This window comes from Brucella sp. GW823-FHT04E01, from assembly GCF_058796175.1.
The window spans coordinates 112,358-170,028 of record NZ_JBXAIK010000003.1; the positions used below are offsets into that span (position 1 = coordinate 112,358).

The window sequence follows — 57,671 nt, forward strand, 5'->3', positions numbered from 1 at the left end:
CGAATGGTAAGGTACGCTTGAACGGGCGCGAAATCGCACCACAATCGACGGCACAGGCCATTGAATATGGCATCGGTTATGTGCCGGAAGATCGGCTGACGGAAGGCCTTTTCCTCGAAAAGCCCATACAGGATAATATCACCTTGCCGATCCTCGATCGGCTGCGCAATGCACTAGGCATCATCAGTGATCGTCGCGCACGCCGTGTTGCGGAGGAAAGTGTCGCGGATCTTCAGATTGTAGCGCCGGATGTCACCATACCGGTACAGTCTTTATCGGGGGGCAATCAACAGCGCGTTTTGATCGGTCGCTGGCTGACCATTAACCCGCAACTGTTAATTCTGCATGGGCCAACAGTCGGGGTTGATGTCGGTTCGAAAGATACGATCTTCCGCATCATCCAGCGCCTAGCCGATGATGGCATGGGCGTCATCATCATCAGCGACGACCTGCCGGAGCTTCTGCAGAACTGTGACCGCATTCTCATCATGCGTCAGGGCCGTATTGTTGCAGCACATGCTGCCGAAGACCTGACCGAAGATGCCATCTACCAATCCATGGCCAGCACGTCGAAGGAGGTGGCACAATGACCGAGATCGTATCAGCCAACGTTACGGACAAAGGTCAGCCCGGTATTGGTGCGCGGCTCTGGGATATGATGGGCCGCAGGCCTGAAATGTTCACGCTTCTTTTGATTATCGTGACCTGCGTCGTCGTGATCGCAGCCAATCCTGATTTCCTGCAAATGAGCAATATCGTGGATATTCTACGCGCTTCCGTCGTGCGCGGACTGTTTGCGATGGGCGTGCTGGTCGTGCTGGCTTCGGGCGGGATTGACGTCTCGTTCACCGCAATTGCAGCCTTTGTGATGTACGCTCTTACCATGCTGGTTACGAACTGGTTCCCCGAAATGCCGATGACGATCATTCTGATCCTTGCGGCAATTGGGGGGGCTGCTTTCGGTGCGTTGAACGGCTTGCTGGTCCAGAAGCTGCAGGCACCTTCGCTTATCGTCACCATCGGCACGCAATACGTGATCCGCAGCTTTCTGCTGACCTTTGTCGGGACCGCGCTGTTCATGAATATTCCGGTGGCGATGGATGCATTTGGCAAGGCATCACTCTTCACCCATCATGCATCGAATGGTGTAGTCTCCGTTCTACCGGCGACGGTTCTGGTTCTTGTGGCTGCTGCCCTCGTGACGTGGTTCATTCTTGAGCGGACACTGATGGGACGCGCGATTTTTGCGGTTGGCGGCAATCCGGGCATTGCCGAAAGACTGGGTGTCAACCTTTTCCGTGTGCGTATTTTCGTCTTTGCTTATGCGGGCCTTCTAGCCGGCATTGCGGGCGTCGTGCACGTTTCGAGTAATCGTCTTGCAAATCCTTTTGACCTTGCAGGTATGGAGCTTGAAATTATCGCCGCCGTTGTGCTGGGCGGAGCGCGTATCACAGGCGGTTCAGGCTCAGTGATGGGGACGTTACTCGGCGTGCTTCTCATCACGATTGTCAGTAATGTGCTGATTTTTGTTGGCATTCCAAGCACGCTGCAGCTCGCTATCGTAGGTATTTTCATTCTGCTTTCTGGCACAATCTTTGCTTTGCGTGATCGCGGCTGAAACCAAAATAATCGCGCTTTGGCTTAAGCGCTCTTGATGCGGTCTTGTGCATTTTCTGGGAGGTTTTTCATGTCACACGATGTGTCGGTCGTCGGGCTTTATATTCTTGATGTGCTCGGTCGGCCGGTCGATGCGATTCCGCCAGGCGGAAATGTTGAGTTTATAGATGAAATCCGGTTGACCGTTGCAGGCACCGCCGGCGGTACGGTGGTGGACCTAGCCAAACTCGGTCTCAACTGTCTGGCTGTGGGTGCAGTTGGCGACGATGAGAAGGCCGATTTTGTTATCGCGACGCTACAACGTTTTGGGGTCGATACGGCACAGATGCAGCGTCTTAGAGGCGTGCCAACATCATCGACGATTCTGAATATCCGCCGCAACGGCGAGCGCCCGGCTTTGCATGCACGTGGTGCATCCGATCATTTCGAGATCGCCGACGATGCGCTGGATGCAGTGCTGGAACCACCGATCATTCACCTGGGAGGTACCGGCCTGCTGGCAAGGCTCGACGGCGAACCGAGCCGTAAGTTGCTTGCTGAAGCAAAGGCGCGCGGAAGGACGACAACCTTCGATCTGCTTGGCGCGAATGATGGCACGCTTGACCTTATCGCTCCACTCTTCCCACATATCGATTACTTCATGCCGTCCATCGAGGAAGCGAAGCAGATTTCGGGGGCAGCGGATGCCGAAGGCGCGGGAGCATTCTTCCTCGAACGCGGTGTGAAGCATTGCGTGTTCACGCTGGGTGGCGACGGCGTCTGTTTCATGGACGCATCGGGAGAAATCGTGCGTCAACCTGCTTTCCGGATTGAGGTTGTTGACACGACCGGATGCGGTGATGCTTTTGACGCCGGATTCATTACAGCATTGCGTCGCAAGATGGACTTGAAAACTGCTTTGAATTTCGCTCAGGCGTCCGCAGCGCTGGTCGCGACGGGACTCGGTTCAGATGCGGGTATCCGTTCGTTCGATGATACGCTTGCGTTCATGAACACAGTGCCTGTTCATCAATAAACTGACGGATGGTGGGCCGGTCGAAAATCGGCTCGCCCTCTAATCGGCAAGAAGCTGTTCGGCGGCGTCCATATCAGTAACCAGATGCGTGGCGTAACCACCCTTTAGAACAGCGCGGATCGCTTCGACCTTCTGGACTCCACCCGCAACGCAGAGCCTCGTTGGCACACCACGCAGTTCATCCAGTTCGATGCCGATAACGCGCTGGTCGAATTCGCGGACGATTTGGTTACCGTCGCGATCAAGAAAGCGGCATATCAGAACCGCTGCGGCCCCCTCACGAGCATAAGCATCAATCTCTTCATTACTGGTCACATCGGCGATGCGCATCGTGCTGTCGGCGGCCAGGCCGCCGACACCGAACACAATTATATTGGCCTGGCCGATCAGTTCGAACTGTCGTTGGAGTACGGGTTCGCTCATAAGGGCATCCCGTAGCTTGGCCGTGCTCAGTACTGCCGGAGCCAGCATATTGACGCTGGTCGCTCCCATGTTTCGCGCCATGATCGATGTGCAAAGCTCTGCGGAAAACTCTCTTTTGCCGATGGAGGAACCAGTGACCTGCACTACGACCACCCCTTCCATGGCTTGCGGCAATGAAATAGCGTCGGCGACGGCGAGTACTGTGCGTCCCCATGAAACACAGATGGTTTGGCCTGGCTTGACTATGCGTTCCATCAAACGTGCACCACCTGCGCCCAGCGTTTTCAGACGCGTTTCTGTCGTGAATGATTTTTCCGATGGAATGACGAGCACTTCCGACAATCCAAACCGCGCAGCCAATTTACGTGCGATATGCGTGCGTGTCGCGATTTCAGGATTCATCAGAATGCGCACAACGCCTCTTTGTCGCGCTTCCTGCAGATAGTTAACTATGGTTGCGCGTGAAACGCCAATCATCTGTGCAATTTCGTTCTGGGTCAGCTGGTTCTCGTAATAGAGCCATGCCGCCCAGATGATGGCGTCATCGAACTCGGCCGGGATGGCATGCGCAGACGGTGTTTGAGCGCCCGATGTCATACTCGTTTCCTACTGTCTCTGTTGTGACTGAGTTGCACAGAAAAATCTTTCGATCAACACGACAAACATACGATCTGACTAATGTCAAATGATGATGCCAATTGTGTTTGAGAGTAAGAAGAATATCCATAAGACATTGTTATACAACATAAAAAGAAAATCTCTTATGAAGGAATCTATGTGTTCGCACTTCAATGTGTGGGTCAGTAGTTAAGGAAACTGTAGATGAAATCAAATTGGTGACAGGCAGACTTCGACAGGATTGTCAGCTCACGAAAAGGCGAGGGCGGCTTCTGGTATGACAAGCGGCGATGCGCCTCCCAGTGTTAGCTGGTCTACGAAGCTTATGGATGCTTTCAAATCGCCCAAACATGAAGCGATGGGCTTCATGTTTGTCGCGGGCTATCGGCTTCTGTGTCTGGATGCCCATTCGTCATGCACCAACCTTGTTGCAATTAGTCTGATCGTATTGACCCTATTTGTTTACAATGAACGCATATGGCGAAGGCTTTCGCTCATTATGTCCAGCTGTCGGATGTAGTAGCGCCCCGAACAGCACTCCGCCCATACCGGCGCTTCCGCTACGATGCGCTCATTTGATGCCATGTCGGGGCCGACGAATAGCTCTTACCTTTCCGCTGCTTCCACCTCCGCAGAAAAAGAGGTCGCCGCCATCGGATTCAAGTCCCGATACTCCGGTTCCGTCCGGCATGTCCAAACGTTCTAGCAGGGCACCCGTTTTCTGATCGATGCGGCGAATATCACTGCCGATGTCTTCCCACGTGCCGTGCCAAAGTTCGCCGTCGACCCAAGTGACGCCGGTGACGAACCGATCGGATTCGATCGTGCGCAGTACTTCTCCTGTCTCGGGGTTCACCTGATGTATCTTTCGAGCGCGATGCTGTCCGACCCAGAGCGAACCCTCTGCCCAGGCCAGGCCGGAGTTTCCGCCATTTCCGGGAGCCGGTATTGTGGCGACTATCTCTCCGGTCTTGGGGTCGATCTTTCGGATGATGGAATCACCGATCTGGAACAAGTGCTCGCCGTCGAACGCGGTTCCCGCATCGGCCGCGACGTCGAGCGAGCGCAGGATCTCTCCGCTTTCGGGGTCAAGAGCATTCAGTTTCTTGCCCGTTGCAAACCAAACTTTATTGCCGTCGAAGCTGACCCCGGCCACGTCATCTGCATCGGGGAAGGGGCCATATTCACGGATGATTTCAGCGGTTGAGTGTTTCATGTCTTCATCCTAACTGTAAATCTGCGTGGTGGGGAGCAACAAGCTTGTCGGGAATCCAGGCACACTCGCCGCGATCCAGCGGCATGCTCTTCCGCGTCCGAATGTCTCGACCTTGCTGTCGCGAGCAAGCTCTTCGAGTGCTCGCTGCACCGTACGTGGGCTCACGTTCAAGGCGAGCGCCAATGCCGAACTCGACCAGGCTTCCCCATCGCTGAGCAAAGCTAGGATTTGGGCATGGTCGCCTTCTACGTGCGGCACCAGCACGGCGACATTGCGCGTGGTGTGAGGTTGCAGAACAAACCCGTCCCTGGTTGCATTCAGTGTCGCCAGCGGTTTGACGGCCTCACGCAGCCGGGCAACTTCAACACGCAGGCGCGCGCGGTGTGACACATCAGCTTGCCGCGCGTTGAAAGCCCGTTTGAGAAGCGTCTCACGTGCTACATCCTTCGGCCAAGCTTCCGCCAGAGCGCGCATGAGTTTAAGCAGCACCGGACGAGTGATGAGTGGAACTATTGTTGTTCCTCCACGCACTACATTGCGGCAGGTATCCACTATGAGTGTATCGGAGGCCAAAAGCCTTTCGATGTCTTCGAGATGGAGCAAGCGCTCTTTGCCACAGGCTACCAAGCGAGCTGCTGGCGCGCCGAATGCTTGTTCTGCCCGGTCGACCTCGGTCGAGAGCGCCGGAATACGTGCGTCTGTCGCCGCCTGTCTTGCCCGTTCCAGAGCTGCTTTCGCCAGTTCGGTCCTGATGCGGCGGATGGCTATGCCAGCCGCCACCAGTTCCCGACCGGCCAGCGACGCGCGAGGCAGAGCGCTGTCATCCAACTGACTGAGCAATGCTTCGGCTTCATCAAGACGGCCGATCAGGAGAAGGTGCCGGGCTTCGAGATAGCCGGCGTGGGCCGCGTTGCTGCGGTCACCGAACGCTTGAAGTGCCGACCGGGCTGCATTGAGCCTTTGCAATGACCGGCCGAGATCACGCGAAACAAGTGCGATTTCGGCTTCGGCAACGACGCAACGCGCACGGGCTACAAGTTCTTTCGGACCGAAATTACGCGCAGCGCTTCGCAGAAGCCCCCTAGCGCGCACAAAGTCTCCGAGTTGCGCCATTGCGATGCCGCGCAACGCCAGCGCTGGCGGGTCATCACGTAATGCAACCCTTTTCAGCGCGGCGAGGGGATCGCCTGCCGAGAGAGCGTTTGCAGCGGCGGCGATCAGTGGGTCCATTGAAATCCCGTCACACTTGTAACTCTCACGCGCGCCTCCATCCGAGCTAGCTTCATTGTATCGCAACCGCTGGAAACGGCAATTCGATGGGAGAAGCGGAAATGCCAATGCGCACCGTAATAGGAAAGGTCGGTTCGCCGTCCAGACTGACGGGCAAAGCGTCCGGTTGGATTGGGCTCGCCGCAACTCCGACATTCGCGCTGATGGCGTGGATTTCTGCATCCGGCTCGCAGGACATAATGATGTGTTCTGACGCATCGACCTTCGCCGCCGTCAACAGTATGGCCGTGATGTACGTGTTGATGAGCCTCTTTCACCTATCGCCGTGGATGAAGCTTTTTGCCGCCCGTTTCCAACTCCCCAATACCAAACCATAGGAGACTCACAATGCAACACGCTGTTGTTTCACATGATGACTGGCTGACCGCTCGCCGGGATTTCCTGAAAGCGGAGAAGGAGCTGACACATCTTCGCGACAAGGTTGCCCAGCAGCGGCTCGCCTTGCCGTGGGTGCGCATCGACAAGGAATATGTCTTCGACACGCCGGAGGGCACACGCACGCTGTCCGATCTCTTCGACGGTAGGTCTCAACTCTTGGTGCAGCATTTCATGTTTGCGCCGGGATGGAAGGAAGGCTGTCCCAGCTGCTCCTTCATGGCTGACCACACCGACGGTATGAACAAGCACCTTGCGCATCACGACGTTACCATGATCGCCGTCTCCCGCGCGCCGCTTGCCGACATTGAACGTTACCGCAAACGTATGGGCTGGGAGTTCAAATGGGTGTCGTCGTTTGACACTGACTTCAACTACGATTTTCGGGTGAGCTTCTCAGCCGATGAAGTCGCCAGCGGAAAAATTGACTATAACTTCGGCGAATGGAAGGAAAACGGTGAAGAATGGCCGGGCGTCAGCGCCTTCTACAAGGACAATGCAGGCGAGGTCTTCCGCACCTACTCCACTTATGGACGCGGTGTCGAGGCAATGATGGGCACTTACAATATGCTCGATCTCGCTCCGAAGGGCCGCAACGAGGTCGGCGGAATGGACTGGGTACGCCGCCACGATCGCTACGAGCAATCGCCCCATAAGGCATGATAACCGGATGGCAATGAGAGAACGAAGCACTAGCCGGAATCCGTTGGAGTTCCGGCTAGTGCCTTTCGCCGTTATGGCGCCGCCTTCTCTTTTAAACTGTTCAACAACGGCCCCCTGTGAACATTTGAGTATTCAGGGCTCGGGGAGCAAACTGCTGAACGCAGATCAAGCCGACGCCGTATTCTTGGAATTGGCCGTTTAATGTGTTTTTGCTCGGATATTGTCTTCGTATGAATACATGAACCACCTTCTTGATAGTCCAAGTTTTCTTCCGCATTCCCGTATGTCAGGTTGCTTCGGCTTATTGTCATGGTTTCTGTTCTTGTGCCGATCCTGCAACATTTTTATCTCGACGCAATGCGAGTTTTCGCACCACGACGTAGAATATCGGTGTCAGGAGCAGCCCGAACAACGTGACGCCGAGCATGCCGGAAAACACGGCTATGCCCATGACATGCCGCATTTCGGCACCCGCTCCTGTTGCGATCACAAGTGGTACGACACCGGCAATGAAGGCGAGCGAAGTCATCAGTATGGGTCGAAGTCGAAGCCGTGCCGCCTCTAGCACGGCATTTAACGGATCGACGCCCTCATTTTCCTTTGCTCGCGCGAACTCGACGATCAGGATCGCATTCTTGGCAGCAAGGCCAACCAGAACGACGAAACCGATCTGAGTAAAAATGTTGTTGTCGCCACCGGTAAGCCAGACCCCGACAATTGCCGAAAGCAGAGCCATCGGCGCGATCAGCAATACAGCGAGCGGTAACGACCAGCTATTATACTGGGCAGCCAGAATGAGAAAAGCGAGTAGAACGGAAAGTGGGAAAATATACATTGCCGTGTTTCCGGCCTGCTTCTCCTGATAAGCGAGCTCGGTCCATTCGAAGGCCATGCCGGATGGCAGGGTTTCTGTCATTATGCGTTCTATTGCGGCTGTTGCCTGTCCGAACGAATAGCCGGGCGCCGGACCGCCGCTGATATCGGCCGATGGGAAGCTGTTGTAATGCATGACGCGATCCGGTCCCGAACTATGCTGGATCGTCAAAAGCGCCGACAACGGAATCATTTCACCAGCCATGTTGCGCACCTTCAGTCGGCCAATATCTTCCGGGTGCATCCGGAAAGGCGCATCTGCCTGGACAACCACCCGATAAGTCCTGCCAAAACGATTGAAATCATTCACATAGAGAGAACCAAGGTTCACCTGCAGCGTTTCAAAAATTGTGTTGAGGGGCACACCTTGCGATTTGGCTTTCACCCTGTCGATATCCACCTGAACCTGCGGCGCATTCATCTGGAAGCTTGCAAGCATGCCCGCGAGTTCAGGTGCCTGCATCGCCTTGGCCATGATTGCCCCTTGCGCCTCGGCAAGCGCTTCAAGCCCCAGGCTGGCCCTGTCTTCGATCTGGATTTTGAAACCTCCAGTCGTACCGAGGCCAGGAACCGGCGGTGGCGGAAATATACCGGCAAAACCATCAGGTATCTGGCTGAACTTGCCCATCAAGCGGCCTGCTATGGCAAAGGCGGACAAGGAGGGATCGTTACGTTCGTCAAAGGGCTTGAGCATCGTGAACATGACAGCAGCGTTCGGGATATTGACCATGCCATTGACCGAAAGCCCCGGGAAAGCGACCACACTTTCCACGCCGGGTTCGGCAAGTGCGATCTCCGACATTTTCTTAACCACCGCCTCGGTTCTGTCGAGCGACGCTCCCGTCGGCAGCTGCGCAATACCAACGAGATAATATTTGTCTTGAGCCGGAACAAATCCGCTGGGTACAGTCTGGAACCCCATCCATGTCATGCCAAGCAGGCCAGCATAGACGAACAGGACGAGCGTGCTCAACCTCAAGGCGCGTCGCACCGACCAGACATAGGCAGTCGATGCACTGTCGAAGAACCGGTTGAAGAGCCTGAAGAACCAGCCGAACAAACCGTCGATCACCCGTGTCAGGAGATCACGTTTCACGTCGCCGTGATGCGGCTTCAAGAGCACGCCTGCAAGTGCGGGAGAAAGTGTGAGGGAATTGATTGCCGACAGGATGGTCGAAATTGCGATTGTGAGGGCGAACTGGCGATAGAACTCACCTTGCAGGCCGGACAGAAATGCGGACGGGATGAAGACCGCCGAGAGCACAGACGTAATGGCAATGATTGGTCCCGTCACTTCGTCCATAGCCTTGCGAGCAGCTTGCTTGGGCGTTTCGCCGAGCGCGATGTGACGCTCGACATTTTCGACGACGACGATAGCGTCATCGACCACAATTCCGATGGACAGCACCAAGCCGAACAGAGATAGCGTGTTCAGCGAGAAACCGAACATATACATGAGGGCGAATGTGCCGACCAACGATATCGGCACGGCGACCAAAGGAATGATCGAAGCACGCCAAGTCTGAAGGAAGAGCACGACAACGATTACGACCAGGACGATGGCTTCAAGCAATGTCATCACGACAGCCTCAAGGGAGGCTTTCACGAAGACTGTGGGATCATAGGCAATGCGATATTCGATCCCTTCGGGAAACCCCTTCTGCAGTTCTTCCATGGTGCCGCGAATGGCGCTGGCTACATCGAGTGCGTTGGCGCCGGGGCTCTGGACGATCTGCATCGCCAGTGCCGGTTTTCCATCGAGAAGACTGCGCAGAGCATAGCCGTCAGCCCCTAGTTCGATTCGTGAAACGTCCCGCAACCGGGTAACCTGACCATCAGCGCCGGTCTTGACGACGATATCGCCGAACTGTTCCTCATTGGATAACCTGCCGAGTGTATTGACCGTAACCTGAAGTGCAGCCGAGGCATCTGGTTGTTGGCCTACCGAGCCTGCGGCTACCTGGGCATTCTGCTCCTGAATTGCTGCCACGACGTCCGAAGCGGTCAGACCGCGGGCGGCCACTTTCGCCGGATCAAGCCAGACCCGCATGGAGTATTCACCAGCCCCCCAGACAAGCACATCGCCTACACCCGAGATACGCGCAAGCTGGTCGCGTACCTGCAAGGTGGCGAAATTCGACAGATAGAGCGGATCATAGCGATCATCGGGTGATACGAGATGAACCACCATCAGAATATCGGGCGAAGTCTTTTGCGTCACCACGCCGATGCGCTGAACCTCCTGCGGCAGACGCGGAAGCGCGCGTGAGACACGATTCTGCACCTGAATTTGCGCCATGTCAGGATCCGTGCCCTGCTGGAACGTCACGGTCAACGTCATACGTCCATCGGTGGCAGCCTGCGAGCTCATATAGAGCATATTCTCCACGCCATTAATGACCTGCTCCAGCGGCGCGGCGACCGTTTCGGCGATCACTTCAGGGCTGGCACCCGGATAGTTCGCCGTAACCTGCACCGTTGGAGGAGTTACCTGCGGATACTCACTCAAGGGCAGCTTCAGGAGTGTGAGTCCTCCACCAATCAACATCAGGACAGAGAGGACAACCGCAAAGATCGGGCGATCTACGAAAAAGCGCGGGATGTTCATCGAAGCGCCTCCCGAACTTCTGCTGCAGTCTGGGCAGCTTCGCCCTGCTGGTTGGAGAGCATCGGCACTATCTGCGGATCGACTTCCATTCCGGGGCGAACGAGCCCCTTGATGATGATTTTTTCACCGGACTTGAGTCCCGCAGAAATAACGCGCATTCCGTCGATCATCGGTCCCAGTTCAATCGGGCGGTACTCTGCCTTATTCTCCGCTCCGAGTACCAGCACATAGCGTCGCCCTTGGTCGACGGCAATCGCCTGCTCATCAATGAGTACGGTTTGGGTCGGTTCGGCAGTCACGAGCTTCACTCGGACGAAAAGGCCAGGAGCCAGCCTGTCGTCGTAATTCTGAACGATTGCACGGGCTCTGATCGTGCCTGTGCCCCGGTCGATGCGGTTGCCGAGAAAATCGAGTTCGCCGACAAGCGGGTGGCCATTATCGGTCATCAAGCCGACCTTAACCGGAAGCCTGTCTGCTTCGCCCTCCGTCACGGATGCGCGTCCACGAGCTGCGAATTCCAGATAGGTTGCTTCATCGATATCGAAATAAACATAGAGTGGATCGGTCGAAACAATCGTGGTGAGAAGCGTGGCAGCCCCCGCATTGCCGCCGGTAACGAGATTGCCTTCTGTGACAAGAACGCGATCAACGCGACCGGCAATCGGTGCTGTGACACGCGTGAAAGACAGATCGAGTTCTGCAGCTGCAATGGCAGCCTTGACGATCTCCACCTGAGCCTTGCGCTGCCTAAGTGCAGCCCTCGCATCATCAAAGGTCTTACGCGATACAGTCCCATTCGGAGCCAGCGCTTCAGCGCGTTTGAAATCGATCTCAGCTTGATCAAGCAAAGCAATAGCCTGCTGCAATTGAGCTTTGGCTGCATCCAATGCGACCTGGAACGGCCTTGCATCGATCTGGAACAGAAGATCGCCGGGTCGAACAAGGCCGCCTTCAGGAACGCTGACGCTAACTATGGCCCCACCTACACGTGGACGCAGGTCAACTGTCCTTGTGGCCTCGGTATGACCGGTAAACTCTACGGATGGGGCAACATTGCGTGTGACGACCTCGGCAACCGGTACTTGGGGAGCAGGCATTTGAGCGGGCTGTGCGGCTGCGGATGAAACAAGCGAGAGGAATCTTTGGGTATATGGCTCGATATCGTCTCGATAGACCGCATAAAAGGTACCACCAACGATGACGGCGCCGGCCAGGAACAGGGCGGCGGCTCTATTACTCATTCTCGTTCTCCTTCATAGGGCCGCAGCGTCTGCCAGCGGGACATGACGACGGTCATTTGACGACCTTGCTGTTTCCAACGGTGGAAAGGTCAAGGCCCTGAGAGTTATTTTCCCAAGGAGAGTATTGGTGGCAGCTGCAACCTCGTTTGGCGGCCAATCTCGCGCGTTGTTTCGCCAATATTCCGGGAAAGAGAAGAAGCGATCGATCAAACGATGCTGCTCTTGCATGTGAGGGCCGGAGCCTTCGCACTGTTCGTGATCGGGTCACGTCCCTGCGCAAAAAAACGGTCTTGACCTTACAAGTGTTGGAAGCTGCAGGCTGACAAAAATTCCGCTCAGAACGCCAGTCGATTGTCGGCCGGACTGGGAACGCAAGCACGTCCACCGAGTGAAAGGCCCAGATATGACGCACACCAGTACGCCACACATTCTCATTTACACAACCCCGACTTGTCCGGACTGTCATGCCCTTAAGCGCTGGCTCTCCGAGCAGGGGCTTTCCTATGAGGAGCGCGACCTAAGTGAGCCGGAGATTGCCGAGGAAGCCAAAGCGCGCACAGGGGTTCGGGTGGCTCCGATCACGATTGTCGGTTCCGAAATTTTCTACGGAACATTCGTGCGGCAGAAGCCAGGTTTGCTCAAGGCCCTCGGATTGAATGATGGACTGTAAGGAAAGCCGGATGACCAGAAGAAACGTTGATATACGACAGACACGGACCCGACTGGAAGTCTCGAACGGACAAACAATCCTCGAAGCTGCACTCGCTGCCAGTATTTCCTATCCTCATGGCTGCCGATCCGGTCGCTGCGGTTCATGCAAATCGCGCCTGATCGAGGGTGAGGTTCAATTGCTTCAGCACTCGCGCTTTGCACTGACTGAGGAGGAGAAATCCGACGGCTTGATCCTCGCGTGCTGCGCATTGCCGCAAACGGATGTCGCTGTCGCGTGGCTTGTCAGCGACGAAAAGGCCGTGGAGGCTCCGCGGCGTCTTGATGCAGTCGTGATCGGACTATATGACCTCACGCACGACATCAAACTGATACGAATTGCGCCTGCAGATGGCTCGTCTTTGCCGTTTACCGCCGGACAATATGCCCAGATCAGATTTACCGGAACTCCGATGCGCAGCTATTCCATGGCCAACCGTGTAGGTGAGGGCAGTCTGGAATTTCACGTTCGCCGCGTCGCAGGAGGTATTACGTCCGAACACATACACGGCGCGCTGAAGTCCGGTGACAAAGTTGAACTCGAATTTCCCCTTGGTTCCTCCTATCTGCGCCAAAATCATTCCGGCCCGATGCTGTGCATCGCTGGCGGTTCCGGCCTTGCGCCGATCAAGTCGATCGTTGAGACCGCCCTTGCTCACGGCATGAAGCAGCCGATCCATGTTTATTTCGGAGCACGCAGCGAGTGTGATCTCTACCTCGTCGAGCATTTTCAGTCCTTGGCCGAACAGTATGCCAATCTTACCTTTGTGGTGGTGTTATCCGAGGCAGAAGCGACACAGTACCGCTGTGGTTTTGTGACAAAGGCGGTTGCCGACGACCTGATGGACCTTGATGGGTGGAAGGCCTATGTCGCCGGCTCACCGGGAATGGTTGACGCTGCCATTCAGCTCGCCTTGGCGCGCGGATTACGTGTTGAGGACATGCATGCCGATGTGTTTTTCACGCCCGATGACGGGCCTAACCAAACACCAGCCCAGTGAACTGGATCAAGGGTCAATCCTGAGAGAGTATGAAGGGAGAGAATTCATATGTGCAATAGATTCGACTGCTACCCGGAGCCAACCGCTCAGGAACTACTCTCGGATCCCATAATCCGCGCTGTCATGGCTGCAGATGCTGTGGATGAAAACCAGTTGCGAGCCTTGCTTGAACAGATGAGCCGGCAGCGGGCGGCGAAAACTCAGAGTATTGTTGCTCGCCACTAAAATCGCTGTGCAAATCGATGAAGTGGACAACGTGATGATAGAGCGCAGGTCTGGATCAGATTTGCGCCCTTTAATTTTGCTCCGAAAGCCGACTTGTTCGAAACCTTTTCACTTTTTCCGAGATGCGTTCCAGACAGGACTGCCCCATACCGATGATTTCCGGCGGAGAATAATACTGAGATAAAAAGCCGCCGCTGCGTATGGTCATGATACGCGGCGGCGGTTCCAGGCAGCTAGTCGCTGTGATCGGCGCTTCATTTCTTCATCATGGTATCCATGGAGACTGTATAGGCCTTTGTCGAAGGACTGCTCGACAAAGGCTTCTACATTGCAGACATATCGTGACAATGCATGGATTATCCGTTGTCATCTAGCCTTGTGCGATCGCCATGCCTGCGCTGATCGCAAGCACATCCGTGATGAATATCGGCGCGATCTTGTTCCTATTCAGTTAGCGGTTGCGGGATAACCTGCTTCCTCGAGAACCTTCAAGACAGATGCCAGTGTCGCAGTTGTTTCGACCTTGACCGCGCGCTCTGTCGGATTGGTGTCGACCTTGGCGCCGGAATCTACCGATTGGATCGCCATAGTTACAGATTTGGCGCACCCGCCGCAGGTCATGCCTTCGATTTTCAATTCCATGAGATTTCTCCTTGTTTGGGTCTCATGACATGCAAGGTGGTTCTTCCAACCGTGGAAAGGTCAAGTGGAAAAAACAAGAAAAATGTCATTGACCTTCCCACGGTTGGAAGAACCATACTTCGACTGAACCTGAATTTCGGAACGAAAAAGGAGTCAGCTATGAATGCTCTTGTTAGAACTCCAGAGACGAAGAACGCAGCAATTTGTCTACCCAATAAAGGCGATACTTGCACGTTCCAGATCGGCTCTCGCGAAAATGCTCTTAAGGCTTTGCCGGCCTGAAGATTGCGGGAGTGATTACATGAATATTGGACAAGCTTCTAAAGCATCCGGCGTATCAGCCAAGATGATCCGCTACTATGAGCAGACCGGCCTCATACCTGCTGCCGACCGAACAGCTTCCGGCTACCGCGACTATTCGGACACAGACGTGCATATGCTCCGTTTCATACGGCGAGCCAGAGATCTCGGCTTCTCCGTTGCGGAGATAGGTGATCTTCTCGGGTTATGGCGTGACGAGACGCGACAGAGCGCGGTAGTCAAACGTTTGGCACAAGTTCATATCGACGAACTCCAGAAGAAGATCGCCGATCTGCAAGACATGACCCAGACACTCACGACGTTGGTCAACGCCTGTCACGGCGACCATCGCCCCCATTGCCCGATTCTGCAGCGGCTCGAAACCGATCAGGATGATGAAGACCTTTCGGTTCAGCCGCGTAGTGGTGCTATTGCCCGCTTCATGCAGTGAGACTGACGCCACTGCGACAGAATCCATGAACGCCTTGCGTCTGGCGTCATTGAGAACCTCGACTGGAGCGCCTTCATCGACCGCTACGACCGACCGGAGACGCTGTTTTATCTCGATCCGCCGTATTGGGGCAGCGAGGACTGTTATGGGAAGGAGTTGTTCAGCCGAGGCCAATACCAGGTGATGGCCGAGCGCCTCGGTCGCATCATGGGTCGCTTCATCATGTCCATCAACGACGTGCCGGAGATCCGATCGATCTTTTCGGCCTTCGACATCGAAGATGTGGACCTGACCTACGCAGCGGCTGACGGTAAGGGGAAGGTGGTCAACGAACTGATAATTAGCGGGAGGGCTTAACGGCCCCTTCAGTGGGGCTTCAATGAACGTTCCGCTCAGTTCTTTGAAATCGTAAAACTGTTGTCATTCGATTTTGCGCGCTACACGACGATGATTGCTATTTGATTGCTAGCGTCAATGTGGTGAAAACGAAAACTGGCTAAATCATTGATTTTATGGTGCCGCTTAGGTGACTCGAACACCTGACCCCATCATTACGAATGATGTGCTCTACCAACTGAGCTAAAGCGGCCCGGAACATTACATTCCAATTTCCCGAAGGAAGCCAACCGTTTCCGACTGAACGGTGCGCTGATAACCAAAAGCACGGAGGAAAGCAAGGCCCAAATCAAACAATATCGTTGTTTGTTAGAAAGGTTTCACAACATGTACATCGGCAGTACCAGACGGGGCGGAAATCAACCGGGTTTTACAGCGGGCATGCGATAATGATCCGTAGAGTGTGAAACGTTGGAACCGCACCAGCCTTCAAGCTGGCGCGGTTCCGTGACCATCAAGGAATCAAACGCCTGCGCAAAGACGCTGGCGGGCGTCGTTATATTCACGCTCCAGCCGGTCGACCAGTTGCCCGGCAGGTGCCACTTCGTGGATGGCTCCGATACCCTGACCGCAGCCCCATATATCCTTCCAGGCCTTGGCGCCTTCCTGCTGAGCCTTGTCGAAATCCATCTTGGATGGATCGGCTTCCGGCAGGTTTTCCGGATCGAGACCTGAGTTGGCGATCGACGGCTTCAGATAATTGCCTCCGATGCCGGTGAAGTAGTTGGAATAGACGATGTCGGATGAATTCGAGTCGACGATCATCTGCTTGTAGGCATCTGTCGCGCGCGCTTCGGTCGTGGCGATGAAAGGCGAGCCGATATAGGCGAGGTCGGCGCCCATGGCCTGAGCGGCGAGGATCGATCCGCCATTGGCGATGGCGCCCGAAAGGAGCAAGGGGCCGTCGAACCAAGAACGAATTTCCTGCACGAGCGCGAAGGGCGACAGCGCACCGGCGTGGCCGCCAGCACCGGCAGCGACCGCGATAAGGCCGTCCGCGCCCTTACGGATTGCCGAATTGGCATGGCGGTTGTTGATGACGTCATGAAGGACGATGCCGCCATAGGAATGGATTGCCGCATTCACTTCCGGCACAGCGCCGAGCGAGGAAATGACGATCGGCACCTTGTATTTCACGCAAAGGCCGAGATCGTGCTCAAGGCGCTTGTTGGAACGGTGCACGATCTGGTTGACCGCGAAGGGCGCGGATGGCCGATCCGGATTGGCCTTGTCGTAAGCGGCAAGTCCTTCCGTGATCTCTGCCAGCCACTCATCGAGTTGTGCTTCAGGACGGGCATTGAGTGCGGGAAAGGAACCGACGACGCCTGCCTTGCACTGCGCCATGACCAGAGCCGGATGCGAAATGATGAATAGGGGAGCACCAACCACCGGGATGCGCAGTCTGCTTTTCAGAATATCCGGCAATGCCATCTTCAATCGTCCTCCGTGATTGACGTTTCCGTAAACGTAATAGTTTTAGCATCTCCTCGCTCAACGGCAATATCAAAAGCGCGCGAGCCGACCTATCAATACAGGTCGCCTGCGGTTTTCCGAGAATCTTGACAGGAAGCGACGGAAACCAGCTGATTGGGACATTCTTGATGCACGGACACTCTATGGTAAGCGGAAATGCCGGGAGGGGAGGGAATCGCCAACATACTTCGGGATGTCTCGTTCATTCGCATGGCGCAGTTTGGCGCTGTAAAACCATACGGATGGGGGAAAACCGCAGTCAGAGTTAATATTTGGTGTCTCCGACATGCTTATTGGCTAGTCAAAGCGGGTGATGAACAGCTAAATGCCTTGATTCAGACGTTAATTTCGCTGAGGCTTATGAAATCGTCTGCATCGGAGACCGCTTGCTCCTGTTGAGGGCGTGACGAAACGGCGGGAAGAACGAACAAGGGAAGAGCAACCTTTGGAAAGTATTGAGCGCGCGATCAGGAATGCATTTGCCAAGGCGGATGCGCATAATCCGGCGACCCGCCAGCGAATCTATGAGTCCGCTTGGGGTGCGCATGAGCGCGCTCTTGCGGCAAATACCGCGCTCAGCGATGTGCAGAAGGAACAGCGCCGCCAAAAGCTAAAGGACGCGATCTCGCACATTGAACAGGAATTCAAGACCGGTGGTGACAAGACTGAGCGTCACGACCCGTCACGTGATGCTCCGCACAGGGAAGATCCGATCCTTGGTGGCAGGACGGAAGAAGCATCGCCCGCACTCGATACTGGCGATATCCGTGCGACCTCGCGGCAGAAGAAGCGCAGCAATGCCGATCTCGGTTATGAGGGCGGCGTTTCGCGTAAGGACCGCAGGAAAAAGAAACGCCATTCGCCTTTCTATAGCTATGGTATTCCGGCGCTTGTGCTCGCTGTTGCCGCTTTCATCGGTTATTCGCTCTATAACAGCTTTATCGATTTGAGCCGTGGACCGGCGAACAATCCGCTGCATAGCGATGGCAGTATTGCGCCTTTGAAAGAAGGCGAAGAGCCCGGCGGATTGAAATGGATCACGATTTTCCAGCCGTCTGAGGCAACACGAATGTCCGTCAAGGGACGTGCGACGGCGGAAATCAGGCAGGAAGGCACACGCAGTTTCGCACGTGTACAATCTTCCGGTGCTGAAGATACGGTCACATTCGATGTGGGCGAAGGCATTTTGAACCAGCTGGAAGGCAAGAAGGCGACCTTCGACATTGTTGCGCGAGCGGATGATGGCAAGACGACCCAGATGTCAGTCAATTGTGATTTCGGCGGTCTTGGCGATTGTGGGCGAAGGCGCTACGACGTTCGCGATTCCGTGAGCGACTTCCTTTTCGATATGGATATTTCGTCCGGCCAGAAGGCAGGTCGCGCAGGCACGATCACGGTCAACTCGGATTTGAGCGGTTCCGGCAAGCCGGTGAATATCTATGAAATCCGCGTTTCGACGGCGGCTGAATAATCAACTTAGCAGCTTTTCCAGTGTTTCAAGCCGGTCCGCTTCGCGGGGCGGCTTGTCCCAGCGAAGCCGTGAGAAACGCGGAAAGCGCATGGCAACGCCGGATTTATGGCGCGTGGAGCGATTGAGACCCTCGAAAGCAACTTCCACCACCAGGCCATGATCGGGCTCGGCACGCACGGACCGAACCGGCCCGAAGCGCTCGGTGGTGTTCTCGCGCACAAACTTGTCCAGCAATTTCAATTCTTCGTCCGTAAAGCCGAAATAGGCTTTGCCAACCGGCACCAGCACTGGCTCGCCTTCCGGTCCCGTCCAGACGGCAAAGGTGAAATCTGAATAATAGCTGGAGCGCTTGCCATGTCCACGCTGGGCATAAACGATCACGGCATCGACGGTGAACGGATCACGCTTCCATTTGAACCAGGGCCCTTTCGGGCGTCCGGGCAGGTAGGTGCTGTCGTGGCGTTTCAACATGACGCCTTCGATGACGGGATGGGGTGGATTGGCGCGAAACTGCGCCAATTCCTCGAAGTCAGCGAAAGGCAGTATTGGCGAAAGATCGAAGCGGCGAGGGTCGAGCTTGCTGACGAAACCTTGCAGGCGGGCACGGCGCTCGGAGAAAGGCAAGGCACGCAGGTCTTCGCCAGTCTGCTGGTTCCCGTCCTGCAACAGATCATAGGCCCGCACAAAAGCGGGATAGTCGCGCAACTGTTTCGCGCTCACGGTCTTGCGGTTCAGTCTTTGCTGGAGATCTGAAAACGTGGCAGTTTCTATGCCAGTTTCGCCGTGATGCCCGACGAGCAATTCGCCATCGATTGTACCTTCGAAATCCATGGCCTCCAGAATGTCCGGAAATGCGCCGGAAATATCGTCACCGGTGCGTGAGTAGAGGCGGCGCACGCCGTTTTCCGCAACGGCCTGAACGCGAATGCCGTCCCACTTCCATTCGGCGCTGTAGGCGGATGCGTCAAGCGAGGGGATTTCAGCTTCATTAAGCGCTGTCGCCAGCATGACGGGGCGAAACGGTGCGGCCGCGGTGGCAGCAGGCTTTTCACCGCGACCTTCAAGCCAGGCGAAAAGCGTCTCATAGGGCGGTGACTGGCCGTGCCAGAGTTCCTCGATTTCGACAACGTTGACGCCGCCAAAGTCAGCGAGAGCCTGTTTGGCGAGGCGGGCGGAAACCCCGACGCGCAAACCACCGGTGACGAGCTTTAACAACGCATAACGTTCCGAAATGCCGAGCAGATCGAGCCATCCGGCCACGAGCATCGGGCCTTCGCGGCGCGACGCAAGCTGCAATTCATGCACCACAATCCCAAGTGGCAGATTTGCGCCGGGTGCGGTTTCACTGGGGCCGGGCCAGATGAGCGAAATCGTTTCGGCGAGGTCTCCCACATAATCATAGGAATAGGCAAAGAGCGTGGGATCGATGCGCTCGGCTATCAGTGCGCGCAGCATGGCGGGCTTCACGCTTTGCAGTTCGAGATCGCGCGTGATTGCCGCCAATGCCAGACCGCGATCCGGGTCGGGAGTAGCGCGGAAATAGTCAACAAGCAGACGAAGCTTGCCGTTGCGCTGCGGCGTCAGAACCAGCCGGTCAAGAAGTTCAGCGAAAGCACGCATCAATCGCCCTCATCTTCATAGCCGATGAGATGCAGCGGCTTGGCCGGTATGTTCTGCAACTCGCACCAGCGAACAAGCGCTTCCTCGCGTCCATGCGTGACCCACACTTCGGCAGGTGCGATTTCCGTTATGGTCGCCGTCAGTTCATCCCAGTCGCAATGGTCGGAAATGATGAGTGGCAGTTCAACGCCCTGTTGCTTGGCGCGCTGGCGGATGCGCATCCAGCCGGAGGCGAAGGCCGAAATGGGATCGGGAAAACGCCGCGCCCAACGGTCGGAAAAAGCCGATGGAGGACCGACGATGATCTTGCCTGCAAAATCCGGCTGCGCTTCGTCACGTTCCAGGGTTGCCGGTTCAAGCGGACCGAGATCGATACCTTGTGCCTGGTAATAATCGCACATCTTTTCCAGTGCACCGTGAATATAGATCGGTTCCGAGTAGCCTGCATTGCGTATGAGTTTGATAACCCGCTGCGCCTTGCCCAGCGAATAGGCACCGACAAGGTGCGCGCGTTCAGGAAATTGCCGGATTGATTTGAGAAGCGTTGCGATCTCGTGTGACGCATCAGGGTGACGAAACACTGGCAGCGCAAAGGTTGCTTCGGTGATGAAGACATCACAGGCGACCGGCTCAAAAGGTGCGCAGGTTGGATCGGCTGCGCGCTTGTAATCGCCCGAAGCGACAATGCGGGTTCCGTCCTTCTCCACTGCGATCTGGGCCGAACCGAGCACATGGCCCGCGCCATGAAAACTGACCCGGACACCATTGATCGTCAGGGTTTCACCGAGGCCTATCGGTTGCGTGGTTTCGGCGAAGTTCGCGCCGTAGCGTAGCGCCATGATGTCGAGCGTTTCGGGCGTTGCCAGTACATGGGTGTGGCCCGCGCGGGCATGATCGGAATGTCCGTGCGTGATGAGCGCGCGTTCCACCGGACGCACGGGGTCGATGTAGAAATCGCCGGGCGGGCAATAAAGACCTTTGGGAGAGGAGCAGAGAAGCTGGTTGAAACGCATGGTTTCAAGATAGGTCACGAAGTTCGCGCCGAAAAGAGAGGGAGCTTGCATCTGCTGACAAAATGAGAACAAAAGTGAACAAACACCTTGGCGGCTTGCCTCGCTGCGATTAGATTGACGGCGTGACACTGAACCTGAAACCCGCCGCAGCATCTGCCGCTTTTCCCTTGCCGGACCGTTTTCTTGAATGGTTTGCGGCCAAGGGCTGGTCGCCGCGCGCGCATCAGCTTGAGCTTCTGGCCCGTGCTGAACAGGGCCAGTCCACGCTTCTGATTGCGCCCACCGGGGCAGGTAAAACGCTGGCCGGGTTTCTGCCTGCATTGGTGGACCTGGAACGAAATGGCCGTAAAAAGCCGGGTATGGCGAAGCGCGGCGTGCATACGCTTTATATATCGCCGCTGAAGGCTCTGGCCGTCGATATTCATCGCAATCTGACGGTGCCGGTCGAGGGAATGGGTCTCGACATCACCATCGAGACCCGGACCGGCGATACGCCTGCGCACAAACGCCAGCGGCAGAAGCTGGCACCGCCGGATATTCTGCTGACCACGCCAGAGCAGCTTGCACTGTTGATCGCATCCAAAGGTTCGGAACAGTTCTTCAAGGGTCTGCGCTATGTGGTGCTGGACGAATTGCACTCGCTGGTGATTTCCAAGCGCGGGCATTTGTTGGCGCTGGGGCTGGCGCGGCTGCGCCGCCTGCAACCGCAATTGCGGACCATCGGCCTTTCCGCAACGGTGGCTGAGCCCGATGAACTGCGCCGCTGGCTGGTTGAGCAGGACGGCACCGGGCCGATGGCCGGACTTGTGACGGTCGATGGCGGCGCCAAGCCGGAAATCACCATTCTCGATTCCGACGAACGGGTGCCATGGTCAGGCCATTCATCACGTTATGCCATTCCTGACATTTACGAGGCGATCCGCCAGCACCGCACGACGCTTTTATTCGTCAATACGCGCAGTCAGGCGGAGATGCTGTTTCAGGAGCTGTGGCGGGTCAACGAGGACACGCTGCCCATTGCGCTGCATCACGGTTCGCTCGATGCCAGCCAGCGCCGCAAGGTCGAGCAGGCCATGGCCGCCAACACGTTGCGGGCAGTGGTCGCGACTTCGACGCTTGATCTGGGGATCGACTGGGGTGATGTCGACCTGGTCATTCATGTCGGCGCACCGAAAGGGGCCAGTCGCCTTGCGCAGCGCATTGGCCGTGCCAATCACCGCATGGACGAGCCAAGCCGTGCCATTCTGGTGCCTGCCAATCGCTTTGAGGTGATGGAGTGTCGCGCCGCACTTGATGCCAATTATCTGGGTGCGCAGGATACGCCACCCCTGATCGATGGGGCGCTGGATGTGCTGGCGCAACACGTGCTCGGCATGGCCTGTGCCGAGCCTTTCAACGCCGATCAGCTTTATCGTGAGGTGCAGAGTGCCGCACCCTATTCGAACCTTCCGCGAGACACGTTCGACCGCATTCTGGATTTTGTGGCGACCGGCGGCTACGCACTCAAGACCTATGAACGGTTCGCGAAAATCCGCAAGACCGTGGACGGCACTTGGCGGGTGTCTAATCCGCGCATTGCGCAGCAATATAGGCTCAACATCGGCACGATTGTCGAAGCGCCGGAGCTCAATGTCCGGCTTACTCGTGGCGGCAAGGGCGGAAATGCGCGCGGCGGACGTGTTCTTGGTCGCATCGAGGAATATTTCCTTGAGACGCTCACTGCTGGCGACACGTTCCTGTTTGCCGGAAAGGTTCTGCGGTTTGAAGGCATCCGTGAGAACGAATGCATCGCCTCCAATGCTGCCGGGCAGGATGCCAAGATTCCTGTCTATGCAGGCGGCAAGTTTCCGCTTTCCACCTATCTTGCCGCGCAGGTGCGCGCCATGCTTGCCGACCGCACGCGCTGGCAGTTTTTGCCGGAACAGGTGCGGGAATGGCTGGAAGTGCAGCAGTGGAAATCCGTACTGCCAGCAACGGACGAGCTGCTGATCGAAACTTTTCCGCGCGGCAATCGCTTCTACATGGTCGCCTATCCGTTCGAGGGCAGGCTGGCACACCAGACGCTCGGCATGTTGCTGACGCGTCGTCTGGAGCGCATGGGCGCACATCCGCTTGGCTTTGTCGCGACCGATTATTCGCTGGGACTCTGGGGCCTCAAGGATATGGGCGCGCTGATTGGCACGGGAAAGCTCAATCTCACCCGCCTGTTCGATGAGGATATGCTGGGGGACGATCTCGAAGCCTGGCTTGATGAAAGCTATCTTTTGAAACGCACTTTCCGCAATTGTGCCGTGATTTCAGGGCTTATCGAGCGCCGTCATCCGGGACAGGAAAAAACAGGCCGTCAGGTTACGGTTTCCACCGACCTGATCTATGACGTGCTGCGGACCCATGAGCCGGACCACATATTGCTGCAGGCGACGCGTGCGGATGCCGCGACCGGGCTTCTGGATATCAAGCGTCTTGGCGACATGCTGGCACGCGTGAAAGGTCATCTCCTGCACAAGCCGCTCGACAGGATTTCACCGCTGGCGCTGCCTGTGATGCTCGAAATCGGACGTGAGCGTGTGGCAGGTGAGGGCGATGAAATGCTGCTTGAAGAGGCCGCAGACGATCTAATCAGAGAGGCGATGCAATGAAGACTGCCGTGTGGGGCAACGGAGAGGCCTACAGTCTGGCCCATGCGGAAGTGCGTGGCGTTGCAGCTGTGTGCGATCCATCCGGTGCACTGTTCCTGCCTGATCTCCATATGCTCATCGTCTCAGACCTGCATCTGGAAAAAGGTTCATCCTTTGCCCGGCGCGGCCAGCTCATCCCGCCTTATGACACAGCGGCGACGCTCGACATGCTGGCGCTGGCCATTGCGCGCTATCAGCCGCGAACCGTCATCAGCCTTGGTGACAGTTTTCACGATGCGACGGCCAGCGAACGCCTGCCGTCGCTTTATGCCATCCGGCTGAAATCGCTTATGGAGCATCGGGACTGGTTCTGGATCACTGGCAATCATGATCCGGATCGCCCGGTCGACCTGCCGGGCGATTGTGTGGAGGAACTGGCAGTCGGGCCGCTTACCTTCCGGCATGAACCATCGCGCAAGGCCGGGCAGGGCGAGATTGCAGGGCACCTTCACCCCGCGGCCCGCATCGTGCGACGTGGACGATCAGTACGCCGCCCCTGTTTTGTTAGCGACGGGGAAAGGCTCATCATGCCTGCTTTCGGAGCCTATACGGGTGCGCTGAATATTCTGGATCGCGCTTTCCGAGGGCTGTTCGCTGACGAGACCCTGCGCGCCTATATGCTGGGACAGGGTAAGGTTTACCCGATTGCGCGCGGTGCGCTTTATGGGGGTTAATCCCTGCGGAACAGAATGCGTCCGAACCAGCCGGTGAAGACGGCAAGGAAAACGGCAAAAAGGCCGTAGAGAAAGCTGTTCTGGTGGGCGGCGTTGTAGATGCTCTGTTCAAAACCAGCCTTGACGATTTCCAGACTGGCATTGGCTTCACGCAAAAAAACACCGTTGCGGAACAGAAGCGCCCGAGCCTTGTGGCGTCCGACCGGCACATTGGCGGGCAGGTTCAATGTGGCACGAAACAAGGTGCGGGAAATGAACTCCACGCCCCCGATGCGCTGCGTATAGAGGCCCTGCCGGATTTTCATTTCGCGCAGTTCGTTGCCGAATGTCGGGATATTGCCCGACAGGCTGCCCGGATCTTCCGGGACGAGATAGAAGTTGCGCACGCCCACCGAAAGTTGTCGGTAGATTTTCTCTTCGGTAATGTCCTGCAGATTGCGGGTAGAGGCCAGCGAGTAGGAGAGCGGCACGCCCATGAAGGTTTCCGAATCCGAATTCACCCAGACACCGAGATAACGGTCCTTCTTGCGCACCACGAGATCGCGCGAGGGGCCTTGCAGCACGACGATGATATCGTAACGGCCTTGTCGCTGGATCATCGGGTCGGCATTGTCGAGCGCGCCGAATATGGTGAGGTCAGTGCCGCCGAAATTCGATGTGATGGCGATGGTTTCGGTTGAAAGTCCGATTTCGATGGTTTCATCCGCAGGGTTCTGCAATTGCGGAACCGTGTTGCCGTTGCCGCTGGAATCGACCTGCGCCAGTGCGCTTCCCGTCATTAGAAGGAACATCAATGCGGAGGAAAGCGTAAGGCTCCGCATGTCAGATATCCGCAATCGAAATGGAAAACAGATTGTCGGGCCGCACGAACAGGCCAAAGGCGAGGCGCAGGCCAACGGCAAGCACGAGAAGCGCCAGCAAAAGGCGCAACTGTTCGCCGCGCAATTTTTGGCCCGCGCGTGCGCCGTATTGCGCGCCGATAACGCCGCCAACCATCAGCAGGAAAGCAAGCACGATATCGATGGACTGGTTGGTCGTTGCCTGCAGGACGGTCGTGACTGCGGTCACAAAGGTGATCTGAAACAGCGAGGTTCCGACAACCACATTTGTCGGAACATGCAGAAGATAGATGAGCGCCGGAACCATAATGAAACCGCCGCCGACACCCATCACCGATGACAGAAGGCCGATGAAGAAGCCGATGCCGAGAACCGGAATGATGCTGACATAGATGGTAGAGGCGCGAAACCGCATCTTGAATGGCAGGCGGTGTATCCACGTATGCTGGCCGGATCGCCGCACAGCACCTGCTTGTCCCTTCTTCACACGGCGCAAGGCGCGCAGGCTTTCCACCAGCATCAGACCGCCGACAGTGCCGAGAAAGAAGACGTAGAGGATGGAAACGATCAGGTCCAACTGGCCGAGATCGCGCAGCCACGAGAACACGAAGATACCGACAAGGGAACCCAATACACCACCCGCCACGAGAAACAGGCCGAGCTTGATATCGAGCGTGCGACGTTTGAAATGCGCCAGTGCGCCGGAAACCGACGAGGCGATGACCTGATTGGCACCGGTGGCGACCGCGATTGCAGGTGGAATGTTATAAAAGATCAGAAGCGGTGTGATCAGAAAGCCGCCGCCGACGCCGAACAGTCCGGAGAGAAAACCCACGGCGGCGCCCATGCCGAGAAGAACCAGCATGTTGACCGATAATTCCGCAATGGGAAGATAAATACCCAATTCCGAACCCGGCTTTCACGAACGCATGACACACAGCTGCTTGCGGTCGCGCTTCTCCGCAAGATGTTTCACTCTACTAAAACATCTCCGGCAAAATTATGAAACTGTTCTGCGTGCGGAAATGCATGAAAACAAGTAGTTAGGCTTAACTTCACACGTGAGTTTCAGCCCGACCACTCCTCATAATGTCTTGCTCTGTCGCCATCGCGAAGTCAAACGCCGATTGCTGATAAAGTTATCTCGCGAAACTCTATTCGAGGAAAAATGCTAGGTGTTGTTTAAGAACAACAAAAAGAGCCTTGAAGAGAGCTTAAAACAGTCATTGTTGGTATAATCCCATAGAATATATAGGAAATACATGAGCGCAATCTGGCCACGATGCACTGTCGATCATTCGGTAGCGTTCTGTCGGTTGCTGATGACGATATTGATATCTTCTTTCGGCGTGATGACGGAATGACCAGACGATGGGTAAAACTGTGCACGGATCGAAATGTTGTCGGACATTTTACTGTCGGTCAGGCTGCCGTTCTTTATGATATAAAGATAGGGATTGGTCAGATTCACGCTGAAGTTTCCAGCAAAGCGGCTGCTGGACTTGAAACCAAAGCAGTTCATGCTTTCGGCATAGTAGTTGCCATTCATGACATTCCATTCTTCCATCGGGCTGGACCGTGTGAGACAGGTCTTTTTGCCGTCTGGTGTGGTGAAATTCGCATTGAACGACACGCCTATGAAGATGTTCTTCAGCTCGAGACTGCCGGATAGAACTTTGAAAATGGATTTGTACGGATGAATTTCCTCGGCAGGGATAAGTTGCTTGTCGCCAGAGGAAATCTCAAAGTCGATCGCATCTCCCTGGAAGTTTTTGATGTCCTTGTCGAGCGCGAGGGGAATCTTCGCGATGATCCCGTTTTCCATGTCGTTGTTTACGTGCAAGAGCATCGTCTATCCCTCGTTGATAGGGCTTAGATAATAAGGCTCAACGAGTCGATTCAACCTGTCACTTCTTTCAGACGCTTGTGGCCAGAACGAAAAAAGGGCAGCATCTGCTGCCCTCGAAAAATCCGATTTACTTCAATGCGTTACTTGTTCTTCTCGAGAAGAAGCTGGACCAGTTTCTGGTCAACGTCACCGGTCGGCGTCTGGCCATTCGCCTTCTGGAAGGCAGCAATTGCAGCGCGGGTCTTGCCGCCCATCAAGCCATCGGCGGTGCCGACGTCGTAGCCGTTCTTCTGGAGAATAAGCTGGATGTTACGAACAGCCTTCTTCATATCCACCGAGCCGGTGGTGAGCGGTTTGCTCTCGGTCCAAGCATCCGGGACGTCGATGGAGTTGGTTGCCTGATCGAGCGGCTTGGCCTTCCAGAGCTTGACTAAATCCTTGGCGCGTTCAAGCTGTTCCGGTTTCAATGCCTTGGCAATCTGGTCGCGCTTGTCGGCAGCATCCTTGTCACCAGCATTGGCGGCGAGCGAGAACCATTTGTAGCTTTCTTCCAGATTGACCGGCATGCCCAGTCCCTTGGCCGCAAGGATTCCAAGATTGAACTGGCTGTCCTTCACGCCGAGTTCGGCGGCATCGGTGAACCAGCGCACGGCGGAAGCATTGTCAGGGTTGCCGTTGGCGCCGGTTGCGAAAAGGACGGCGAGGTTGTGCATCGCGCTGGCGTTACCCTGTTGCGCTGAAAGCTGGTACCAGGTCTTGGCCTTTTCGAGATCGCGGGCCATGCCAAGGCCCTTCTCGTTGAAGTTGCCGAGACGATATTGCGCGGGAGCAAAGCCTTGACCTGCAGAAATCTCATACCATTTCGCCGCCTTGGCAAAGTCGGCAGCAACGCCGCGACCTTCCATGTAGCGATTGCCGACCTCGAAGAGGGCACGGGCGTCGCCCTTGGCTGCAGCCTCGCGAAGCGCTGCCGGACCGGCTTCTTCCGGTACAGACGGAATGGTGGCCTGAGGCTGTGCGGCAGGTTCGGTTGATGTAGCCGTTTCCGCAGGGGCTACCGGATGGACGGTTGTTCCGGTTGCTGCGGCAGGCTGTTCAATCTGTGTGGGGATTTCGACCGCTGCCTGTTGCTCGTTCGCTAGTTTCGGGATTTCTTCCTGCGCAATTTTTTCCGCGCGGGGCTCTGCGATTACGGGCGTGGTTTCCGCGGATTGTTCGAGGGCAGGTGTGGTGTCCGACGCGATTTTTGCAGCGATTTCGTCGGCTGGCGCAGGTGTATTATCGGCGGCAGTTGTGTCGATCTGAGGCGGCACCGTATCAAGTGCGGCTTCCACCGGCTCGTCGCGGTTGAGGAAAGCTGAGCCGATCTGCAGGCCAGCCATCGCGATCATCACAGCACCGATTGCCATCAGGATCGGCTTGCGCTGGCGCTGGATCATGTCGCCGACTGATGACTTTTTCTTACCAGTGCGCTTGGTCGTGCCCTTCTGAAGCTGTTCGGATTCAGCGGCGGCAAGCTGGGCGGCGCGACGCGCCGCCGTGATGAAGTCCACCTTGCCGTTGGCGGCAAGGGCCAGATCGGCAGCGTCTTCGCGCTGGCGGCGTTCTTCGCGCACCCGCTTCATAATCGAATTGAGGTCCGGCATGCCTTCGCCCTGAGGGCGAGGGGATGGAGTCGTTTCCAGCTCCGGTTCTTCGCGTGTGATCGGCTCGATGGCCGCAAGATCGCTTTCGAAGGCTGGCGCATCAAGCGTCGCGTCAAAAGCGCTGGCTTCGAGTGTTTCGTCGTTCTTTCCGACGGATTTGTCGGCGCGGCGACCGCGTATAGCTTTCGCGAAACCGCCGAAGAGCGATGACTTCCCGGTCAAGTCACCTGCCTGCATATCGGCGGGACCAGCTTCGCTCTGGACGGTTGCAAAAGCTGCTTCCGCTGCCGCTGCAGCCGGGGAACGCGGTGCCGACGGACGCGGCGATCCAGCGTTGGGGCTGGTGAAGGCCGACTTTTCAGTGTCCGACGTGTCTGATTTGCCTGCCACGTCCTGCTCAAGCCTGGCCAGACGATCAACGATCTTGACCAATGTGTCGTGGACGGTCTCGAATGTCTTGCCGTTGCGCTCGTCGGAATTGCGCGCCAGGGCCTCAAGCGATTTCATGTCTTCGGCGAGTTGCCGGGCGATCACGCTGTCGCCATGTGATCCATGCTGCAGAACGCGCGCGACAGCACTTTCGGCAGCTTCGCGCGCTGCATCCAGCACTGTTTCGCGATTGGAGGCGATGGAGCGCTCGATGGAATCGAGACGCGGCTTCAATTCTGCGAGCTCGGCAACGGGCTGCGCAAGATGATGGGCGATATTTGCAATCTGATCTTCGAGGCTGCGGATTGCCTTCACATCCAGTCCAGGGCCGTCATAGGTCGGCGCCTGAAGGAGACCCAGTGAAATCTGCTGCGAAAGATCGTCGAGGCGGCCTTCCAGAGTGTGGATCGCGCTGTTGTCGACATGCTGCGTGGCATATTGCGCGTCGAGACGCTCGGTCAGTTCTGCAAAGCGGCGGTCGATTTTGTCCAGAACGGAAGGATGCGGCTCCTCTACCCGGCGCTCGGCAGCTTCGAGCTTCTCGCCGATGGCTTCAAGACGTGCCTCTACAGCGTGATAGTCGGACTGGTTCAGATTCTCCATGACCTTGCCAACCTGATTGGCAAGCAGGTTAATCTGGTGTGCGAGCTGGTCAATGACGCCTTCCGGTAGCGCTGAGCCGCTTGAAAGGCCGTCGATGCGAGAGGAAAGTTCGCCGAGCTTGCGATAGAGCGTATCGGAATTCTGCTGCGTTGCCGAAGTGGCGAGCTGTTCTGCGAGCTCTGCCAAACGGCTTTCGATACGCTCCAGTCGGCGCGCACTGTCCTGATCCGGGCGCTGGGCGCGGCTGGTGGCGATGATAGCGCGGCTGATTTCGTCCAGCCGCTCATCGATCTGCTGCAGACGGCTCTGATCGAGCGACGACGCGTGTTGTGGGCTGAGCGATTCCTCGATGGAATTCGCGAGCTGGCCGATGCGATCCTCGATTGCGCTCAGGCGGTTCGACTGGGGCAACGTACCGATGGCGTCGCGCACCTGCTCAAGCCGCGAGCCGATCGCATCCAACGCCGGATCGACGGCGTTGTGGCGCTGTTCGAAGGCCTCGAAACGCGCGTCGAAGCGATCCCAACGATTGTTGAGACGATGCAGTGTTTCTTCGCGCGCGAGGCTCTGGACGGTGCGATGGAGCTCTTCGAGCTGGCGGCGGAGCGCCTGCGCGTTTGCCTCACTGCTGCGTTCGGCGAGAAGGCGTACGCTGTCGTTGATACGCTCGAAATCATCGCTCATCTGCTGTGAAAAGCCTTCTTCGCTTGCGGCGCGCTGAAGGCGGGTCATCTCGCGGCTGGCACGGCTGACCTCGGCGCTTGAGGCATAATGCGGCTGCGGTTCTTCATGGCTACCGCGCATCCGACGCAGATTTTCGGCAATTTCGGCGAGGCCAGTTACAGTCTCGTCAGGATGGCGAACTGGGTGACGTTCGGAACGCAGAATATCGCGTACGTCCGGGGCGCTGTCGTGCTCCAGATCCATCAGGCGTTTTTCAAGGCTCGCCAGCGTGCGGTTAAGTTCTTCCATGGCAGGCGATGACGCTCGGCGCTCGCGGTGGGCATTCAAATCGTCAATAATTGATCGTGAACCTGACGCCATATCTGGATTTGCCATGATAAATTCACTTTTTCTAATGATAGAGGCCGCCGGGAGCAAATTTCACCAGCGCAACAGGCAAGAATTTGCTCTGCTTACATTTGTACAAACGTGGTAAATAACTCGTTAATATATGCGGCTAAGTGAGTGCTTTCGTGGATGCCGAATAGCATCCCATGGTTGAGCGGGCTGAATTCAGCGTGTCAAACGCAACCCGGCATGAAAAGCGGATCTATCGAATACGAAAGATGCGTGAACCGCGGCGGCAAAATGTAAATCGAAGCTACGGCACTGACAGCAATGTCAATGTGAGCTGTCATCAACAGTGGTTCCATCGCGCAATCGCGCGGTGACCGGGCGTTTCCGGGGGCGGAAACAGGGTAGGACATGAGTAAACAGGCTAACGCACCAGGGCTGGTCGCAGATTTAGCAATTGCGGATTTGCTAACCGGCACAAGCGTGAATATGCGAAAGGAAGGTCAGTCAGGCGGTCAACTATACCGGATCGGCGATCTAGCGGAGGAGTTCGACCTGACGTTGCGCGCCTTGCGCTTCTACGAAGACAAAGGATTGCTCAATCCGCGCCGTGCGGGCGTGACGCGGCTTTATGATTACAACGACCATACACGCTTGCGTCTCATCCTGTTTGGACGACGCATCGGCTTCACGCTGAGCGAGATGGGGCAGTTGATCAGCGTGTGGGAAAATGAGACCCGCGACGCTGTCGAAGTGGAGAAGCTACGCAAGCGTTTCAAGGAAAAACTGGTCGAGCTTGAGAAGAAAAAGGACGAGGTTGATCAGTCTGTCGAAGAGCTGCGAACCATCCTCGCACGAATGGGGCGACAATCGTTTTGATTGCGGGTGTGTGAAGTTTGAAAATGTGGCTGCCCCTATCTGATTGACAGGACAGATAAGGGCAGCCTATTCGCTCGTACTGAAAAATATATATAAAAATCAACGCTTTTAGAATGCAATCTAGACTTTGACGCCATACGGGGAATGACGGAACAGCCTGTCTTGTATCGGTAATATACAAGCCATTTTGCATCCTCCATTTTTGCTCTGCAGGCTGTGTTTGGTCTAATCCACCAACACAGATGTTGCTTGCAGGGCGAGAACGGGTCGCGCTTAGCAATAAGAAAAAGTTTTAAAACCTCCTGTTCATTGAAAACAAGGCCATCTTAACTGGATTTAGATCGATCTTAAAATAGCAACTTGCTGGGTAAGATTTCTCAATCTCTATTGGCTAATTTAACTAACGCTAAATATTGAAATGTAATTTTCGAATAACTGATTTATCCGCAAGGAAGCTTCCGGAAGGCTTCGTTCTGGGATTCCTGAAAACTTGTATCGACTTGTGTCTCGCCAAGTGCGCTCTGGGGCGGCTTTGGACAATGAAACTACGATTCACAATTATTCGCCGTCATCTTTTTAATTTGGGTATATGTGTGCATCCACGAATGTGCGGCCTCGGCCAGATCGAAGTCAGAGCGAACTCCGCCTGACAGGTCCGAATGTTTCAGCCTGTTGCATGAAGTGTGCCCTGGAGTGGGAACCTCGACGCATCGACGGGGTTATTCCAGCCTTGCGACTGATGGCGCATCCAAGATGTGCCCAGAACGAACAGATGGAGCGCCGGTCTGATCCAATCAGATCGAATTCGCTCTGATGCGAAAGTGAGGCTGACAATGAAAAAAGCTCTTGTTCTGACCGTAGCGGCGTTTCTTGCTAGCTCCGGTTTTGCGCTGGCGCAGGATCGAGTGCTTATCGAAGTGCCTCAGGCAGCACGCGATTATGTCATCGCAAATCCTTCGGACCCGGTCGTCATTGAGCGCGAAATCAGTGACGGTTATGTTCTCCCCGATGTAATCGCGGTTCATCCGATCCCCGACAATCCGGGTTTCGGTTACATCTATTTCAATGGTGAACCGGTGATCGTTTCCATGCAGAACCGTCAGGTCGTCTATTATACCGAAGGGCCGAATGCTGGTCCGCTGGTGCCGAATGAAGTCGTGACCTACATCGAAACCAATCCGGTTGATCCGGTCATCATCGAAGGAGATATCGCCGAAGGTATGGTCATCCCCGAGGATGTGCCGCTGGTGGCTGTTCCGGAGCAGCCGACTTATTCCTATGTTTATGTGGAAGATCGTCCGGCTCTGATCGATACGCAGACCCGCCGCGTTGTATGGGTCAAGTAAGCCTTCAAGGGTCGATGAATAGCAGAAGGGCGGCAGAATCGCCGCCTTTCTCATGTCTCACATGTGGTCATCCGGTCTACGCAGTCGGCGTGATTTTCACCGTCAGCTCGCGTTACCGGTCAAAAATGACCGTTCACGAAGTCGCAAACTTGACCATAACACCACGCTGGCGAAAATATGCCTGCATGAGCTTCCTGCCGGAGCGATTGTTCTGCACCAGCTTGGCCGGATCGAACACAGCCTCTTTCAGGCCCGCGCGCTCAAGTGCTGCTTTCAGGGCGGCGATATGCAAATCGATGTCGACATTATCCGCCTGAAGCGATTCATAAATTCGGTCTGTCGCTTCCGCTACAGTAGGTTCGCTCACCACTATACTCCTGTTGTTGCTGGCAGGCGCTTATCACACTTTCCCTTCGACCACTATCAGGATGAAAAGTGTCTCGACATGAACATTTCCCCGTCCCGCACGAACTTGTGTAATTTTTGACGTTTACGGAAACGTCAAAGTAGGTTAGCTTCGAGCCGAAATTGACTGGACGAGCGCGAATTCCGTGATGTGGTCAGTCAAAAAAGCGGCAAAAATGGCTGTTTTCGCAGAAAATAATCCCTTTTTGTTGCAACATGCGCGCTGTCACAACGTTTTGCTATAATGTGGCATGCAGGCATGAAACGCGGTTACGGGCTCGTTCCAGCCATCGCGGAACGGCTCAGGTGGTGAATTTGGAGGATTTCTATGCCGAGCTATCGCGCGCCAGTTGAGGATACGAATTTCGTTCTCAATGACGTTCTGAATTATCAGCGCTACAACAATCTGCCGGGCTTTGCCGACGCGTCGCCCGATGTCGTCGAGGCAATCCTGTCTGAAGGTGCGAAGCTCGCCGAGGGCACCCTGTTTCCGGTCAACCAGACCGCTGATCGCGAAGGCTGCAAGCGTCATTCGGACGGTTCGGTGACGACGCCGAAAGGCTACAAGCAGGCTTATGATCTCTATCGCGATGGCGGCTGGCTCGGCCTCGCCGTGCCGGAGCAATATGGCGGGCAGGGGCTTCCTTATCTGCTGCATACGGCTGTCGGCGAATATATGTCGTCTGCCAATATGGCGCTCACCATGTATCCGGGCCTGACACAGGGCGCGATTGCCGCGATCCTGACCCACGGCACCGATGAGCAGAAAGGCACCTATCTGCCGAAGATGGTGGAAGGCACCTGGACCGGCACGATGAACCTGACCGAGCCGCATTGCGGTACCGATCTGGGCTTGCTGCGCACCAGCGCCGCGCCGCAAAAAGACGGTTCCTACAAGATTTCCGGCCAGAAGATTTTCATCTCGGCTGGCGAACACGACATGTCGGACAACATCATCCATCTGGTGCTGGCCCGTATCGACGGCGCGCCGGAAGGTGTGAAGGGCATTTCGCTGTTCATCGTGCCGAAGTTCATTCTCGATGAAAACGGCAATCCGGGCGAGCGCAACGGCGTGTCCTGCGGTTCCATCGAAGAAAAGATGGGCATTCACGGCAATTCCACCTGCGTGATGAACTACGATGATGCGACGGGCTTCCTGATTGGCGAGGCACACAAAGGCCTGCGCGCCATGTTCACCATGATGAACGAAGCGCGTCTTGGTGTAGCTTTGCAGGGCCTTTCGATTGCCGAAACCGCTTACCAGAATGCTGCCATCTATGCGCGTGAGCGTATTCAGGGTCGTGCACTTTCGGGTGCCGCGGCACCGGACAAGAAAGCCGACCCGATCATCGTGCATCCGGATATCCGCCGCAACCTCATGAATATCCGTGCTTTCAACGAAGCCGGTCGGGCGCTTATCCTCTGGACGGCACTCAACTCCGATATCGCCCATCGCGCAGGCGATGAAGCGGAACGTCAGGCAGCAGACGATCTCGTCGGCCTTTTGACGCCAGTTCTGAAAGGCGTTCTGACCGACAAGGGTTTTGAACACGCCGTCATGGCGCAGCAGGTCTTCGGCGGGCACGGCTATATCGAAGAACACGGCATGAGCCAGTATGTGCGCGATGCGCGTATCGCCATGATCTATGAAGGCGCGAATGGTATTCAGGCGCTCGATCTCGTCGGCCGCAAGCTGGCGCTTAACGGTGGCCGCGCAATCACCGCGTTCTTCAAGGAAGTGGGCGATTTCTGCGAAGCCAACCGCGAAAATGAGAAGCTTTCCTTCTTCACCAAGCATCTGAAGAAGGGTCTCAACGATCTTCAGGCCGCCACCATGTGGCTGATGCAGAATGCGATGGCCAAGCCCGACAATGCCGGTGCCGCCTCCAACGACTATATGCATCTCTTCGGACTGGTGGCGCTTGGCTTCATGTGGGCACGCATGGCGAAGATCGCGGAAGAAAAGCTTGGCAGTGGCGAAGGCAACAAGGCGTTCCTTGAAGCCAAGCTTGTTACCGCACGCTATTATTTCGAGCGGATCATGCCGGAAAGCGCCGCACATCTCGCACGCATCCAGTCGGGCGCGGATTCGATGATGGCGCTAAACGCGGACACATTCTGAGTTAGAGATCAGGCTAAGTTTTCGAACTTGGCGGGAAGGAGCAAAAATGGCTGAGGCTTATATTTACGATCACGTGCGCACACCGCGCGGACGTGGCAAGAAGGATGGCAGCCTGCACGAAGTGCCTGCCGTTCGTCTGGGCGCGAAGGTTCTAGAATCCCTGCGCGACCGTAACGGTATCGACACGGCAAAGGTCGATGACATTATTTTCGGCTGTGTCGATCCGGTGGGCGAAGCTGGTGCGGTCATCCCACGTTCGTCAGCTTTTGAAGCCGGTTACGACTTCAAGGCGCCGGGCATCCAGATTTCGCGTTTCTGCGCCTCGGGCCTTGATGCGGTCAATCTGGCAGCAGCCAAGGTCGCCTTCGGTTCCGACGATCTGGTGATTGCAGGCGGCGTGGAAAGCATGTCGCGCGTCGGCATGGGCATGTCGGGCGGTGCCTGGTACATGGACCCATCGGTCGGCTTCCCCGGCTATTTCATGCCGCAGGGCGTGTCCGCCGATCTGATCGCCACGAAATATGGTTTCAGCCGCGATGACGTCGACGCTTATGCCGTCGAAAGCCAGAAGCGTGCCGCCAAGTCGTGGGAAAAGGGCTATTTCAAGAATTCGGTCATTTCGATCCAAGACCAGAATGGCCTGACCATTCTCGACCATGACGAGCACATGCGCCCGACAACCGACATGCAGGCGCTGGGCCAGCTCAATCCATCCTTTGTGATGCCGGGTGAAATGGGCGGCTTCAATGCGGTCGGCATTCAGGCCCATCCGGAAATCGAAACCGTCAACCACGTCCACCATGCCGGTAACTCGTCGGGCATCGTCGACGGTGCGGCTGGCGTTCTGGTTGGTTCCAGGAAGGCTGGCAAGGCATTCGATATCAAGCCGCGTGCGCGCATTCGTGCTTTCGCCAATATCGGCTCCGAACCGGCGCTTATGCTGACCGGCCCGGTTGATGTGACGGAAAAGCTTCTCAAGCAGGCCAAGATGAAAATCTCGGATATCGACCTGTTCGAGCTGAACGAAGCCTTTGCCGCTGTTGTTCTGCGCTACATGCAGGCTTTCGACATTCCGCACGACAAGATCAACGTCAATGGCGGTGCCATTGCCATGGGCCATCCGCTCGGTGCAACCGGCGCTATGATCCTCGGTACGGTGCTGGATGAACTGGAACGCCGCGATCTCAACACCGCGCTGGTGACCTTGTGCATCGGTGCCGGCATGGGCACGGCGACAATCATCGAGCGCGTTTAAGGTGAGGGAGGTTTTACGAATGGCTTATGTAAATTTCAAAGTTGAAACCGACGCCGATGGCATTGCTCTCGTCACCTGGGACATGCCTGAAAAGTCGATGAATGTCTTCACCGTCGAGGCGATGCAGGAATTGAATTCCATCATCGACGCGGTGACTGCCGACGATAAGATCAAGGGCGTTGTTATCACGTCAGGTAAGGACAGCTTCTCTGGTGGCGCCGACCTGACCATGCTGGAAGGCATGTTCAAGGAATTCCAGAAGCAGAAGGCCAAGGACCCGCAGGGCGCGGTCCAGACCCTGTTCGACAATGTCGGCAAGATGAGCGGTCTTTTCCGCAAGCTTGAAACTTGCGGCAAGCCGTGGGTGTCGGCCATCAATGGCACCTGCATGGGCGGCGCTTTTGAAATGTCGCTCGCCTGTCATGCCCGCGTGGTATCCGATGCGCCGGGCGTGAAAATGGCACTGCCGGAAGTCAAGGTCGGCCTGTTCCCGGGCGCTGGCGGTACGCAGCGCGTTCCGCGCCTTGCCAATCAGCAGGACGCGCTCCAGATGATGACGACCGGCTCCAGCCTGACCGCGCAGCGCGCCAAGGCAATGGGTCTCGTCACCGAGATTGCTCCGGCCAAGAAGCTGGTCGAAACCGCAAAGAAGCTCATCAAGGGCGGTCTCAAGCCAGTTCAGCCATGGGATGAAAAGGGCTTCAAGTTGCCCGGCGGCGCGATCTATTCTGCTGCCGGTGCGAACCTTTGGCCTGCCGCAACGGCAATCCTGCGTCGCGAAACCTCCGGTAATTATCCTGCAGCCCTTGCTATCCTGAAGTCGGTTTATGAAGGTCTGCTGGTCCCATTCGATACCGGCCTCAAGATCGAGCAGCGCTATTTCACCGAAATCCTCCAGACGACCGAAGCGGGCATGATGATCCGTTCGCTCTTCGTGTCGCTGCAGGAATTGAACAAGGGCGCACGCCGTCCGGTCGATGAAAAGCCGACCAAGCTCAAGAAGATCGGCGTCATCGGCGCTGGCTTCATGGGTGCAGGCATCGCCTATGTGACCGCCAAGGCAGGCATTCCGGTGGTGCTGATCGACCGCGATCAGGAGTCTGCCGACAAGGGCAAGGCACATACGGCTGACCTTATCGCCAAGGAAATGCAGAAAGGCCGCGCCACGGAAGCCGACAAGGAAAAGCTCCTGTCGCTTATCACGGCAACGCCGGATTACGCGCTTCTCGAAGGTGCCGATCTGGTGATCGAAGCCGTGTTCGAGGACCGTGAAGTCAAGCGTGTTGCGACTGAGAAGGCCGAGGAAGTGCTCAAGACTTCCGCAGTCTTTGCTTCCAACACCTCGACCCTGCCGATCACTGGTCTTGCGAAAGTCTCGAAACGTCCAAAGAACTTCATCGGCATTCACTTCTTCTCGCCTGTCGACAAGATGATGCTGGTGGAAGTGATCCTCGGCAAAAAGACGTCCGACAAGGCACTGGCCGTAGCCCTTGATTACGTTCGTGCGATCAAGAAGACGCCGATTGTCGTCAACGATACGCGTGGCTTCTACGTCAATCGCTGCGTGCTGCGCTATATGTCGGAAGCCTACAACATGCTCGTTGAAGGTGTGCCTGCTGCGATGATCGAAAATGCCGCCCGTATGGCTGGCATGCCGGTTGGTCCGCTGGCGCTCAACGACGAAACCGCTATCGACCTGTCACAGAAGATCCTCAAGGCAACCCTTGCCGATCTCGGTGAAAAGGCGGTCGATCCGCGCCATGTAGAACTGGTGGATCGTCTCGTCAACGAGTTCGACCGCAAGGGCCGCAAGAACGGCAAGGGCTTCTACGATTATCCGGCGAAGCCTGCCAAGAAGCATCTGTGGCCGGGCCTCAAGGATCTCTATCCACAGCAGAATCCGGACAAGATCGATGTAAAGGAGCTGAAAGAGCGCTTCCTCGTCACCATTGCTCTGGAAGCTGCCCGCGTGATGGAAGAAGGCATTGTCACCGATCCGCGTGAAGCCGATGTCGGCTCCATTCTTGCCTTTGGTTTCGCGCCTTATACGGGCGGTACGCTTTCCTATATCGATGGCATGGGTGCGAAGAAATTCGTCAAGCTTGCCAAGGAGTTGCAGAAGAAGTACGGCCAGCAGTTCAAGGCGCCGAAACTTCTGCTCGACATGGCCGAAAACGGTGAAAGCTTCTACCAGCGTTTCAACCCTTACAAGACGGAAGCAAAGAAGGCAGCGTAAGCTTAACCCTTCGCAAGATCATCAGGCGCGGCATGTTTCATGCCGCGCTTTTTGTTTGTGCTTCTTGTCATAGCTGAACTGCAGCATCCCCGGATAAGAAAATTTTCCCTGTTAATTCAGCCGTCTTGCGCAATTACTGCTTTTTCGGTAGGTTGAAGCCGAAGATGGGACGGAATAATAGGTTTAAAATCCTTTGAAACATATCTTTCCTGATGGGGATTATTCAGGAAGATATGTCGGAACCTAGGTGGCGGATCATTACTATGTTTTCTCACGAGAGCGTGTGGGCGGCCATTGATGCCTTGGCTGAACGTCATTCCCTGAGCGCGTCCGGGCTGGCGCGTCGTGCAGGGCTCGACCCTACGACCTTTAACAAATCCAAGCGCTATGCTTCCGATGGGCGTGCGCGCTGGCCTTCGACGGAATCGCTGGCCAAGGTGATGGAAGCCACCGGCTCGACGTTCGATGAATTCACGCGGCTCATCCGTGGCGAAAATCGCACGCCGCAATTCGGCGAATATACGCAGGACATGCAGTCCATTCCATTGCTCGGCATGGCCGAAGCGGGCGCTGGCGGCTATTTCGACGATGCCGGTTTCCCGGCTGGACAAGGCTGGGACATTGTGGAATTCCCGGTCGGATCGGGGGAAGGTGTGTACGCGCTGGAGGTTTCGGGCGACTCAATGTTGCCCCTTTACCGTGATGGCGATACGCTGATCGTAGCACCCAATACCGCCATTCGCCGGGGCGATCGCGTAGTGGTGCGGACGAAAGACGGAGAAGTGATGGCCAAGATCCTGCATCGCCAGACGCCACGAACCATTGAGCTTCATTCGCTCAATCCCGAACATCCGAACCGCATTTTCGAGTCCAGGGATATCGAATGGGTCGCCCGCATTTTATGGGCGAGCCAGTAATGGCGCAATCGCAGGATAGAAGCCATGCACGCGCCGTTTTCGGCGGTCTGGCTGGCATAACAGGCGCAGTTCTGATCGCAGCCTTCGTGGCGCCGTTCTATGGTGCACTGGATCGCCCGGTGGTCGTCATCAACTCCGGTGATACGAAGACAGAATCCGGTACGGGAAACGGTATCGTCGTCGAACAGTTTGACTATAACGAGCCGGAGACATCGCCTGAAACGGGCAATGCTTCGGAGGAGACGTCGCCGCAACCGGGCCAAACCGCCCCCGTTGAAGGGCAGCCGCCTGCGTGGAAAGAGAACGGCAAGGTCAACGACCAGGTGAATGACAACGGCATTGAACGCGAAGCACCGCGTCCACCGCTGAGCGATCTCGGTCTTGCATCCACGCCCAAGCCGCCGGAGCCACCGGCACCGGCCACGCCTGTCGATGCGGGTGAACAGATGCAGCTTTTGCAGCGACCTGTCGCTGTGGCGGCCGGACGGCTTGAAAGTCAGGGCCGTATTATTGAATTGCAGGGCATCGAAATCGTACCCTTGGAACAGACCTGCCAGACCGCTTCCGGTGAAAGCTGGCCATGCGGCATGCAGGCGCGCACTGCCTTCCGGCAATGGTTGCGCTCCCGTGCCGTCATGTGCCGCCTGCCTGAAAACGACAGCGGTGGCGCGGTGGCGACCGAATGCTTGCTGGGCAATGAAGATGCAGCCGCATGGCTGGTTGCCAATGGCTGGGCGAAGGCCGCTCCCGGCGGTGCCTATGACGAAGCGGGTCGTAAGGCTGTGGAAGCGCGTCTCGGCATTTTCGGCGACAAGCCCGATACGTCTCTGCCCAATCCGGAGCCAGATAGCGGCAATATGATGGATAATCCGTCGCCGCTGGCCCCTGAACCGGAGCCGCAACCATCCTCGCCGTCGCCGCAGCCGCAGCCGCAGGGTGATTTTCCGCCCGCGCCGCCTGCACAATGACGAAAAGAGATCAAACCTCTTAAAGCAAGCCTCCAAGAAGAGGATCGTATCGAACTGGAATGCGGGTGCACCTGTTCTCAGATGCCAGAGAATACCGTTCGAAATGTGCTGTTCATCGACATGAGGTTTGCCGCGCACTGTGGTCGGAAGAAGTGGTTCGATCACCGACCATTCGAAATCAGTTCGATCAAAGGCACTCTCACTGCCTCCAATCGCTGGAGACAGTGAATCGCAACATACTTTATAGTATGTGACGTAGCCTTTCTTGGCTCGGTGCAGGACTTCCTTGTCGCAGATGCTACTGTCCGGTCGTTTTTTCTCCGACGACGAGTGCGAGTGCACGGACCGGCGAGCCGGTTCCTTTCACGAATTTCAGGGGTGCTGCGATCAGGATCGCCCCCTTGGCTGGTAGCTGATCAAGGTTGCTCAGGCTTGCCAGTCCGTATCGGTTTGCCTTGTGCATGAGGTTGTGTGCCGGAAATGGAGGGGTCATGGCTCCTGCGGATCCTGCATCCGTACCGACTGTTTCCTGACCCCAACCGATAATGCCTTTGGAAAGCAGATACTCGATTGCTTCAACCGTTGGTCCCGGAGAATGTGGGCCGTTTTCATCGGCATTCAGAAATGTATCGGCTGAACCATTGCGCTTGTACCAGTCGGTACGCATCAAAACCCATGATCCAGCTTCAATTTCGCCATGCTCTGCTTCCCATTCCCTGATGCTATCAACCGTCAGCAGATAATCAGCGTCGGCGGCGGCTTGTGCGGAACGGTCGATTACGTTTACGGGAGCAACGAAGTTCTGTGGCGGGATCGTATCAGTGGTGTTGTTGGAGTGATCCTTGCCGGTGATCCAGTGACACGGGGCATCGAAATGGGTGCCGGTGTGCTCGCCAAGCTCTATCCAGTTCCAGGCCCAGAACGGACCATTCTGATCGTATTGGCTGATAGTGTGAACTTTAACGTTCGGTGTGTTTTTGCCGAATTGCGGGGGAAGGTAAAGGACGGGCGTATCCGGACCGAGTGGTGCGGTGATGTCAACGACCTTGACGGTGCCAGACAGCAGTCCGGACGCAAGGCTGGAAAGAGCAGATGTATCGTTCATGAAATCCCCATTTCGCCCTGAGCCGGCGCCGGCATTATTGTGCGGTCCTTGATGAACCGGTCTCTTTCGGACGTTCACTCGAAGCCTATGGCAGGAAATATGCTCTTGCAAGTATCTCTTTTACAAAATCTTCCAGGAATTTTCTCGCGGCAGAAGAGCGTTCGCCAATAGACCAAATTTATGGACTTTTCTGTCCGTATGTCCTGCTGTGACTGGTAGTAAAACCTCATGCAAGGTAATGCAGTTATATGCATTCAAGTATAATATCGGCCATCTGTAAAAAAACTGGGCTCGCATGTCGACGGCATTCTTCACGGTTCGATTGCTTTAAGGGAAGGTTCTTGTGTGATCTGCCGACCAATAAAGGGCAGGGGTGTAGCGGTCAGGTTAATTTAGGCTTGAAATATCGGCTGTCTGGCGCAATTCTCATTGATTGCAGCGCAACGATATGCACCGGGCGGATAATGGATCTCGAATTTATAGTCACCGAAGTCGATGAGGGCGAGAAGCAGGAATTGCGCCTCTGGCTGCGTATGCTGGCAACAACCAGACTGGTTTCACAGGAAATCCGCCGCCGTCTGCGCAATGAATTTGGTGTCACGCTGCCACAATTTGACATTCTTGCCCAGCTTTACCGGGAACCGGACGGGTTGCGGCTGGGAGAACTCTCGCGTCGGACCATGGTGACGAATGGCAACATCACCGGCTTGATTGAGCGATTGGAAGCCGACGGTCTTGTGCGTCGTGAAACACCTGGTGCCGACAGACGCGTTACCGTCGCGCGATTGACTGATACTGGGCAGACGGTGTTCGCAGAAATGGCGCGGGTCCATGAAAGCTGGTTACGTGATCTGATGGCCGAGGTCGATCGCGACACGATCGCTTCGTTGCTGAGAGATATGAAGCGTGTCAAAAAATCGGTCGGCAATCACCTCATGGATGACAATGAGGAATAGCATTCCCATATCCGCTGTTCGATATGGATTACTGACCTACTCTCTGCCATCGCGTTGAGATACGATAAAAAACACAATAATAACAATTGGATATAAGGAACGATATAATTCCTGCACTTGCAGAAATTATCAGGGAATATTTCACTTGCTTATTTGATCAAATGATCTTTAGATACGCGCATGTTGGGAAGCCAATCCAGGTTGAAGCTGCGTTTATGCAGTCTGCTCAGGACGAAGATGTGAAAACAAAGGGACAGGACGGTGCTGGTTTGATTACGCCAGCTGACCAGGTTCCCGGAAGGCCGGCTTTGACACTCGCTGAGGGGCGGGGCTGAGACGGAAAACAACAGGAGAGATAGATTCATGATCCGCCTTGCCAGACGCATCACCGAAAGTTCCAGCAAATCTTTTGGCATGTATGCCCGGGCGGCGGCACTCGGAGCGAATGCCGGTGACCTCATTCACATGGAGCTTGGCAGCCCCCATGCCGATACGCCACTGCATATCAAGCAGGCGACGGTCAATGCACTGATGGCAGGCGATGTCCATTATTCGCATTTTCAGGGAATTCCAAAATTGCGCGAAGCCCTGGCCGCCCGTCTGCGTGAGAAGAATGACATGGATGTTTCAGCCTCCGATATCGTTGTCACTAACGGGCTGACCCATGCGTCCTTTGCCGCTTTCATGGCGCTGCTTGACCCGGGCGACGAGGCGATCCTGTTGGAACCTTATTATCCTCAGCATATCGGCAAGATAGAACTCGCCGGAGCCAAACCTGTTCTGGCGCCGCTGGATGCCAGCGACCGTTTCTCGATCAAGGCGGAACTGATCGAACCGAAGATCACGGCCCGCACAAAAATGATTGTTCTGATCAATCCGTGTAACCCGACAGGACGGGTCTACAGTCGCGAGGAGCTGGAAGTTCTGGCGGATATTGCTCGCCGTCACGATCTGGTGGTGGTTTCTGACGAGGTTTACGAAGAGATACTGTTTGATGGCGCGCGCCATGTTTCGATCGCTTCGTTGCCCGGCATGAAGGAGCGAACGATTTCAATGTTCGCCTTTACCAAGAGTTTCGCCATGGATGGTTGGCGACTTGGGTATCTCACCGCACCGCGGCATATGATCGAAGGTATCCTGAAGATCACGACCAACGACGTCACTCACGTGAACACATTCATTCAGGCGGGGGCTCTGGCGGCGGTCTCGGGGCCAGAGGAGATATTGGCCGAACTGGTGACGGAAGACAAAGTAAAGCGCGACATTGTCGTGTCGCGGTTAAATCAAATGTCAGGTGTCACGTGCGACTGGCCGGAAGGCACGATCTACGCGTTTCCCAAAATCGCTGCATTGGGTCTTAAGTCGCAGGACATGGCTGAACGCATCATGACAGAGGCGGGCGTTGTGCTGGAAGCGGGGAGTTTTTACGGAGCGGGCGGTGAAGGGCATTTGCGTGTCTGTTTCGGTTCGCAATCGCTTGCACGTGTCAATGAAGCCATGGATCGCCTTCAGCGGTTCTTTGGTTCCCTTTGAATGACTGGAGCATCTTCGCTGCGGTCTGGTTGCTCAGACCAATGCGATTTTAGTTGAAACTTAAAATTCCATATGATCAAATAATCAAATAGGTCGACGCAGGTAGGAGCAGGAACTTCTGCCGAAAGAAACGACCCATAGAGGGAATAACAACATGATGATCTGTCGCCGTAATTTTCTGGCTATGGCAGGCCTTGCAAGCGCTCTGGCTGTGAGCTCTTTTGCCATGACATCTGCATCTCTGGCTGCCGATGCACTTAATATCGGTGCCTATCCCAGTAACCCACCTTTCGAGTTGAAAAATGCCGATGGGACGTTCGAAGGCTTCGAAATCGATATCGCGACCGAGGCAGCCAAACGGGCCGGTCTGGAGCCGGAAATCGCTGATTACGGGTTTCAGGCCCTGTTTGCCGCAACGACTTCCCGGCGTATCGACGTGGCGGTTTCGTCCATAACAATTACGCCGGAACGCCTGAAATCACAGTCCTTCACCCAGCCTTACTACGATTCAGACATCGGGGTTGCGACCAAGACCGATAGTGCTGTCACCGGACTGGCCGATTTGAATGGCAAGACCGTTGGTGCCCTTTCCGGCTCTACCGGCGAAAAATGGGTCAAGGAAAACAAAGAGGCCAAAGGCTTCGCCGATATCAAAGGCTATAACTCGCAACAGGATCTGTTTCTTGATCTCGGTGCAGGCCGCATAGATGCCGTCATTTCCGACATACCCGGCATGGAACATCTCTTTCTGAAGATGAAGGGGTTTGCCGTGAAAGACCGAATTCAGACCGGGGAGCAATATGGTCTGATGATGGCGAAGGACCATCCGTTGCTTGGCAAGCTCAACGATGCGATTACCGCCATGAAGCAGGATGGGACCACTGCGGCTATTCACAAAAAGTGGTTCGGTACGGAACCTGCAGCCAGTTCCTCGACAGTCACCGTCGTGCCGATCCCGCAGCCGTAATCTTTTGATGTTGGTGACAGATGGGCCGCATTTGCAGGATCGGCCTATCTTCGACCGTTACTTCTCAGACTGACCGGTCGTGCGCTCCCAGGATTTGCCTGCGAAGGACGCCAATATGACATTCGTCGAAACCTTCCTGAACACCGATGTTCTCGCTTCGAGCCTGCCAGCGCTTGGACGTGGCCTGCTCAATACGTTTCTCATCGGTATCGCCAGCATTTTCTTTGGTGTTCTGTCGGGCTTGCTGATCAGTATTGTCCGTATCTACGGACCGAAGGTTCTTCGTTATCTCGCGATCGCCTATATCGATGTATTCCGCGCCATGCCGGTTTTGGTCGTGCTGATCCTGATCTATTATGCACTGCCATTCATCGGGATACGCTTTTCTGCCTGGACCTCTGCCATCATGTCCTTCTCCATGGTTATGGCGGCATATTCGGCGGAAGTGTTCCGGTCCGGCATCGAAAGTGTACCACGCGGCCAGTTCGAAGCTGCTTCTGCGCTTGGAATTCCATTCCCGGTTACTCTGTGGAAAGTGGTTCTGCCACAGGCGATCCGTATCATCATTCCGCCGACTACCAGCAATTGTGTTTCCATGTTCAAGGACACCGCATTGGCGTCTACTGTGGCTCTGCCCGAGCTTTTGAAGGAAGCGCAGGACGCGCAGGCGCTTTATGCCAATCCGACACCATTGATCGGCGCAGCGCTTATCTATCTCATCCTCCTGCTGCCGCTGGTGCGCTTGGTCGCGCTTCTTGAGGCGCGGTTCAAAAAGGAGAGAGTCCGATAGTCCAATTCTGGTTTCATCGGCGGATATCGGCAACAGCAATGGCAGGCATAATATGAGCGGTTATTTTCTCTATCACTCGATCGGTACCTTTCCGGGTAAAGCGGAAAAGGTGAAAGCGGCACTTAGTCGTTATTCGGATATCTGGTCGGCAGAAAATGACTCTCAATGGCCGGCAATGCTGGCGGAGCGCGGGCATTTCATCCGAAGCTGGGAGAACCTGATTGGCGCTCCCGCAGGCTCCATGACTACTGCAGAGAATGTGACACTGGCCCTTTACAGTCTGATCGGTGCACTGCCTGAGGAATTATTGCGCGGCCGCCGAATTCTGGCCGCCGCCGATTGCTTCCCGAGTCTGCATTTTTTGCTGGCCGGGTTGCAGGCGCGGTTCGGATTTACGCTCGAAACCGTACCCATGAGACAGGGCGAGAGTTTTGTACGCGACGAGGATTTCATCGATGCTTGGGGCAGCGATGTTGCGATTGCGTTGGTGACATGGGTGTCGTCCACGACATCGAAGCGCGCCGACCTGGACCTGATGTCCAAACACGGCAGGCAGCACGGCACGATCATCGTTGCAGATGTCACCCAGGGCGTAGGCATCCGCCCCTTTTCCGTCGGAGAGATAGATGTCGTGGTGGGATCGTCTCTCAAATGGCTTTGTGGAAGTTCGGGAGCGGGGGCAATCTATGTGCGTCCGGGACTATTGACGACTTGCAAGCCGGAATTGCGTGGCTGGTTTAGTCAACCTAATCCGTTTTCCTGGGATCTTGATACTTTTGCCTATGCCGACGATGCGCGGCGCTTCGACCATGGCACGCCTGCCGTGCTGGCGGCTATAGCCTCGCAACCCGGCCTTGATTTTGTTTCCGCGACAGGTGTCGACGTGCTGGCCCGGCATAACGAACTGTTGACCGGCAAGATTGTGGAACGGGTCGCTGCCAACACTGCACTGTCGTTGGTCTCTCCAGAAAGGCCTGAAGAGCGCGGCGGCAGCGTGATGGTGCAAGCGGTTTCGGCTGAAAAGGCGGCCGTGATCGTGACCGCATTGAAGGTTGAAAATTTTTACTGTGATTGTCGCAGTCGTATTCTGCGGTTTTCACCTGGGTCGGTGACCTCCCTGATGGAAACGGAAGCCTTGTGTGATGCGCTGGATAGGCTGGCGCTCGATTAAGCCTTTTGGTTCCATGCCGATTTCTGCTCGAACCTGTTGTTTTCACCGTATTTATGCGACACCCGGTGATCCTATCGGGTGGTAAAATGCTATAACTGAGGAACACGGAGACAAGGGATTTGAAGCAAATGATCGGTGAAACCCGTCTGTTGAAGGTATCCTCGCGCGTAACTGTGCAGGACGGTGTCTACCAACAGCTTCGCCAGGCTTTGATGTGGGGCTCATTCGAGCCGTCGCAGGCGGTGACGATCGCTTCACTTGCCGAGGAGTTCGGCACAAGCCATATGCCCGTACGTGAGGCGCTGCGACGGCTGGCGGCGGAGAACGGACTGGAAATCGCCCGTAATGGATCGGCACGTGTGCCTGATATTTCGCGGACACGGCTGGATGACATTTGTCGGGTCCGCGTTGCTCTCGAGGGGCTCGCCACCGAACTTGCAACGCCGCGGATGACGGCTGCCGATATTGACCGCTGTCTGACGCTCGCGCGGGAGCATGAAGCTCTCGGTCAAGAAGGCAAGATCTATGAGATGCTGCGCAAGAACCAAGAGTTTCATTTCACGATCTACGAACTATCGGGATCGGAAACATTACCCCAGATGATTGAAACGCTGTGGCTGCGACTTGGACCCTATATGCGCCTTCTTTCCAATCATGTCCGTCAGCAAGTGGACCAGGGTATTATCCATCCTTATTCAGCCTATCATTACGAAATGCTGGATGCCATTCGTGCCGGCGACGCAAAAAAAGCGGGCAGTCTGATGATCCAGGACATTGAAGCAACGCAACGACTTTTGCAGAAACTTTGTTAGGCATCGAGATACGCTTGCCTTGATTGCAGACTGACGCGCTCTAAAGGGCTGATCGTTGCGATGGACGTTAAACCCTTTCAAGCGCGATGGCGATACCTTGCCCCACACCGATGCACATCGTGGCGAGCGCAAAACGACCACCGCCAAGTTTCAGTTCCAGCGCTGCCGTGCCGGTGATGCGTGCTCCGGACATGCCGAGCGGATGTCCGAGAGCGATGGCACCGCCATTCGGATTGACGCGGATGTCGTCGTCGGCAACTCCAAGAAGACGTAACGTGGCCAATCCCTGGCTGGCGAAAGCTTCATTCAGTTCGATTATATCGAACTGCTCCTGCTTCATTCCCAGCCGTGCCATCAATTTCTGGCTGGCTGGCGCCGGGCCGATACCCATGATGCGTGGAGGAACTCCTGCCGTAGCACCACCCAGAACTCGAGCAACAGGCGTGAGGCCGAACTTGCGGGCAGCGGCTTCCGAAGCAATGATGAGCGCTGCCGCTCCATCGTTGACGCCCGACGCATTCCCAGCTGTAACCGTGGCACCTTCCAGCCGGTTGATTGGTTTCAGTTTGGCCAGTGCGTCCAGCGTGGTTTCGCGCGGATGTTCGTCAGCACCGACGACCACGGGATCACCCTTGCGCTGAGGAATGGAAACGGGCGTTATTTCTTGCGCCAGTCGGCCGTTGCTTTGTGCTGCTGCAGTCTTCTTCTGGCTTCGCAAGGCGAATTCATCCTGATCGGCGCGTGTGACCGCGTAATCGACAGCCACGTGATCCCCGGTCTCCGGCATGGAGTCGATGCCGTATTGAGCTTTCATCACCGGATTGACGAAACGCCAGCCAATTGTCGTATCGTGAATTTCTGCGCGGCGCGAGAACGGGCTGTCTGCTTTAGGTAAAACAAAGGGTGCGCGGCTCATGCTTTCCACACCACCCGCAATCATAAGCTCTGCTTCGCCTGCCCGAATGGCACGCGCGGCGGTAAGCACGGCGTCCATCCCGGAACCGCAGAGCCTGTTGATCGTCGTACCGGTGGCGGTAACGGGATAACCGGCAAGCAGTGCCGCCATGCGCGCAACATTGCGGTTATCTTCCCCTGCCTGATTGGCGCAGCCGAAAATCACGTCCTCAATCGCCTCGCAATCCAGCGTCGGATTGCGCTCGACCAGCGCTTTGAGCGGAATAGCGGCAAGATCGTCCGTGCGGATGCTGGACAACGCCCCGCCAAAACGTCCGATGGGGGTGCGGATATAGTCGCAGATGAAAGCTTCTGTCATCGGGTTTCTCCAGTCTGGCGTGTCGCGAACAGGGGGCCGCCCTTGATCGAGGGAAAGCTGTAGCCGTTGACCAAAACGAGATCAATGTCGTCGGAATGGCGCGCAATGCCTTCTTCAAGCAGGGCTTCCCCTTCATACGCCATGGCGGCGAGCAGGCGCTGCATGATCGCTTCATCGCTGAAACTGCGAGGAACAATGGCGTTGCGCGCGCGGTAATCGTCGATCAGCGCGTGGACGTCGGGGTCGCTTGTGCGGACACCGTCCGCATAGCGATACCAGCCGAGACCGGCCTTGCAGCCAAAACGCCCGGCTTCGCATAGTTTGTCGGCAACGTCGAAATAGGGAAGGTTAGGATCGCGGCTTGCCGCCGCTCTCTTGCGCCGCGCCCAGGCAATTTCCAGGCCGGCCATGTCGTAAACCGCGAAGAGTCCCATCGGAAAGCCATAGGCTTCCATGGCACGATCGATATCTTCGGGATAGGCGCCTTCAGCCAGCATTTTCTCGGCTTCCGTGCGATAGGCCGAAAACATCCGGTTGCCGATGAAGCCTTCACAGACACCGGTGACGATGGGCAGCTTCTTGATTTTGCGGGCAAAGGCGATACCCGTTGCAAGCGTCTCGTCGGAGGTCTCCGCGCAGCGCACCACTTCCAGAAGCCGCATGATATTGGCTGGCGAGAAGAAATGTAATCCCAGCACCCGGTCGGTGCGGTTCGTAACGGCGGCCAGTTCATCCGGATTGAGATAGCTGGTATTGGTTGCCAGTATGGTTGCCGGAGGCAGCAAAGCGTCGAGCTCGCGGAACAGCGATGCCTTGACGGTGAAATCATCGAAGACGGCTTCGATGACGAGATTGGCATCGGCAAGCGCAGCCATATCGGCACTGACGGAGAGCTTTGCGCGTTGCGCGTCTGCGGCTTCGGTGGAAAGCCTGCCGGTATCGACAGCCTTCTGGATCATATCGCTGATCCGCGCATGGCCTTTGGCAGCTGCTTCCGCGGTCGTTTCATAGCCGATAACCGTGTAGCCAGCGGCAAGGCAGGCGACGGCAATGCCTGATCCCATCAGGCCGGTCCCGGCAATGCCGATGGTCGAAAGCGCCAGAGGTTTTGCCTCCATGCCTTCGACTTTTCCAGCGGCGCGTTCGGCAAAGAAAAGATGCCGCAAGGCGGCCGCCTCTTCGCTGTCGCGCAGGCGGATGAAGGTTGTCCGTTCCTCGGCCAGACCTTCGGCAATCGAGATCGTGGTGGAAAGCTGCACCAGCCGCGCGGCTTCGCCAGGGGCGGTCGCGCCACGCGCTTTCTTCAGTATCTTCGCTTTGGCCTGTTCAAAGGTGGCGGCATCGGGCGCGGTAACCGGCAGATCGCAGGTCCGGCGCAAAGGCTTGCCGACCAGCGCATGGGCAAGCGCGATAGCGTCGGCCACAAGATCGCCGTCCGAAATCCGGTCGATCAAGTCCAGTTGCAGCGCTTCATCCGGGGCAATCTGGCGTCCCGTGGCGATCATGTCCAGTGCTGCGAGCGACCCGATCAATCGGGGCAGGCGCTGTGTGCCGCCAGCGCCGGGCACGATCCCAAGCTTGACTTCCGGCAAGGCAAAGGAGGCGCTGGTCGACGCGATGCGGGCGTGAGCCGCAAGTGCTACTTCAAGTCCGCCGCCCAAAGCGGGGCCGTTGATTGTGGCCACCACGGGTTTGTCGGCGTTTTCGATGATCGTGATGACATCCGGCAATGTCGGTTCAACCGGCGGTTTGCCGAATTCGCGAATGTCCGCCCCGCCGATGAAGATCTTGCCTGCACCGCTCAGCACGGTCGCCCGGATCGCAGCTGTTGCGGAAGCATGGTGAATGGCTGCGGCAAGCCCTTTGCGCACCTCGGCAGAGGTGGCATTGACCGGCGGGTTGTCGATCGTGACGACAAGAATGCCATCGACAACCATGCCTGTCACAACGGGGGAGAATTCGCGTCTATCGGCCATGGTGGTCTCAGTCCGGTATCACGGCAAAAGCCTGTATTTCGATCTTGGCCCGGTCTTCGACCAGCGCGACCACCTGCACCGCCGCCATGGCGGGGAAGTGCTTGCCGATCACATCGCGATAGGCGCGACCGATGCCTTTCAGATTGGCGGTATATTCAGCCTTGTCGGTGAAATACCAGGTCATGGAGGCGATATGCTCCGGCCTGCCGCCAGCTTCCGCCAGAATGGCGACAATGTTCTTTAATGTCTGCTCGGTCTGCTCGACAAAATCGTCGGTCTCGAACTGTTGCTGTTCGTTCCAGCCGATCTGGCCGCCGATATAGACGGTGCGCCCACGCGCTTCAACGCCATTGGCATATCCGATGGGGCGGGCCCAGCCTTGCGGCTGAAGTGTCTTATGCATGTTGTGTCTCCAGAAAATGCGCGCGGTGGCGGGCTTTAATTTGCCTTCAGTAGTTCACGCGCGATAATGAGTTTCTGCACTTCCGTTGCGCCCTCATAGATGCGAAGTGCGCGGATTTCGCGATAAAGCCGCTCGACGATTTCGCCGCTTTTCACACCGCGACCGCCAAACATCTGCACGGCCTTGTCGATGGTTTGCTGGGCGTTTTCCGTCGCAACCATCTTGGCCATTGCGGCTTCCTTGGTTGTGTTCAGCTTCTGAATGTCGCGCCGCCATGCTGCGCGATAGGTCAGAAGCGCAGCGGCGTCGATATCGGTCGCCATGTCGCCGAGCGTGGCTTGTGTCAGCTGCAAGTCGGCCAAAGCGCCGCCGAACATCGGGCGCGACCGCGCATGGGACAGCGCCTCGCTGGCGGCACGGCGTGCAAAGCCAAGTGCTGCTGCCGCAACCGATGCGCGGAAAATATCAAGCGTGCGCATGGCGATCTTGAAACCTTCGCCCGGCGTACCGAGGCGACGCGAGGCCGGGATGCGGCAATTGTCGAAGCGGATCGTGGCCAATGGATGCGGCGCGATCACATCAATGCGTTCCGCGATGGAAAAGCCGGGATCGGTGGCGAAAACAACAAAGGCCGAAATGCCCCGTGTTCCCGGTGCTTCGCCCGTGCGGGCAAAGACGGTGTAGACATCGGCGATGCCGCCATTGGAAATCCACGTCTTTTCACCGTCGAGCACATAGTCATCGCCGTCGGCTCTGGCGGCGCAATTCATTGCCGCCACGTCGGACCCCGCCAGTTTTTCCGACAGGGCAAAGGCCGAAATCCATTCGCCGCTTGCCACTTTCGGCAGCACGGTCTGCTTGAGTTCGTCCGATGCGGTGAGGCTGATCGCGCCGGTGCCAAGGCCCTGCATGGCAAAAGCGAAATCAGCGAGACCATCGTGGTAGGCCAGTGTCTCGCGGGCAATGCAAAGCTTGCGGGAATCGATACCTTCGCCGCCAGTCAGGCTGACTGCTGCTTCCAGCAGCCCGGCTTGGCCGAGTGCCTTCACCAGCGCGCGGCAGGCATTGTCCGTGTCGCTGTGGTCGACACCGGCCAGCGCCGGGCTTTTAGCAAAGGCATCCAGTTTTGCGGCCCAGTCGGTGTGGGCTTTGTCAAAAAACGGCCAGTCGAGATACTCCCGCGTGAGCGGTTTTGCTGCGGAACTATCCATCGTCAGTTCCCCTCGAAAACGGGCTTCTGCTTGGCTGCGAAAGCCTCAAAGGCGCGGCGGAAATCCTGCGTCGCCATGCAAATGGCCTGCGCCTGTGCTTCCGATTCCACCAGCTCTTCAATGCCCATTGCCCATTCCTGATTGAGCATGGTTTTGGTCATGCTATGCGCGAACCATGGGCCATCGGCGATGTTGCGCGCCAGCGCTTCGGCCTTGCCGATGAGGTCGCCCTGCGGATGCAGCGCGTTGAAAAAGCCCCAGCGCTCGCCTTCGTCAGCGCTCATGAAACGTCCGGTATAAAGCAGTTCCGATGCGCGGCCCTGGCCGATCAGTCGCGGGAGAATGCCGCATGCGCCCATATCGGCGCCAGCAAGGCCGACGCGGGCGAAGAGGAAGGCCGTCTTGGCTTCCGGCGTGGCGATGCGCAAATCCGATGCCATGGCCAGAATGGCGCCAGCGCCTGCGCAAATGCCGTCAACGGCGGCAATGATCTGCTGCGGACATTTGCGCATGGCCTTGACGACATCGCCTGTCATGCGCGTGAAAGCCAGAAGATCTGGCATCGTCATATGGGTCAGCGGTTGGATGATCTCGAAAACATCGCCGCCCGACGAGAAGTTTCCTCCAGCGCCGGTCAGGACGATGGTGCGCACGTCGGAGGCATAGACGAGGTTGCGAAACAGGTCGCGCAGCTCGGCATAGCTTTCAAACGTCAGCGGATTTTTCCGGTCCGGGCGGTTCAGGGTAAGCGTGGCAACGCGACCGTCTTCGCTCGTCTGCCATAGAAAATGCGTCGCCTGATAATCCTTGAAGGGCTTCAGATTGCTCGCCATCGAAACAGTGCCGTCGCTCATCCTGCCATTACCTCCCCACCGGCGATTGCAATCGCCTGTCCAGTTATCGATTGCGCGCCGGGCGATGTGAGCCACAGCACGGTTTCAGCCACTTCTTCCGGCTGTATCAGACGTCCCTGCGGGTTCGCCTTGACGAATTCCGCCAGCACATCGTCCTCCGACCGCCCGGTCTTCGCGACAATAGCGGCAATCGAGCGGGAAATGATCGGCGTATCGGTGAAGCCGGGGCAAACGGCGTTGACGGTCACGCCCTTGCGGGCGAGTTCCAGCGCCAGTGCTCTGGTCAACCCGACGACCCCGTGCTTTGCGGCGCAATAGGCCGAGACATAAGCATAGCCGCTCAGGCCCGCCGTGGAGGCGATATTGATGATGCGCCCGCCTTTGCCGCCCGCCTTGATATCGTCAAGGGTGGCCTGCGTTACATTGAAAACGCCGGTCAGATCGACGTCGAGTACACGGCTCCACATGTCGAGGCTGGTTTTCTCGAAAGGTGCGCTCGGTGCTTCCCCGGCATTGTTGACAAGAATGCTGACCGGCCCGAAAGCGGCGCGCGCGCTGTCCAGCCCGGTTGCAATGGCTTCGCGGTTGGTCACATCGAAACCATCGGCAATGAAGCATCGCTGCCAGTCCAGAAGGGCGGCGGTTGCTTCCAGCGGTTCGCGGCGGCGACCCGCCAGGGTCACATTGGCCCCGGCGCGCGCAAGACCGACGGCGATGGCGGCGCCGATGCCGCTACCGGCGCCGGTGACCAGCGCATGCTTGCCGGAAAGGGCAAGACCAACAGCGGCATCGTTCATCGCAATCTCCCGTTACTTCGCGCCTTGCGGCGCTGTGGCGGCGCGGGCGAGATTGGCTTCATACTGATACTTGCTGGAGCGATATTGCTTCGGCCACGCGATGGAGTTGATACCGATCTTTGCCGCCTCATGCAGCGCCCATGCCGGATCGGCAAGATGCGGGCGTGCCACAGCACAGAGATCGGCGCGTCCAGCGGCGATGATCGAATTCGCATGATCGGCTTCCGAAATCGCACCGACGGCGATCGTCGGAATATGGATTTCGTTGCGGATCTTGTCGGAGAACGGGGTCTGGAACAGACGGCCATAGACCGGCTTTTCTTCCTTCCAGACCTGACCCGACGAACAGTCGATCAGATCGGCGCCTGCGGCCTTGAACATATCCGCGAAGATGGCTGCATCTTCCGGCGTGTTGCCGCCTTCAAACCAGTCGTGGCAGGAAAGACGAACCGAGATCGGCTTGTCCTGCGGCCAGACTTCGCGGACTGCGTGGAAGACTTCCAGCGGATAACGTGCGCGGTTTTCATAACTGCCGCCATATTCGTCCTCGCGCCGGTTGGTGAGCGGCGACAGGAAGCTCGACAGAAGATAGCCATGGGCACAGTGCAGTTCGAGCCAATCGACGCCAGCTTCCGCAGCGCGTTTGGTGGCGGCGACGAAATCCGCTTTCACCCGATCCATGTCGGCGCGGTCCATCGCCTTCGGCGTCTGGCTGTGCTTGAGGTAGGGGAGGGCGGAGGCGGACAGCAGCGGCCACGCGCCGTCGTCCAATGGCTGATCAATGCCTTCCCATGCAAGCTTGGTCGCGCCTTTACGTCCGGCATGGCCGATCTGCATGGCAACCTTGGCATTGCTGTTGCCGTGCACGAAATCGACAACGCGCTTCCAGCCTTCGGCCTGTGCATCGTTCCAGATACCGAGACAGCCGGGCGTAATCCGCGCATCAGGCGACACGCAGGTCATTTCGGCAAAGACCAGTCCCGCGCCGCCCATGGCGCGGCTGCCCAGATGCACCATATGGAAATCATCGATCAGGCCATCGGTCGCGGAATACATCGCCATCGGCGACACGACGATGCGGTTTGGCAGCGTCACGCCGCGCAGCGTATAGGGCGTGAACATTGGCGGCAGGCAACGCTCGTCTTCCGTCACGTTCAGCCCCTGCTTGCGGGCAAACCAGCGCTCATAGCCTTCCAGCCAGTTCTTGTCGCGCAGGCGCAGATTTTCGTGGCTGATGCGCTGCGAGCGCGTGAGCATGGAATACATGAACTGTTCCGGCTCCAGCGTGTCGGCATAACGCTGGCCTACGACCTCGAACCATTCCATGGCATTGCGTGCAGCGTTTTGAATGCGTGCGACATCGACCCGGCGGATCTCCTCATAGGCGTGCAGCACTTCAGGAATGCCTTCCTTGCCGTGACCGAGCTTCTGGAACTGGTTGGCCAGTTCAATCGCGTCGTCGATGGCGAGTTTTGTGCCCGATCCGATGGCGAAATGCGCGGTATGGGCTGCGTCACCCATCAGCACCACATGGGAGTTGCCGTTGAAGTGGCTCCACTTTCCGCAAATCAGACGGTTGAAGTTCAACCAGGCCGAGCCGCGCATATGGCGCGCATTGGTCATCAGCGGCACGCCTTCCAGCGTTTCCGCAAACAGCTTTTCGCAGAAATCGATGGATGCTGTCTGGTCCATCTGGTCCAGGCCATGCGCCAGATAGGCTTCCTCGGTGGTTTCGATGATGAAGGTCGAGGTTTTGTCGTCGAACTTGTAGATATGCGCCTGGAACCAGCCGTGATCGGTCTTGCGGAAGTCGAAGGTAAAGGCGTCGAACAGTTTTTCCGTGCCGAGCCAGATATAGCGATTGGGCCGCACGATCAGATCAGGCTCGAACACATCCTCATAGCGATTGCGAATGCGGGAGTTCAGACCGTCCGAAGCGATGATGAGATCGGCGTCCGGGAAATCGAGATCGCTTTCCACGTCGGTTTCAAATTGCAGCTTCACGCCCAGCGCTTCGCAGCGCAGCTGAAGAATGTTGAGCAGGCGCTTGCGCCCGATGCCGACAAAGCCGTGACCGCTGGTGCGCTGGCGCGTGCCCTTGAACAGCACCTCGATATCGTCCCAGTGATTGAAGGCGTCCTGAATTTCGGCCGCACTTTCCGGGTCCCAGACCTTCATGGATTCCATGGTCGCGTCGGAAAACACCACGCCCCAGCCGAACGTGTCATAGGGGCGGTTCCGCTCCACGACCGTAATGTCATGTTCCGGATGAAGTTTTTTCATCAGAAGGCCGAAATAAAGGCCGGCCGGACCTCCTCCAATACACACGATACGCATGTTGAGTTCCCTTTCCGATATGCTGCCGAACGGCGCCGGTTAATTATTTTAAGTTTAAAATATAATTGGCGACTTCGACGCGTCAAGTGAAAAAATCGCCATCTTTTTCATATCGCCTACGACACAGGGGAAATGGCTGTGAACTAAAATATGCAAATGCAATAATTATAATCACACCAAAAACCGCTATTGACACAGTTTAGAATTGGAAAATATGCTGATGCAAATGAATTGATATTCCGGCAAACGGAAAAGGGGAACTATCATGGCGGAGCGGTCATTCGCCCGCGAGGTCGAGGATCTGAAACTCGGCTCAGGCGAAATTTTCAGTGGTGAAGGCATTCTCGCCATCACCAAGGCGCTGTTGCAGTCGGGCGTGTCCTA

48 protein-coding genes, 1 tRNA gene and 1 pseudogene (2 of these 50 running past the window's edge) are annotated in these 57,671 nt (G+C 56.5%); 26 read left to right on the top strand and 24 right to left on the bottom strand.

Features of this window, described 5'->3' with window-relative positions; genetic code table 11:
- The 3 genes from AC1RHM_RS10880 to AC1RHM_RS10890 all read left to right on the top strand — a co-directional run.
- Positions 1 to 590, top strand: the 3' end of a protein-coding gene (locus AC1RHM_RS10880; RefSeq protein ID WP_010659242.1) for a sugar ABC transporter ATP-binding protein. The gene continues 979 nt to the left of window position 1, outside the view; only the last 590 of its 1,569 coding nucleotides appear in the window; its start codon lies off the left edge, out of view; it ends in the stop codon at positions 588 to 590.
- Positions 587 to 1,618: an ABC transporter permease gene (locus AC1RHM_RS10885; protein ID WP_010659241.1), complete on the top strand. Its 1,032-nt coding sequence runs from the start codon at positions 587 to 589 to the stop codon at positions 1,616 to 1,618. The genes AC1RHM_RS10880 and AC1RHM_RS10885 overlap by 4 nt, the downstream gene beginning before the upstream one ends.
- A 69-nt stretch (positions 1,619 to 1,687) precedes the next feature.
- A complete protein-coding gene (locus AC1RHM_RS10890) occupies positions 1,688 to 2,632 on the top strand; it encodes a carbohydrate kinase family protein (protein ID WP_010659240.1) in 945 nt (314 codons plus the stop codon).
- A gap of 39 nt (positions 2,633 to 2,671) precedes the next feature.
- Here the strand turns inward: AC1RHM_RS10890 and AC1RHM_RS10895 are convergent, their stop codons facing one another.
- The 3 genes from AC1RHM_RS10895 to AC1RHM_RS10905 form a co-directional block, all read right to left on the bottom strand.
- Positions 2,672 to 3,652: a sugar-binding transcriptional regulator gene (locus AC1RHM_RS10895; RefSeq protein ID WP_010659239.1), complete on the bottom strand. Its 981-nt coding sequence runs from the start codon at positions 3,650 to 3,652 to the stop codon at positions 2,672 to 2,674.
- A 592-nt stretch (positions 3,653 to 4,244) separates the two neighbouring features.
- A complete protein-coding gene (locus AC1RHM_RS10900; RefSeq protein ID WP_010659238.1) occupies positions 4,245 to 4,889 on the bottom strand; it encodes an NHL repeat-containing protein in 645 nt (214 codons plus the stop codon).
- Positions 4,890 to 4,898: 9 nt separating this feature from the next.
- Entirely contained in the window at positions 4,899 to 6,119 is a 1,221-nt protein-coding gene (locus AC1RHM_RS10905) for an HTH domain-containing protein (protein ID WP_151607528.1), read from the bottom strand.
- 86 nt (positions 6,120 to 6,205) lie between these two features.
- Between AC1RHM_RS10905 and AC1RHM_RS10910 the strand changes: the two genes are divergently transcribed.
- Both AC1RHM_RS10910 and AC1RHM_RS10915 read left to right on the top strand, forming a co-directional pair.
- The gene (locus tag AC1RHM_RS10910) at positions 6,206 to 6,496 is read left to right on the top strand and encodes a hypothetical protein (protein ID WP_036563506.1); all 291 of its coding nucleotides are present in this window, start codon (positions 6,206 to 6,208) and stop codon (positions 6,494 to 6,496) included.
- Between the two features lie 10 nt (positions 6,497 to 6,506).
- The gene (locus tag AC1RHM_RS10915) at positions 6,507 to 7,217 is read left to right on the top strand and encodes a DUF899 domain-containing protein (protein ID WP_010659235.1); all 711 of its coding nucleotides are present in this window, start codon (positions 6,507 to 6,509) and stop codon (positions 7,215 to 7,217) included.
- 307 nt (positions 7,218 to 7,524) lie between these two features.
- Here AC1RHM_RS10915 and AC1RHM_RS10920 read toward each other — a convergent pair whose 3' ends face one another.
- Both AC1RHM_RS10920 and AC1RHM_RS10925 read right to left on the bottom strand, forming a co-directional pair.
- Positions 7,525 to 10,698, bottom strand: coding sequence for an efflux RND transporter permease subunit (locus tag AC1RHM_RS10920; RefSeq protein ID WP_010659234.1), 3,174 nt, complete (start codon positions 10,696 to 10,698; stop codon positions 7,525 to 7,527).
- Positions 10,695 to 11,939: an efflux RND transporter periplasmic adaptor subunit gene (locus AC1RHM_RS10925; RefSeq protein WP_010659233.1), complete on the bottom strand. Its 1,245-nt coding sequence runs from the start codon at positions 11,937 to 11,939 to the stop codon at positions 10,695 to 10,697. Before AC1RHM_RS10925 ends, AC1RHM_RS10920 begins: the two co-directional genes overlap by 4 nt.
- A 403-nt stretch (positions 11,940 to 12,342) precedes the next feature.
- On the opposite strand from AC1RHM_RS10925, the gene AC1RHM_RS10930 reads away from it, so the two are divergent.
- Positions 12,343 to 12,609, top strand: a complete 267-nt coding sequence (locus AC1RHM_RS10930) for a glutaredoxin family protein (protein WP_010659232.1) — start codon at positions 12,343 to 12,345, stop codon at positions 12,607 to 12,609.
- Positions 12,610 to 12,619: 10 nt separating this feature from the next.
- On the top strand, positions 12,620 to 13,648 hold the full coding sequence (locus AC1RHM_RS10935; RefSeq protein WP_036584288.1) for a 2Fe-2S iron-sulfur cluster-binding protein: 1,029 nt from the start codon (positions 12,620 to 12,622) through the stop codon (positions 13,646 to 13,648).
- Between the two features lie 672 nt (positions 13,649 to 14,320).
- Here the strand turns inward: AC1RHM_RS10935 and AC1RHM_RS10940 are convergent.
- Positions 14,321 to 14,515, bottom strand: a complete 195-nt coding sequence (locus AC1RHM_RS10940) for a heavy-metal-associated domain-containing protein (RefSeq protein WP_010659230.1) — start codon at positions 14,513 to 14,515, stop codon at positions 14,321 to 14,323.
- A 301-nt stretch (positions 14,516 to 14,816) separates the two neighbouring features.
- Here AC1RHM_RS10940 and cueR point away from each other — a divergent pair, with 301 nt between their 5' ends.
- Positions 14,817 to 15,266: a Cu(I)-responsive transcriptional regulator gene (gene cueR, locus AC1RHM_RS10945; protein WP_010659229.1), complete on the top strand. Its 450-nt coding sequence runs from the start codon at positions 14,817 to 14,819 to the stop codon at positions 15,264 to 15,266.
- A gap of 21 nt (positions 15,267 to 15,287) precedes the next feature.
- Positions 15,288 to 15,623: a DNA adenine methylase gene (locus AC1RHM_RS10950; RefSeq protein WP_122241852.1), complete on the top strand. Its 336-nt coding sequence runs from the start codon at positions 15,288 to 15,290 to the stop codon at positions 15,621 to 15,623.
- A 156-nt stretch (positions 15,624 to 15,779) separates the two neighbouring features.
- Here the strand turns inward: AC1RHM_RS10950 and AC1RHM_RS10955 are convergent.
- Both AC1RHM_RS10955 and AC1RHM_RS10960 read right to left on the bottom strand, forming a co-directional pair.
- Positions 15,780 to 15,855 (bottom strand) — tRNA-Thr (locus AC1RHM_RS10955).
- 269 nt (positions 15,856 to 16,124) lie between these two features.
- Entirely contained in the window at positions 16,125 to 17,093 is a 969-nt protein-coding gene (locus AC1RHM_RS10960) for an NAD(P)H-dependent flavin oxidoreductase (RefSeq protein ID WP_010659227.1), read from the bottom strand.
- Positions 17,094 to 17,580: 487 nt separating this feature from the next.
- Between AC1RHM_RS10960 and AC1RHM_RS10965 the strand changes: the two genes are divergently transcribed.
- Positions 17,581 to 18,606, top strand: coding sequence for a hypothetical protein (locus tag AC1RHM_RS10965; RefSeq protein WP_010659226.1), 1,026 nt, complete (start codon positions 17,581 to 17,583; stop codon positions 18,604 to 18,606).
- Here the strand turns inward: AC1RHM_RS10965 and AC1RHM_RS10970 are convergent, their stop codons facing one another.
- Entirely contained in the window at positions 18,607 to 20,226 is a 1,620-nt protein-coding gene (locus AC1RHM_RS10970) for a cisplatin damage response ATP-dependent DNA ligase (protein ID WP_010659225.1), read from the bottom strand.
- Positions 20,226 to 21,239, bottom strand: a complete 1,014-nt coding sequence (locus tag AC1RHM_RS10975) for a ligase-associated DNA damage response exonuclease (RefSeq protein ID WP_010659224.1) — start codon at positions 21,237 to 21,239, stop codon at positions 20,226 to 20,228. The genes AC1RHM_RS10970 and AC1RHM_RS10975 overlap by 1 nt, the downstream gene beginning before the upstream one ends.
- 122 nt (positions 21,240 to 21,361) lie before the next feature.
- Here AC1RHM_RS10975 and AC1RHM_RS10980 point away from each other — a divergent pair, with 122 nt between their 5' ends.
- Both AC1RHM_RS10980 and pdeM read left to right on the top strand, forming a co-directional pair.
- Positions 21,362 to 23,878 carry a ligase-associated DNA damage response DEXH box helicase gene (locus AC1RHM_RS10980; protein WP_036584297.1) on the top strand — a complete coding sequence of 839 codons (2,517 nt, stop codon included), beginning with the start codon at positions 21,362 to 21,364 and terminating at the stop codon, positions 23,876 to 23,878.
- Positions 23,875 to 24,591, top strand: a complete 717-nt coding sequence (gene pdeM, locus AC1RHM_RS10985) for a ligase-associated DNA damage response endonuclease PdeM (protein WP_105543978.1) — start codon at positions 23,875 to 23,877, stop codon at positions 24,589 to 24,591. The genes AC1RHM_RS10980 and pdeM overlap by 4 nt, the downstream gene beginning before the upstream one ends.
- Here pdeM and AC1RHM_RS10990 read toward each other — a convergent pair.
- The 4 genes from AC1RHM_RS10990 to AC1RHM_RS11005 all read right to left on the bottom strand — a co-directional run bounded on the left by AC1RHM_RS10990 (position 24,588) and on the right by AC1RHM_RS11005 (position 31,016).
- On the bottom strand, positions 24,588 to 25,412 hold the full coding sequence (locus tag AC1RHM_RS10990) for a TIGR02186 family protein (RefSeq protein WP_010659221.1): 825 nt from the start codon (positions 25,410 to 25,412) through the stop codon (positions 24,588 to 24,590). The genes pdeM and AC1RHM_RS10990 overlap by 4 nt on opposite strands.
- Before the next feature lies 1 nt (position 25,413).
- Entirely contained in the window at positions 25,414 to 26,295 is an 882-nt protein-coding gene (locus AC1RHM_RS10995; protein WP_029376011.1) for a sulfite exporter TauE/SafE family protein, read from the bottom strand.
- Positions 26,296 to 26,724: 429 nt separating this feature from the next.
- Entirely contained in the window at positions 26,725 to 27,279 is a 555-nt protein-coding gene (locus AC1RHM_RS11000; RefSeq protein ID WP_010659219.1) for a hypothetical protein, read from the bottom strand.
- Between the two features lie 140 nt (positions 27,280 to 27,419).
- Positions 27,420 to 31,016 carry a peptidoglycan-binding protein gene (locus tag AC1RHM_RS11005; RefSeq protein WP_010659218.1) on the bottom strand — a complete coding sequence of 1,199 codons (3,597 nt, stop codon included), beginning with the start codon at positions 31,014 to 31,016 and terminating at the stop codon, positions 27,420 to 27,422.
- 369 nt (positions 31,017 to 31,385) lie between these two features.
- On the opposite strand from AC1RHM_RS11005, the gene AC1RHM_RS11010 reads away from it, so the two are divergent.
- Together AC1RHM_RS11010 and AC1RHM_RS11015 are read left to right on the top strand one after the other, a co-directional pair.
- Complete coding sequence (locus AC1RHM_RS11010) at positions 31,386 to 31,853, top strand: MerR family transcriptional regulator (RefSeq protein ID WP_029376010.1); 468 nt, start codon at positions 31,386 to 31,388, stop codon at positions 31,851 to 31,853.
- Between the two features lie 833 nt (positions 31,854 to 32,686).
- Positions 32,687 to 33,199: a DUF1236 domain-containing protein gene (locus tag AC1RHM_RS11015; RefSeq protein WP_010659216.1), complete on the top strand. Its 513-nt coding sequence runs from the start codon at positions 32,687 to 32,689 to the stop codon at positions 33,197 to 33,199.
- A 133-nt stretch (positions 33,200 to 33,332) separates the two neighbouring features.
- Here AC1RHM_RS11015 and AC1RHM_RS11020 read toward each other — a convergent pair whose 3' ends face one another.
- Positions 33,333 to 33,569, bottom strand: a complete 237-nt coding sequence (locus AC1RHM_RS11020) for a hypothetical protein (protein WP_029376009.1) — start codon at positions 33,567 to 33,569, stop codon at positions 33,333 to 33,335.
- Positions 33,570 to 33,932: 363 nt separating this feature from the next.
- On the opposite strand from AC1RHM_RS11020, the gene AC1RHM_RS11025 reads away from it, so the two are divergent.
- From AC1RHM_RS11025 to AC1RHM_RS11045, 5 genes are all read left to right on the top strand, one after another.
- Positions 33,933 to 35,726, top strand: a complete 1,794-nt coding sequence (locus AC1RHM_RS11025) for an acyl-CoA dehydrogenase C-terminal domain-containing protein (RefSeq protein ID WP_010659214.1) — start codon at positions 33,933 to 33,935, stop codon at positions 35,724 to 35,726.
- A gap of 46 nt (positions 35,727 to 35,772) precedes the next feature.
- Complete coding sequence (locus AC1RHM_RS11030; RefSeq protein WP_010659213.1) at positions 35,773 to 36,981, top strand: acetyl-CoA C-acetyltransferase; 1,209 nt, start codon at positions 35,773 to 35,775, stop codon at positions 36,979 to 36,981.
- A 19-nt stretch (positions 36,982 to 37,000) separates the two neighbouring features.
- Positions 37,001 to 39,217, top strand: coding sequence for an FAD-dependent oxidoreductase (locus AC1RHM_RS11035; RefSeq protein ID WP_010659212.1), 2,217 nt, complete (start codon positions 37,001 to 37,003; stop codon positions 39,215 to 39,217).
- 263 nt (positions 39,218 to 39,480) lie between these two features.
- The gene (locus AC1RHM_RS11040; protein WP_010659211.1) at positions 39,481 to 40,134 is read left to right on the top strand and encodes a S24 family peptidase; all 654 of its coding nucleotides are present in this window, start codon (positions 39,481 to 39,483) and stop codon (positions 40,132 to 40,134) included.
- On the top strand, positions 40,134 to 41,102 hold the full coding sequence (locus AC1RHM_RS11045) for a thermonuclease family protein (protein ID WP_010659210.1): 969 nt from the start codon (positions 40,134 to 40,136) through the stop codon (positions 41,100 to 41,102). Before AC1RHM_RS11040 ends, AC1RHM_RS11045 begins: the two co-directional genes overlap by 1 nt.
- A 63-nt stretch (positions 41,103 to 41,165) precedes the next feature.
- Here the strand turns inward: AC1RHM_RS11045 and AC1RHM_RS11050 are convergent.
- Both AC1RHM_RS11050 and AC1RHM_RS11055 read right to left on the bottom strand, forming a co-directional pair.
- Positions 41,166 to 41,315 (bottom strand): annotated as a pseudogene (locus tag AC1RHM_RS11050) (transposase); the annotation flags it as partial.
- Between the two features lie 85 nt (positions 41,316 to 41,400).
- Entirely contained in the window at positions 41,401 to 42,207 is an 807-nt protein-coding gene (locus AC1RHM_RS11055; RefSeq protein ID WP_010659209.1) for a cyclase family protein, read from the bottom strand.
- 464 nt (positions 42,208 to 42,671) lie between these two features.
- Between AC1RHM_RS11055 and AC1RHM_RS11060 the strand changes: the two genes are divergently transcribed.
- The 6 genes from AC1RHM_RS11060 (at position 42,672) to AC1RHM_RS11085 (ending at position 48,436) form a co-directional block, all read left to right on the top strand.
- Positions 42,672 to 43,163 carry a MarR family winged helix-turn-helix transcriptional regulator gene (locus tag AC1RHM_RS11060; RefSeq protein WP_010659208.1) on the top strand — a complete coding sequence of 164 codons (492 nt, stop codon included), beginning with the start codon at positions 42,672 to 42,674 and terminating at the stop codon, positions 43,161 to 43,163.
- A gap of 363 nt (positions 43,164 to 43,526) precedes the next feature.
- Positions 43,527 to 44,696, top strand: a complete 1,170-nt coding sequence (locus AC1RHM_RS11065) for a pyridoxal phosphate-dependent aminotransferase (RefSeq protein ID WP_010659206.1) — start codon at positions 43,527 to 43,529, stop codon at positions 44,694 to 44,696.
- A gap of 154 nt (positions 44,697 to 44,850) precedes the next feature.
- Entirely contained in the window at positions 44,851 to 45,663 is an 813-nt protein-coding gene (locus AC1RHM_RS11070; RefSeq protein WP_010659205.1) for an ABC transporter substrate-binding protein, read from the top strand.
- Between the two features lie 115 nt (positions 45,664 to 45,778).
- Positions 45,779 to 46,453, top strand: coding sequence for an amino acid ABC transporter permease (locus AC1RHM_RS11075; protein WP_010659204.1), 675 nt, complete (start codon positions 45,779 to 45,781; stop codon positions 46,451 to 46,453).
- Between the two features lie 52 nt (positions 46,454 to 46,505).
- Positions 46,506 to 47,624, top strand: a complete 1,119-nt coding sequence (locus tag AC1RHM_RS11080; protein WP_010659203.1) for an aminotransferase class V-fold PLP-dependent enzyme — start codon at positions 46,506 to 46,508, stop codon at positions 47,622 to 47,624.
- A 128-nt stretch (positions 47,625 to 47,752) separates the two neighbouring features.
- Positions 47,753 to 48,436, top strand: coding sequence for a GntR family transcriptional regulator (locus AC1RHM_RS11085; protein ID WP_010659202.1), 684 nt, complete (start codon positions 47,753 to 47,755; stop codon positions 48,434 to 48,436).
- A 67-nt stretch (positions 48,437 to 48,503) separates the two neighbouring features.
- Here the strand turns inward: AC1RHM_RS11085 and pcaF are convergent, their stop codons facing one another.
- Genes pcaF through AC1RHM_RS11120 form a run of 7 tightly spaced genes read right to left on the bottom strand, consistent with a single transcriptional unit; the run spans position 48,504 to position 57,287 of the window.
- Positions 48,504 to 49,709: a 3-oxoadipyl-CoA thiolase gene (pcaF, locus tag AC1RHM_RS11090; RefSeq protein WP_010659201.1), complete on the bottom strand. Its 1,206-nt coding sequence runs from the start codon at positions 49,707 to 49,709 to the stop codon at positions 48,504 to 48,506.
- Positions 49,706 to 51,685: a 3-hydroxyacyl-CoA dehydrogenase NAD-binding domain-containing protein gene (locus AC1RHM_RS11095; protein ID WP_010659200.1), complete on the bottom strand. Its 1,980-nt coding sequence runs from the start codon at positions 51,683 to 51,685 to the stop codon at positions 49,706 to 49,708. Before AC1RHM_RS11095 ends, pcaF begins: the two co-directional genes overlap by 4 nt.
- A 7-nt stretch (positions 51,686 to 51,692) precedes the next feature.
- Complete coding sequence (locus AC1RHM_RS11100; RefSeq protein ID WP_010659199.1) at positions 51,693 to 52,088, bottom strand: RidA family protein; 396 nt, start codon at positions 52,086 to 52,088, stop codon at positions 51,693 to 51,695.
- A 35-nt stretch (positions 52,089 to 52,123) separates the two neighbouring features.
- Positions 52,124 to 53,299, bottom strand: a complete 1,176-nt coding sequence (locus tag AC1RHM_RS11105; protein ID WP_010659198.1) for an acyl-CoA dehydrogenase family protein — start codon at positions 53,297 to 53,299, stop codon at positions 52,124 to 52,126.
- Between the two features lie 2 nt (positions 53,300 to 53,301).
- Positions 53,302 to 54,153: an enoyl-CoA hydratase family protein gene (locus tag AC1RHM_RS11110; RefSeq protein WP_010659197.1), complete on the bottom strand. Its 852-nt coding sequence runs from the start codon at positions 54,151 to 54,153 to the stop codon at positions 53,302 to 53,304.
- Positions 54,150 to 54,950 (bottom strand): SDR family NAD(P)-dependent oxidoreductase, encoded by an 801-nt coding sequence (locus tag AC1RHM_RS11115; protein WP_010659196.1) that lies wholly within the window; start codon positions 54,948 to 54,950, stop codon positions 54,150 to 54,152. The genes AC1RHM_RS11110 and AC1RHM_RS11115 overlap by 4 nt, the downstream gene beginning before the upstream one ends.
- 12 nt (positions 54,951 to 54,962) lie before the next feature.
- Positions 54,963 to 57,287 (bottom strand): bifunctional salicylyl-CoA 5-hydroxylase/oxidoreductase, encoded by a 2,325-nt coding sequence (locus AC1RHM_RS11120; RefSeq protein ID WP_010659195.1) that lies wholly within the window; start codon positions 57,285 to 57,287, stop codon positions 54,963 to 54,965.
- 265 nt (positions 57,288 to 57,552) lie between these two features.
- Here AC1RHM_RS11120 and AC1RHM_RS11125 point away from each other — a divergent pair, with 265 nt between their 5' ends.
- Positions 57,553 to 57,671, top strand: partial view of a ferredoxin family protein gene (locus tag AC1RHM_RS11125; protein ID WP_010659194.1) — the 5' portion only. Its footprint extends 2,035 nt past the window's final position; only the first 119 of its 2,154 coding nucleotides appear in the window; the start codon lies at positions 57,553 to 57,555; its stop codon lies beyond the right edge, outside the window.

Coding starts and splice junctions, on each gene's coding strand:
- AC1RHM_RS10885 (WP_010659241.1), top strand. CDS start 587: ATGACCGAGATCGTATCAGCCAACGTTACGGACAAAGGTCAGCCCGGT.
- AC1RHM_RS10890 (WP_010659240.1), top strand. CDS start 1,688: ATGTCACACGATGTGTCGGTCGTCGGGCTTTATATTCTTGATGTGCTC.
- AC1RHM_RS10895 (WP_010659239.1), bottom strand. CDS start 3,652: ATGACATCGGGCGCTCAAACACCGTCTGCGCATGCCATCCCGGCCGAG.
- AC1RHM_RS10900 (WP_010659238.1), bottom strand. CDS start 4,889: ATGAAACACTCAACCGCTGAAATCATCCGTGAATATGGCCCCTTCCCC.
- AC1RHM_RS10905 (WP_151607528.1), bottom strand. CDS start 6,119: ATGGACCCACTGATCGCCGCCGCTGCAAACGCTCTCTCGGCAGGCGAT.
- AC1RHM_RS10910 (WP_036563506.1), top strand. CDS start 6,206: ATGGGAGAAGCGGAAATGCCAATGCGCACCGTAATAGGAAAGGTCGGT.
- AC1RHM_RS10915 (WP_010659235.1), top strand. CDS start 6,507: ATGCAACACGCTGTTGTTTCACATGATGACTGGCTGACCGCTCGCCGG.
- AC1RHM_RS10920 (WP_010659234.1), bottom strand. CDS start 10,698: ATGAACATCCCGCGCTTTTTCGTAGATCGCCCGATCTTTGCGGTTGTC.
- AC1RHM_RS10925 (WP_010659233.1), bottom strand. CDS start 11,939: ATGAGTAATAGAGCCGCCGCCCTGTTCCTGGCCGGCGCCGTCATCGTT.
- AC1RHM_RS10930 (WP_010659232.1), top strand. CDS start 12,343: ATGACGCACACCAGTACGCCACACATTCTCATTTACACAACCCCGACT.
- AC1RHM_RS10935 (WP_036584288.1), top strand. CDS start 12,620: ATGACCAGAAGAAACGTTGATATACGACAGACACGGACCCGACTGGAA.
- AC1RHM_RS10940 (WP_010659230.1), bottom strand. CDS start 14,515: ATGGAATTGAAAATCGAAGGCATGACCTGCGGCGGGTGCGCCAAATCT.
- cueR (WP_010659229.1), top strand. CDS start 14,817: ATGAATATTGGACAAGCTTCTAAAGCATCCGGCGTATCAGCCAAGATG.
- AC1RHM_RS10960 (WP_010659227.1), bottom strand. CDS start 17,093: ATGGCATTGCCGGATATTCTGAAAAGCAGACTGCGCATCCCGGTGGTT.
- AC1RHM_RS10970 (WP_010659225.1), bottom strand. CDS start 20,226: ATGCGTGCTTTCGCTGAACTTCTTGACCGGCTGGTTCTGACGCCGCAG.
- AC1RHM_RS10975 (WP_010659224.1), bottom strand. CDS start 21,239: ATGCGTTTCAACCAGCTTCTCTGCTCCTCTCCCAAAGGTCTTTATTGC.
- pdeM (WP_105543978.1), top strand. CDS start 23,875: ATGAAGACTGCCGTGTGGGGCAACGGAGAGGCCTACAGTCTGGCCCAT.
- AC1RHM_RS10990 (WP_010659221.1), bottom strand. CDS start 25,412: ATGCGGAGCCTTACGCTTTCCTCCGCATTGATGTTCCTTCTAATGACG.
- AC1RHM_RS10995 (WP_029376011.1), bottom strand. CDS start 26,295: ATGCTGGTTCTTCTCGGCATGGGCGCCGCCGTGGGTTTTCTCTCCGGA.
- AC1RHM_RS11000 (WP_010659219.1), bottom strand. CDS start 27,279: ATGCTCTTGCACGTAAACAACGACATGGAAAACGGGATCATCGCGAAG.
- AC1RHM_RS11005 (WP_010659218.1), bottom strand. CDS start 31,016: ATGGCAAATCCAGATATGGCGTCAGGTTCACGATCAATTATTGACGAT.
- AC1RHM_RS11010 (WP_029376010.1), top strand. CDS start 31,386: ATGAGTAAACAGGCTAACGCACCAGGGCTGGTCGCAGATTTAGCAATT.
- AC1RHM_RS11015 (WP_010659216.1), top strand. CDS start 32,687: ATGAAAAAAGCTCTTGTTCTGACCGTAGCGGCGTTTCTTGCTAGCTCC.
- AC1RHM_RS11025 (WP_010659214.1), top strand. CDS start 33,933: ATGCCGAGCTATCGCGCGCCAGTTGAGGATACGAATTTCGTTCTCAAT.
- AC1RHM_RS11030 (WP_010659213.1), top strand. CDS start 35,773: ATGGCTGAGGCTTATATTTACGATCACGTGCGCACACCGCGCGGACGT.
- AC1RHM_RS11035 (WP_010659212.1), top strand. CDS start 37,001: ATGGCTTATGTAAATTTCAAAGTTGAAACCGACGCCGATGGCATTGCT.
- AC1RHM_RS11040 (WP_010659211.1), top strand. CDS start 39,481: ATGTTTTCTCACGAGAGCGTGTGGGCGGCCATTGATGCCTTGGCTGAA.
- AC1RHM_RS11045 (WP_010659210.1), top strand. CDS start 40,134: ATGGCGCAATCGCAGGATAGAAGCCATGCACGCGCCGTTTTCGGCGGT.
- AC1RHM_RS11055 (WP_010659209.1), bottom strand. CDS start 42,207: ATGAACGATACATCTGCTCTTTCCAGCCTTGCGTCCGGACTGCTGTCT.
- AC1RHM_RS11060 (WP_010659208.1), top strand. CDS start 42,672: ATGGATCTCGAATTTATAGTCACCGAAGTCGATGAGGGCGAGAAGCAG.
- AC1RHM_RS11065 (WP_010659206.1), top strand. CDS start 43,527: ATGATCCGCCTTGCCAGACGCATCACCGAAAGTTCCAGCAAATCTTTT.
- AC1RHM_RS11070 (WP_010659205.1), top strand. CDS start 44,851: ATGATGATCTGTCGCCGTAATTTTCTGGCTATGGCAGGCCTTGCAAGC.
- AC1RHM_RS11075 (WP_010659204.1), top strand. CDS start 45,779: ATGACATTCGTCGAAACCTTCCTGAACACCGATGTTCTCGCTTCGAGC.
- AC1RHM_RS11080 (WP_010659203.1), top strand. CDS start 46,506: ATGAGCGGTTATTTTCTCTATCACTCGATCGGTACCTTTCCGGGTAAA.
- AC1RHM_RS11085 (WP_010659202.1), top strand. CDS start 47,753: ATGATCGGTGAAACCCGTCTGTTGAAGGTATCCTCGCGCGTAACTGTG.
- pcaF (WP_010659201.1), bottom strand. CDS start 49,709: ATGACAGAAGCTTTCATCTGCGACTATATCCGCACCCCCATCGGACGT.
- AC1RHM_RS11095 (WP_010659200.1), bottom strand. CDS start 51,685: ATGGCCGATAGACGCGAATTCTCCCCCGTTGTGACAGGCATGGTTGTC.
- AC1RHM_RS11100 (WP_010659199.1), bottom strand. CDS start 52,088: ATGCATAAGACACTTCAGCCGCAAGGCTGGGCCCGCCCCATCGGATAT.
- AC1RHM_RS11105 (WP_010659198.1), bottom strand. CDS start 53,299: ATGGATAGTTCCGCAGCAAAACCGCTCACGCGGGAGTATCTCGACTGG.
- AC1RHM_RS11110 (WP_010659197.1), bottom strand. CDS start 54,153: ATGAGCGACGGCACTGTTTCGATGGCGAGCAATCTGAAGCCCTTCAAG.
- AC1RHM_RS11115 (WP_010659196.1), bottom strand. CDS start 54,950: ATGAACGATGCCGCTGTTGGTCTTGCCCTTTCCGGCAAGCATGCGCTG.
- AC1RHM_RS11120 (WP_010659195.1), bottom strand. CDS start 57,287: ATGCGTATCGTGTGTATTGGAGGAGGTCCGGCCGGCCTTTATTTCGGC.